Raw genomic sequence first — 55,872 nt, forward strand, 5'->3', positions numbered from 1 at the left:
TGCAACGTTGCGCGGTAGGGCATTTTTTGAAATGCGCATGACCATGATCAGCAAGCCGATCAACCCGCCGCCGATAAACGCCACCAGCGACAGCGCCAGCGTCCATTGCAGGCCTGTGAGCAAGTTGCGCACGATGTCCCAGAACGTGAAATCGCTCATTGGCTGCTCCTTGCTATGTAACGACGACCGATCCAGTTCAGCAATTGGCGGATCAGCAGCGCCATGCACAGGTAGATCAGCGTGGTCAGGGCGTAGGTTTCGAAGGCGCGGAAGTTGCGCGACTGAATGAAGTTGGCGGCAAAGCTCAGCTCTTCGGTGGCGATCTGCGAACAGACCGCCGAGCCGAGCATCACGATGATGATCTGGCTGCTCAGCGCCGGCCACACCTTGCCCAGCGCTGGCAGCAGGACCACATGGCGGAAGGCTTCGAACCGGGTCATCGCCAACGCCGCTGCGGCTTCCAGTTGCCCGCGAGGGATCGCTTGAATGCCGGCGCGGATGATCTCGGTCGAATAAGCGCCGAGGTTGATCACCATCGCCAGCACCGCCGCCTGCCATTCGGAAATCTGCACGCCCAGCGATGGCAAACCGAAGAAGATGAAAAACAACTGCACCAGGAACGGCGTGTTGCGGATCAACTCGACGTAAACCCCGAAGATCGCCGAGAGCGGGCGGATATTCCACGCCCGCACCAGCGCGCCGACAATGCCCAGACCGACGCCGAGCACCGCACCGATGGCCGTCAGTTCCAGAGTGAACAGCGCACCGCGCACGAGCAGGTCGGTGTTTTGCACCACCGGCAGAAAGTCGAACTGATAGGCCATATCAAATCTCCCGAGCGACGATCAGAGATCGGCCGGCAGCGGCTCTTTCAGCCAGGTCTGTGAGTTTTTTTCCAGCGCGCCGTCAGTCTTGGCGGTGGCGAGGATCTGGTTGACCTTGCCCAGCAACGCCGGCTCGTTCTTGTTTACGCCGACGTAGACCGGCGAATCCTTGAGCTTCACTTTCAGCGCGGGTACGCGTTTCGGGCTTTTCTCGCTGATCGCGACCATCACCACGTTGCCGCTGGCGATCAGGTCAACCTGTCCGGCGAGGTAGGCTGCGATGGTCGAGTTGTTGTCTTCGAAGCGCTTGATGGTGACGCCTTCGGGGGCGACTTTGGTCAGTTCGATGTCTTCGATGGCGCCACGGGTGACGCTGATGGTTTTGCCCTTGAGGTCGTCCAGGCCTTTGATGGCAGCATCCGGCGGGCCGAATACCGCGAGGTAGAACGGCGCGTAGGCGCTGGAGAAGTCGATGACTTTCTCGCGCTCGGGGTTCTTGCCGAGGCTGGAGATCACCAGGTCGACCTTGCCGGTGGTCAGGAACGGGATGCGGTTGGTGCTGTTGACCGGCGTCAGTTCAAGCTTGACCTTGAGTTGGTCGGCCAGCAGTTTCGCGGTGTCGATATCGAGGCCGCGGGGTTTCATGTCCGGGCCGACCGAGCCGAATGGCGGGAAGTCCTGAGGCACGGCAACCTTGAGGACGCCGCGTTTGACCACATCCTCCAGACCGTCGGCGTGGGCGGGCACCTGGCTCAGCAGCAGGCTGGCGAACAGGGAGGCGAGGAGGGCGCTGTAACGCAGGGTCATGGCAAATCTCCGGATCGGCGAGGAATGATTTCTGCGGATCGACAGAGCACGGGCCATGCCAACATTGGGTTTTTGCCGTGCCAAGCCACGGTTTTACTGGTGTTGTTCGGTCTTACTGGTCTGAACAGTCGGTCCGTGTTTCGCACTCTGATAGCGCATCGTCGGCCATTACCGAACCCCGGTGGGGCACGACTTGCCGGGCGCCGCGAATAGCTTTAAAACTAGCCGCTCATTCGCCTGGTTCGTCCGAAAACCATGAATTCGATCTCCCGAGCTGTACCTGAAGTGGCGCTGCAAGCCATCCGCAAACTGATCGCCGAACAAGGTTTCGGGCCGGGGGATGCCTTGCCTTCGCAGCGGGATCTGGCGGTGCAATTGGGGGTCAGTCGGGCGTCATTGCGCGAGGCATTGTCGTCGCTGAGTGCATTGGGCGTGATCAGCATTCAGCCGGGCAAAGGCGTTTTCGTGCAGGCGCCGGTGGACTTGCCTCGCCAGGATGCGGCGCTGAGCTGGCCGTTCGCGGCACAGGCATCACCGCTGGATATCTTCCAGTTGCGCTATGCCCTGGAAGGTTTTGCCGCCGGGCTGGCCGCCGTGACGTTGAGCACCGATGAGCTCGATGCTTTGGAGGACAACGTCGCTGCGATGCGCAATGAACTGAAGGTGGGTGACTTCGAGTCGGCGGCGCGCCTGGACTTCGAGTTTCACCGGCGCATCCTGCTGGCCAGCGGTAATCAGGCGATGTTGAGCATCCTGACGGCCAGCGCCGACATTTTCCTGGAGAGCCAGAAGCTACCGTTCATCCGGGCCGAACGGGCCATGGAAACCTGGCACGAGCACCGCAAAATCCTCCGTGCACTGGCCCGGCGTTCGTCCGGCGCGGCGCAGAAGGCCATGCACGAACATGTGCGCAACGCTGCCCTGCGCACCGGAATTGCCTTCGTCGCTCCCGCCACATCCTGACTTGAGCTATACCCAAACTCATGCACCACCATAGTGAGACTCAATCATCTGCACCTTCCTGAACGAGGGAAGGGCGGCTATGATGGGCCACGTTTTTTTGCTTACAACCTGGAGACTTCCATGAGCAGCGATCTTATCAAACACGTTAGCGACGCTAGCTTCGAGGCCGACGTACTCAAGGCCGAAGGCGCTGTACTGGTCGACTACTGGGCTGAGTGGTGCGGCCCTTGCAAAATGATCGCTCCTGTTCTGGACGAGATTGCTGAAACCTACAAAGGCAAGCTGACCGTTGCCAAACTGAACATCGACGAAAACCAGGAAACCCCGGCCAAGCATGGCGTGCGTGGTATCCCGACCCTGATGCTGTTCAAGAACGGCAACGTTGAAGCGACCAAGGTCGGCGCACTGTCGAAGTCGCAACTGGCTGCTTTCCTCGACGCCAACATCTAAGCGTCGTTTGTAAAGTGTCCGAAAAAAGGCCCCGCATATTGCGGGGCTTTTTCGTTATTGAGGGCTAGACGCTCCGAAACTCAGGTGTTACATTCGGCCCCGCACTGGTTTCTCCACTGCCCCCTGCTAGCCGTCGCCGACGCACTCCTTTTCGAATAAGTACGCGATCCTGTCGCCTTCTCCGCGGCGCGGCCTCATTAAGCCAAAAGCTTAATTTCCCCCCCTCCATAAATGATTACGTCATTCCTATATGAATCTGACTGAACTCAAGCAAAAGCCGATTACCGAACTGCTCGAATTGGCCGAACAGATGGGCATAGAAAATATGGCCCGTTCGCGCAAGCAGGACGTGATTTTCTCCCTGCTCAAGAAGCACGCTAAAAGCGGCGAGGAAATCTCCGGTGATGGCGTGCTGGAGATTCTCCAGGACGGCTTCGGCTTCCTGCGCTCCGCTGACGCTTCCTATCTCGCCGGCCCGGACGATATCTACGTCTCGCCGAGCCAGATCCGCCGTTTCAACTTGCGCACCGGTGACACCATCGTTGGCAAGATCCGCCCTCCAAAGGAAGGCGAGCGTTATTTCGCGCTGCTCAAGGTCGACACGATCAACTACGATCGTCCCGAGAACGCGAAAAACAAGATTCTCTTCGAGAACCTGACCCCGCTGTTCCCGACTGTGCGCATGAAGATGGAAGCCGGCAACGGTTCCACCGAAGACTTGACCGGTCGTGTCATCGACCTGTGCGCCCCGATCGGTAAAGGCCAGCGCGGTCTGATCGTTGCACCGCCGAAAGCCGGTAAAACGATCATGCTGCAGAACATCGCGGCGAACATCGCACGTAACAACCCTGAAGTTCATCTGATCGTATTGCTGATCGACGAGCGTCCGGAAGAAGTAACCGAAATGCAGCGCACCGTGCGCGGCGAAGTGGTTGCCTCGACGTTCGACGAGCCGCCAACCCGCCACGTGCAGGTTGCCGAAATGGTGATCGAGAAGGCCAAGCGCCTGGTCGAACACAAAAAAGACGTGGTGATCCTGCTCGACTCCATCACCCGTCTGGCTCGCGCCTACAACACCGTGATCCCGAGCTCCGGCAAAGTGCTCACCGGTGGTGTCGATGCTCACGCCCTGGAGAAACCGAAACGTTTCTTCGGCGCCGCGCGGAACATCGAAGAAGGCGGTTCGCTGACCATCATCGCCACCGCGCTGGTTGAAACCGGCTCGAAGATGGACGAAGTGATCTACGAAGAATTCAAAGGCACGGGCAACATGGAACTGCCGCTGGATCGTCGTATCGCTGAAAAACGCGTCTTCCCGGCCATCAACATCAACCGTTCCGGCACCCGCCGCGAAGAGTTGCTGACGGCCGACGACGAGTTGCAGCGCATGTGGATCCTGCGCAAGTTGCTGCACCCGATGGACGAGATCGCTGCCATCGAGTTCCTGGTCGACAAGCTGAAAACGACCAAGACCAACGATGAGTTCTTCCTGTCGATGAAACGCAAGTAAGTCGATAGACCAGCAAAAGCCGGGGAAACCCGGCTTTTTGCTATCTGATTTTTGATGAACGGCACTTCGTTGTTCTGAACAGAGGGGTTCGGCGCTAAACTGCCAGCCCCCGAACGCCACGGCCAACACGAGGCTCACGCATGCAGTATCGCGACTTGCGCGACTTTATCAGCGGCCTGGAACAGCGCGGCGAACTCAAGCGCATCCAGGTTCCGGTGTCCCCGGTGCTCGAAATGACCGAGGTCTGTGACCGCACCTTGCGTGCCAAAGGTCCGGCCCTGCTTTTCGAGAACCCGACGGGCTATGACATTCCCGTCCTCGGCAATCTGTTCGGCACCCCCGAGCGTGTTGCGCTGGGCATGGGCGCAGAAGCGGTGAGCGAACTGCGCGAGATCGGCAAGCTGCTGGCGTTCCTCAAGGAACCCGAGCCGCCGAAAGGCCTGAAGGACGCTTGGTCGAAGCTGCCGATCTTCCGCAAGATCATCTCCATGGCACCCAAAGTCGTCAAAGACGCGGTGTGCCAGGAAGTGGTCATCGAGGGCGACGACGTCGACCTCGCGATGCTGCCGGTGCAGACTTGCTGGCCGGGCGACGTCGGCCCGCTGATCACCTGGGGCCTGACCGTCACCAAAGGCCCGAACAAGGACCGGCAGAACCTCGGCATCTACCGTCAGCAAGTGATCGGCCGCAACAAGGTCATCATGCGCTGGCTCAGCCACCGTGGCGGCGCGCTGGATTACCGCGAGTGGTGCGAGAAGCATCCGGGTCAGCCGTTCCCGGTGTCCGTAGCGCTCGGCGCTGACCCGGCGACCATCCTCGGCGCTGTGACGCCGGTACCGGACAGCCTTTCCGAATACGCTTTTGCCGGTTTGCTGCGCGGTAATCGCACCGAACTGGTGAAGTGCCGTGGCAACGACCTGCAAGTGCCGGCCACCGCCGAGATCATCCTTGAAGGCGTGATCCATCCGGGCGAAATGGCCGACGAAGGTCCGTACGGCGACCACACCGGTTATTACAACGAAGTCGACAGCTTCCCGGTGTTCACCGTCGAGCGCATTACCCACCGGATCAAACCGATCTACCACAGCACCTACACCGGTCGTCCGCCGGATGAGCCGGCGATTCTCGGTGTCGCGCTGAACGAAGTGTTCGTGCCGATCCTGCAGAAGCAGTTCCCGGAAATCACCGACTTCTACCTGCCGCCTGAAGGCTGCTCGTACCGCATGGCCATCGTGACCATGAAGAAGTCGTATCCCGGCCATGCCAAGCGGGTAATGCTCGGTGTCTGGTCGTTTTTGCGACAGTTCATGTACACCAAGTTCGTTATCGTCACTGACGACGATATCAACGCACGGGACTGGAACGACGTGATCTGGGCCATCACCACGCGCATGGACCCCAAGCGCGACACGGTGATGATCGACAACACGCCGATCGACTACCTCGATTTCGCCTCGCCGGTGTCCGGCCTGGGTTCGAAAATGGGGCTCGATGCCACGCATAAATGGCCCGGCGAAACCACACGCGAGTGGGGCCGGGTAATCGTCAAGGATGAAGCCGTCACCCAACGGATCGATGCCATCTGGAATCAGTTAGGAATAGATTGATGCGTGTAACTTTGCAGCCCTCCGGAGCAGTGCTAGAGATACTGCCCGGCGAGCGGATTCTCGATGGCGCACGCCGCCTGGGCTATGAATGCCCGCAAAGCTGTCGCAACGGCAATTGCCATGTGTGCGCCGCGCTGCTGGTGGAAGGACGAGTCGAGCAGGCCGGTGGTGTGCGCGACCATGGCGAGTTCTACACTTGCATAGCAGAGCCGCTGGAAGACTGCATTGTGCTGTGGGATGGCGTGCTCGCGCTGGGAGAATTGCCGGTGCGCAGCGTCTCGTGTCAGGTCATTGAGTGCAAGGATGTCGGCGGCGATACCTGGCGCGTGAGCTTTCGCGCGCCGGCCGGTAAGCCACCGCGTTATCACGCTGGTCAGTATTTGATGATCGAGCGTGAGAACGGCGAAAAATCCGCATTTTCCCTGGCCTCGGCACCGCATGCGGGGCGTGATCTGCAAATTCACGTACTGGCGCGCGAAAGCAGTGCGCTGAGCCTGATCGAGCAACTGCAACGCAATCCGATGGTGCGGATCGAAATGCCCTTCGGCGATACCCATCTGGCAGAGTTGCCGGACGGTCCGCTGGTGCTGATCGCTGCGGGCACCGGCATGGGCCAGATCCATAGCCTGATCGAACATTGCCGGGCGTCGGGCTTCAAGCATCCGGTACACCTGTACTGGGGCGTGCGCCGCCCTGAAGACTTTTATGAGATCGAGCATTGGGACGAATGGCAGAAACTGCCGAATCTGTTCCTGCATAAAGTCGTCAGCGATCAATGTGGCTGGAAGGGGCGCTGCGGGATGTTGCATGAGGCGGTGTGCGAGGATTTTCCGGATCTGAAAGCGCTGCATGTATACGCCAGCGGCTCACCGGCGATGGTCTACGGGACGCTGGACGCGTTGGTCAACGCCGGGATGGATGCTCATCAGATGCGTGCCGATGTGTTTGCCTACGCACCCAGAGGATGACGCTTCCCCTGTAGGAGCGAGCCTGCTCGCGATGGCGGTCAACGATAACGCGCTGCAGCAGCATGAACGCGTTGTCCCTGCCTCCATCGCGAGCAGGCTCGCTCCTACATATAACTTCATATATAGCCGATCGGTATTTATAGATTTATATAAATACCGGTAGGTTATATCGCATCCAGGCAATTAATTAAGGACTGTGCCGTGGCACTTAAATTGCCTTAAAACATATGTGCCTTATTGTTACAGCGGTGCGTTCTATTAAGTAATTCATCACCCGCGGGGAGCTGAACGCTATTCGCCATGAGCGCCATTGAATCTGCTTTTATGAATCTGGCTTACCCTCCGCGGCTCGATCTGGGGCCGCAGCTGACGCACGAACAATTGCTCAGCTCGATGCAGTCGACCATGGCGCGCCACAAGGGTGGGCCGGTCTGGCTGTTCGCTTACGGCTCGCTGATCTGGCGCCCTGAGTGCGCGGCGGTTGAACGGGTTCGCGGCCGGGTGCATGGCTACCATCGCGGTTTGTACCTGTGGTCCCACGAACATCGCGGCACGCCGGAAGTACCGGGGCTGGTGTTTGGCCTGGATCGTGGCGGCTCTTGCAGCGGCTTCGCTTATCGCTTGCCGGAAGAACAACTCGAAGCGTCGCTGTATGCCTTGTGGCAGCGCGAAATGCCATTCCCTTCTTATCGCCCACACTGGTTGAACTGCCGTCTCGAAGATGGCAATCAGGTTCAGGCATTGGGATTCGTGTTGGAGCGACACCTGCCCAGCTATGCCGGCAACCTGCCGGATCATGTGCTGAGCCACGTGTTCGAAAACGCTTGCGGGCGTTACGGCACCACTCGCGATTATGTCGAGCAGACCGCCAACGCCCTGCGTAGCCACGCCATGCCAGACCGGAATCTGGAGGCGCGGCTCAAGCGCTGCAAATCAAAGGTCGATCAGGCGATGGCTTCGCGAGTCTGACTGGCGACCTGCTTGTGCCACAAGGTTGGCGCAAGGAAGGCCATTGCCAACAGGCACGCGCCGATCAGCAAGACGAAACCGCCGTCCCAGCCGAAATGGTCCACGGTGTAGCCCATGGCTGCACTGGCCGCGACTGAACCACCCAGGTAACCGAACAGACCCGTGAAGCCCGCTGCCGTACCGGCGGCTTTCTTCGGCGCCAGTTCCAGCGCTTGCAAACCGATCAGCATCACCGGGCCGTAGATCAGGAAACCAATCGAGATCAGCGCGATCATGTCGACCGTCGGGTTGCCGGCCGGGTTGAGCCAGTAAACCAGCGTCGCCACGGTCACCAGCGCCATGAACACCATGCCGGTCAGGCCACGGTTGCCACGGAAGATCTTGTCCGACATCCAGCCGCACAGAAGCGTCCCGGGAATACCTGCCCACTCGTAAAGGAAATAGGCCCACGAGGTTTTATCCACGCTGAAACCTTTGGCTTCCTTGAGGTAGGTCGGTGCCCAGTCCAGCACGCCGTAACGCAGCAGGTAGACAAAGACGTTAGCCATGGCGATGTACCAGAGCATTTTGTTGCGCAGCACGTATTTGACGAAGATTTCCTTGGCGCTGAATTCTTCTTCGTGACTGGCGTCGTAGCCTTCCGGGTAGTCGTTCTTGTACTTCTCGATCGGCGGCAGGCCAACCGATTGCGGCGTGTCGCGCATGGTGGCGAAGGCAAACACCGCCACGGCCATGGCCACTGCCGCAGGCACGTAAAACGCCGCGTGCCAGTCATTGAACAGGCCCATGCCGAGCAGGAACAGCGGGCCGATCAAACCACCGCCCACGTTGTGCGCCACGTTCCACAGGGACACCACGCCCCCGCGCTCCTTCTGCGACCACCAGTGGACCATGGTCCGGCCACTCGGCGGCCAACCCATGCCCTGCGCCCATCCATTGATAAACAGCAGGATGAACATGATGGTCACGCTGGACGTCGCCCAGGGCGCAAAACCGAAAATGAACATCACGCCAGCCGAAACCAGCAAGCCGAACGGCAGGAAGAAGCGTGGGTTGGAACGGTCGGAAACAATGCCCATCAGGAACTTGGACAAGCCGTAGGCGATAGCAATCGCCGACAACGCCAGGCCCAGCTCACCGCGGGTATAGCCCTCTTCGATCAGATAGGGCATGGCCAGGGAGAAGTTTTTGCGCAGCAGGTAGTAACCCGCATAGCCGATGAATATGCCGGCGAAGATCTGCCAGCGATGCCGTCGGTAGGCGCTGTCTATTTTTTCTTCAGGCAATGGAGCCTGATGTGCGGCAGGACGAAAGAAAGCAAACATTCAAGAGCTCCAGATTTCTTGTTTTGACTGCGGATGCGAATGTTACAGTTTCGTTACCGAAAATAGCACTGGTTCACATCGACCAAACAGCGGAAATGTTGGAGATTGCATGTTCTTTTACGAACATGTCGCTCAGGTATAAGTGAAGGGCGCTGTGGGAATTGTTACCTCGCAACCTTTTATGACGCAGCGATGCCCGGCGTAGGGCAGGGCTTTGGGAAATGTCCTGCGCTTGAACAGGAAGCCATGGCGTTATGTAAACAATCACCGAGCCTTAACCTTTGTGCTGTTGCCAGATTTGGCTTTTCATTGGTGAAGGGGAGGGGTTATGCGGTGGTTTGTGTGGGCTTTTTTATTTGTGGTTTCCAGCAGCGTCAGCGCTGAGGCGATGCTCCTGATCCCTGGGGACAATCCAAAGCCGAAGTACCCAAAAACACTTTCTCGGGCCGGTATCACGGGGGATGTTCGGATCAGTTTTACCGTTCACGCCAATGGATCAGTTAGCAAGGTGATGGCGGCTCCGGGCAAAGCTCACGCTGAACTGGTAGACGCATCACTCGCAGCGGTGAGTCGGTGGCGATTCAAATCATGGGGTATCACCAGTGACAGGCCGCCAGAGATCGAAGTTGTTGTGCCAATGTCTTTCAGGTTGGACAGCGATATACCCATCCATGCCAACGAAGAATTGAAGCAGTTGACTTGCGGTGAGCTTGCCAAGGCAGCACTGCAGATTGAAGATTACTCGTGGGTGGACATGCCGGTGTTCAACTGGACCCGCAGCTATCTGACCCACTCCCTTTCGCCGACGCAGTTGCCAGAGGAGAAGCGTCTGGCGCTCATCGCCAAGCTCAACAAGAACGTGCCTTCTATTGTGAGGCGTTGTAATACGCATCAAGCGACGCGGTACGTGCATTTTCTTCCGGAGGAAATTCGTGAGTTGCTTTGACGAAAAGTTTGGAGCGCTGTCTTTCTGCTGGTCATGTAATCGAAAAGGCCAGAACAACCTCATCAGTTGTCCTGGCCTTTTTGTATCCTGCGGCGACTCAGCGAACCTGCACCACCACTTTCCCGACCGCCTTGCGCTGGCCAAGATCATTGATCGCCTGCGCCGCGTTGCTCAGCGGGTACACCTGCGACACCAGGGGCTTCAACTTGCCCTCGGCGAACCAGCCAAACAATTGCTGGAAGTTTGCCGCGTTGTCCTGCGGTTGGCGCTGGGCGAAGGAGCCCCAGAACACGCCGACCACCGCTGCACCCTTGAGCAGTGCGAGGTTCACCGGCAATTCCGGAATGCGGCCGCTGGCAAAACCGACCACCAGCAATCGGCCGTTCCAGGCGATGGCGCGGATGGCCTGGTCGAACAGGTCGCCGCCGACCGGGTCGTAGATCACGTCCGCACCCTGGCCATCGGTCAGGCGTTTGATTTCGTCCTTGAGGCTGGTTTCGGTGTAGTTGATCAGTTCATCGGCGCCGGCAGCCTTGGCCACGGCCAGTTTTTCGGCACTGCTGGCGGCAGCAATCACGCGGGCGCCCATGGCTTTGCCGATTTCCACGGCGGCCAGGCCGACACCGCCAGAAGCACCGAGCACCAGCAGGGTTTCACCCGGTTGCAGGTTGCCGCGTTGCTTGAGCGCGTGCATTGAAGTGCCGTAAGTCATGCTGAATGCGGCAGCGGTGTTGAAGTCCATGGAGGCCGGGATCGGCAGCACGTTGTAGCCTGGCACCGCGACCTGTTCGGCGAAGCTGCCCCAGCCGGTCAGCGCCATGACCCGATCGCCGACTTTCAGGTGGCTGACTTTTTCGCCCACTGCGCTGACCACGCCAGCCGCTTCGCCGCCCGGCGAAAACGGGAAGGGCGGCTTGAACTGGTATTTGCCCTCGATGATCAGCGTGTCCGGGAAATTCACCCCGGCGGCGTGCACGTCCAGCAGGATTTCATTCTTCTTCGCGACAGGACTGGCGACGTCTTCCAGCACCAGCGATTCGGCAGGGCCGAAGGCTTTGCACAGCACGGCTTTCATCAGGGCTATTCCTTTGGGAGTGATGGCCGATAAGTGTAGGTGTGTGAGTCGACGGGTCAACGAGCATGCCCCGCCCTGATAGTCAGCCATAAGCTTGTGCTTGCGCGGCGGGTCGTTATGCTAGGCCGCAAACCGGATAAGGAGCGAATTGTGAAAGCGTGGATCATGTTGTTGCTGGCCCTGTCTCTGCCTGTGGCAGCAGTGGCTGAAGAAGCCGCCAAAGAAGGTGAAGCCCCGAAAGTCAGCTACCTCACCCTGAGCCCGCCATTCGTGGGCAACTACGGGTTGGATGGCACGGCGAAGTTGAAGGTCTTCAAGGCTGACGTGGCGTTGCGGGTCACTGGTGATGAGGCGGCCAAACAGGTGAAGGCCAATGAACCGTTGATTCGCAATCAACTGGTGGCGTTGTTCACCCAGCAAACCACCGAGGCGATGAACAGCATCGAGGGGAAGGAAAAGCTGCGTCAGGAAGCGTTGAAGCAGACCCAACAGATCATGAACGATGAAACCGGCAAACCGGTGGTTGAGGATTTGTTGTTCAACAACCTGATTATCCAGTAATGCTGGATTTGTAGGAGCCGGCTTGCTGGCGATAGCGCCCTAAAAAACGCCATCGCCAGCAAGCCTGGCTCCTACAAAGTACACACCCTGAAGCCGCTATCGCCAGCAAGCCGGCTCCTACAAAAAGCGTGTCAGCGCAACGCAATCACCGCCGCCCACTGCTCGGCCGTCACCGGCATCACCGACAACCGCGAACCCTTCTGCACCAGCGGCATCTCCGCCAACGCCGTCTGCTGCTTCAAATAATCCAGCTTCAACACCCTGGAAAACGTCTCCACATGCGCGACATCAATCGCGCTCCAGGCGTTTTTCTCGGCGCTGGCCTTCGGGTCGTAATAATGACTCTCCGGCTCCAGTGCCGTCGGGTCCGGATACGCCGCTTCGACAATCTTCCCGATCCCGGCAATCCCGGGCTCCGGGCAGCTGGAGTGATAGAAGAAGAACTCGTCGCCGACCGCCATCGCACGCAAAAAGTTACGCGCCTGATAGTTGCGAACCCCATCCCAGCGCGCTTTGCCGAGCTTCTCCAGGCCTTTGATCGAGAGCTCGTCGGGCTCGGATTTCATCAGCCAATAGGCCATGGTTTTTGCTCCTTGCGAGTCAGGTGGACAAGTTGTCGGGCGATTTTATGACAAACCGACGGTCGGTTGACGCCAGCGTTTGCGTGTCGGTTCACGTTGTCGCAAAATGCCGGCCTTCTAAGCTTGACGCTGCTGCACGGCCTACACCTACAACGGAAACCGCTGCTGTCATCGTATTGATGTGCCTTTGGGGGGCAATCGATGAAACGCAAACCGGATTTACTATGGATTTTGGTTATTTTGTTCGGCCTTGGCGTCGTGACCACTGGCTATGCCCAAAGCTTGTGGAGCAACAAGACCGATGCGCCGATTGAAATCGCGCAGCAACAACAGCCGTCAGCCTTCAAGCGCTGAACCTGTCTTTTCGACGCCGCTGATTCGAGTGGCGTCTAGTCTGCGAAATACCACGCCTTGTCTGTAACCGTTCCTTGCAACGGCACATCCCAGCTCGCCTGAGCCAGTCTTCCGACCTTCTGACATTCATGGGCCAGCCCCAATAGCGTCGGCTTGCGCCAGCTTTTCCGCCGCGCCAGATACGCCAGGCTCCGGTCGTAGAAACCACCGCCCATGCCGAGTCGGCCACCGACATCGTCGAATCCCACGAGCGGCAACAGCACCAGATCGAGCGCCCAGACTTTGCGTTGTCGGGCGAGGTTGTGTCTGGGTTCGAGAATACGGAAGCGATTGGGTTGGAGCTTTTCGCCGGGGCGAATCCGCTGGAACACCATTTTGGTTCGCGGCCAGGCACTGAGCACCGGCAGGTAAGTCGCCTTGCCCCGACGTTGTGCGGCACGCAGCAACAGGCGCGGATCGATTTCACCGTCGGTGGGTAAATAGAGCGAGATATGTTTGGCGCGGCGAAACAACGGCTGCTGGGCCAATTGCTTGTACAGCCCGCGAGCGGCCTGGCGCTGCTGACTGGCTGTCAGTGCGCGGCGGGCCTTGCGCAGCATGCGTCGAAGTTGCGGGCGGGGCAGCAGCGCAGGTTCGGTCATGGATTCGGGCTTCGGCAGTGCGGGTACACAAAGCGTACCCGTAAAAAAGCCGATGCCGGTATTTAAACCGGCATCGGACTGGAATCAGGCTCCCCGGATGAACCGCTGCTGACTTAGCCCTTGAACCCGAAAGTTCAAGGTGGAAGATGCAGTAGGCTTTAAGGCTTTCCGTCTAGCGGACATGCACACCAGCCCAACGTGCAGCCTCCAGGGTAGTGCGAATCGGCTCAGGGACGTGGTCAACTGGCAAGCACCCCAGGGAGTGTTGCGAGTATAACCCAAGCGGTCGGACGAATCAGCCCTTGGTGACGTCTGGATCGGTGGCGAGCACCAGATCGACGCGATCCAGCAGGTCGCGCACCTGCTCGCGGGTCGAGCCGCTGACCTGTACATCCGGCCGTTCTTCCTTGTGCAGAAGGTCGTGCGTGATGTTCAGCGCAGCCATCACGGCGATGCGATCTGCGCCGATGACTTTGCCGCTGCTGCGGATCTCGCGCATCTTGCCGTCCAGGTAACGGGCGGCGCTCACCAGGTTGCTGCGCTCTTCCTGGGGGCAAATGATCGAATATTCTTTGTCGAGGATCTGCACGGTGACGCTATTGCTTGAACTCATGAGTCTTGCTCCAGGGCCTTGAGGCGCGAAATCATCGATTCGACCTTACGCCGGGCGATTTCGTTCTTTTCAATGAGGTGAGCGCGTTCCTCGCGCCAGGTTTTTTCCTGAGCTAGTAGGAGTCCGTTTTGACTCTTAAGTTGCTCGACCCGATCAATTAGCAGTTCGAGTCTGGCCATCAGCGCTTGCAGGTCGGTGTCTTCCATTGTGTCCACTGAAATGTCTGATGGGTGTTGAACCGTAGGAGCGAGCTTGCTCGCGATGGTCGCCAACGATAACGCTGGGTCCCTGACACCCAGCGGCGTTCTCGGGTTCATCGCGAGCAAGCTCGCTCCTACAGGGGTAGTCGATGTAGGATACAAGGCCTTCATTCTAGACATAGCGCCGTCTGGCGCCTAGCTGCCCATGCCCATTCAGAATTCTCCGTACCAAGCCTTCGCCACCCTGCTGACTTCCAGCGGTCACAACGTCTCGCCTGCCGAACTGCATGGCCTGCTGCTCGGCCGCAGTTGCGCCGGCGCCGGTTTCAATGCAGAAGAGTGGCTGATCGATGCCGCCGAGCTGCTCGAAGGCGAGCCGCAAGACAACGTTCGCAATGCCTTGATCGGCCTGCAAGAGATGGTCAAGGGCGAACTCACCGGCGACGACGTGACCGTCGTTCTGCTGCTGCCGACCGATGACGCGCCGCTGGCTGACCGTGCCGCCGCACTGGGCCAATGGTGCCAGGGTTTCCTCAGCGGTTTCGGCCTGAACTGCCGCGACAGCAGCATGCTCAGCACCGAGGCCACCGAAGTGTTGCAGGATCTGGCGGCGATTTCCCAGGTGCAAGACGCGCTGGAAGAGTCCGACGACGGCGAAAGCGACTACATGGAAGTCATGGAGTACCTGCGTGTCGCGCCGCTGCTGCTGTTCTCCGAAACCCGTAAGCCAGACGCGCCGGCTGCCGCCAAACCGTCGTTGCATTAATCGCGAGCCAGGAAAAGCCATCTGCCCATGATTCATATCCCGAAATCGGAATACAGCCGTCGCCGCAAGGCCTTGATGGCGCAGATGGAACCCAACAGCATCGCTATTCTGCCCGCCGCCGCGGTCGCCATCCGCAACCGCGACGTCGAGCATGTTTACCGCCAGGACAGCGACTTCCAGTACCTCAGCGGTTTCCCCGAGCCTCAAGCCGTTATCGTGCTGATGCCGGGTCGTGAGCATGGCGAATACCTGCTGTTTTGCCGTGAGCGCAACGCCGAGCGAGAACTCTGGGACGGCCTGCGCGCCGGTCAGGAAGGCGCGATCCGCGACTTCGGTGCCGACGACGCTTTCCCCATCACTGACATCGACGACATCCTGCCGGGCCTGATCGAAGGGCGCGACCGGGTGTATTCGGCCATGGGCAGCAACCCGGAATTCGATCGCCACCTGATGGAATGGATCAACGTGATCCGCTCCAAGGCGCACCTCGGCGCGCAGCCGCCGAACGAATACGTTGCGCTGGATCATCTGTTGCACGACATGCGCCTGTATAAATCGGCGGCAGAAGTGAAGGTGATGCGTGAAGCCGCGCGGATTTCCGCTCAGGCGCATATTCGTGCGATGCAGGCCAGCCGGGCCGGGTTGCATGAGTACAGCCTTGAAGCCGAGCTTGATTACGAGTTCCGCAAGGGCGGGGCGAAGATGCCGGCGTATGGTTCGATCGTCGCGGCGGGGCGCAACAGCTGCATCCTGCATTACCAGCAGAATGACGCGGTGCTCAAGGACGGCGATCTGGTACTGATCGACGCCGGTTGCGAGATCGACTGCTACGCCAGCGACATCACGCGCACCTGGCCGGTCAACGGCAAGTATTCAGCGGAACAGAAGGCGATCTACGAGTTGGTGCTGGCTTCACAGGAAGCAGCCTTTGCCGAAATCGCCCCGAACAAACACTGGAATCAGGCGCACGAAGCCACGGTCCGGGTGATTACCACCGGTCTTGTGAAGTTGGGCCTGTTGCAGGGCAACGTCGACGAACTGATCGCCAGCGAAGCCTATAAAGCGTTTTACATGCACCGCGCCGGCCACTGGCTGGGCATGGATGTGCATGACGTCGGCGAGTACAAGGTCGGCGGCGAATGGCGCGTGCTGGAAGTCGGCATGGCGCTGACCGTGGAACCGGGGATCTACATCGCCCCGGACAACCAGAACGTAGCGAAGAAATGGCGCGGCATTGGCGTGCGCATCGAGGACGACGTCGTGGTCACCAAAACCGGCTGTGAAATCCTGACCAATGGCGTACCGAAAACGGTCGCCGAGATTGAAGCCTTGATGGCGCAAGCGCGGACAAAAGCAGCATGAGTCGAGTCAATCTGGCAATTATCGGTGGCGGCCTGGTCGGTGCCAGCCTGGCGTTGGCCTTGCAGGCCGGAGCCAAGGCGCGCGGCTGGAAGATCGTGCTGATCGAACCGTTTGCCCCCGGCCACACCTACCAACCGAGCTACGACGCCCGTTCTTCGGCGTTGTCCTACGGTGCCAAACAGATTTATCAACGGTTGGGCGTGTGGCAGGAAATCTCCCGCCGTGCCGAGCCGATCAAGCAGATTCACGTTTCCGACCGTGGCCGTTTCTCCACCGCGCGCTTGTCGGCGATGGAAGAGGGCGTGCCGGCGCTGGGTTATGTGGTGGAAAACGCCTGGCTCGGCCAATGCCTCTGGCAAGGTCTGGACAAGGACGTGGTCACCTGGCGCTGCCCGGCGGAAGTCACGCGCATGGAACCGCTGACCGACGGCTATCGCCTGACCCTCAGCGACGAAACGATGCTGGAGTGCGACCTCGCAGTGCTCGCTGATGGCGGTCGTTCCGGCCTGCGCGAGCAATTGGGGATCGGCATCAAAAAGCGCCCGTACAACCAGAGCGCGCTGATCGCCAACATCACCCCGAGCGAAGCGCACAACGGCATGGCGTTCGAGCGTTTCACCGACGACGGTCCGATGGCGTTGTTGCCGTTGCCGGAAAATCGTTGCGCATTGGTCTGGACCCGTCTGGGCATGGACGCGCAACGGCTTGCGGCCCTGGATGAACGCAGTTTCCTCAGCGAATTGCAGGGCGTGTTCGGTTACCGCCTCGGCACGTTGAAACAGGTCGGCGCACGGCATCTTTATCCGTTGACGCTGATCGAAGCCGAAGAGCAGGTGCGTCCGCATCTGGCGATCCTCGGCAATGCCGCTCACAGCCTGCACCCCATTGCCGGCCAGGGTTTCAACCTGTCGCTGCGTGATGCGCAAGCGTTGGCGGATGCGCTGCTGGCGAGCGAGACCTCGCTCGGCGATTTCGCGACCTTGCAGGCTTACCGCGAACGCCAGCGGATGGATCAGAACCTGACCGTGGGCTTCTCCGATCAGGTCACGCGGTTGTTCGGCAGCACTCAACCGCTGGTTTCGCTGGGCCGTAACATCGGCCTGCTCGGCCTCGATCTGCTGCCGCCGGCCAAGCGCTGGTTCGCCCGACAGGCCATGGGCCTGGGTACGCGTCCCGATGCGTAAGTGGCTGACGAGCAGGTTCGGCAAAGCGCGGTTGATGCGTTGGATCATGACCTTCTACCCGCCGTACCTGGGCGCCGGGGTTCGCGTGCGGCACATCAGCGATGATTTTCGGGACATCACGGTGTCCATGGGCCTGGGCAGGTACAACCGCAATTACGTCGGTACGCAGTTCGGTGGCAGCCTGTATTCGATGGTCGATCCGTTCTACATGCTGATGCTGATGGAAAACCTCGGGCGCAATTACATCGTCTGGGACAAAACGGCAGACATCGATTTCATCTCGCCGGGCAAAGGCCCGGTGTTCGCCAACTTCAGGGTCGACGAGACCTTGCTCGACGAGGTCCGCCGGCAAACGGCGAACGGCGAAAAATACCTGCCGCAATTGCAGGTCGATATCCACGACGGCGCCGGCACCTTGGTGGCGCGGGTCCAGAAAACCCTTTACGTGCGGCTCAAGCCGCAAGCGAGACAGGCTTAAAGCATGGACATGCGCGCAGATCTGCTGATTGTCGGGGCCGGAATGGTCGGCAGCGCCCTGGCGCTGGCGTTACAGGACAGCGGGCTGGAAGTCCTGCTGCTGGACGGCAGCCCGATGAGCGTCAAACCCTTCGACGGGCAAGCGCCGTTCGAACCGCGCGTGAGCGCGTTGTCGGCGGCCAGCCAGCGGATTCTTGAACGCCTCGGCGTGTGGGACGGCATCGCCAGCCGGCGCAGCAGCCCGTACACCGACATGCATGTCTGGGACGGCAGCGGCACCGGGCAGATCCACTTTTCCGCCGCCAGCGTGCATGCCGACGTGCTCGGGCATATCGTCGAGAATCGGGTGGTTCAGGACGCCTTGCTCGACCGTTTGCACGACTGCGACCTCGGGATGCTGGCCAATGCGCGCCTGGAGCAGATGCGCCGCTCCGGCGATGACTGGCTGCTGACGCTCGCCGATGGCCGCACCTTGCGTGCGCCGCTGGTGATTGCGGCGGATGGCGCCAACTCGGCGGTTCGGCGCCTGGCCGGGGTGGCCACGCGCGAGTGGGATTATCTGCACCATGCGATCGTGACCAGTGTGCGCAGCACCAAGCCTCATCAAATGACGGCCTGGCAACGCTTCACCGACAACGGTCCCTTGGCGTTTCTGCCGCTGGAGCGCGACGGTCAGCAGGATTGGTGTTCGATCGTCTGGTCGACCACGCCGAGCGAAGCCGAACGGCTGATGGCGCTGGACGACACAGCGTTTTGCCTCGAACTGGAACGCGCCTTTGAAGGCCGGCTCGGCACGGTGCTGAGCGCCGACCCGCGTCTGTGCGTGCCGCTGCGTCAGCGTCACGCCAAGCGGTATGTGGCCGAAGGTCTGGCGCTGATCGGCGACGCGGCGCACACCATTCACCCGTTGGCCGGGCAGGGGGTGAACCTCGGTTTCCTGGATGCCGCGGTCCTGGCTGAAGTGCTGCTGCAAGCGGCCGAACGGGGCGAGCGGTTGGCGGATGCGAAAGTGCTGAGCCGTTACGAGCGTCGGCGCATGCCGCATAACCTGGCGTTGATGGCAGCGATGGAAGGCTTCGAGCGCTTGTTCCAGGCGGATCCGCTGCCGGTGCGCTGGTTGCGTAATACCGGTTTGAAGATCGTCGAGCAGATGCCGGAGGCCAAGGCGTTGTTTGTGCGTGAGGCGTTGGGGTTGACCGGGGATTTGCCGGCTCTGGCCAAGGCCTGACATGTTCGCTGGGGCTGATGGCCTCTTCGCGGGCAAGCCTCGCTCCTACAGGTTTCGAGTTGATCGCGACATTGGCGTACAACACAAAACCTGTAGGAGCGAGGCTTGCCCGCGAAGGCGTCGACACATCCGCTACACATCCCTAGCCATGCAACATCTGGTAACTCCTCCGCAAACTGTTCGATTGAGAAGGTAAATGTGAGTCCTTATCATTTGGTCTCACTTTTCGAATCGAGAGATCGCTCCCATGTTGGCACCGAAGCGTCTACTGACAGCACTCGCCCTGACCCTGATCGGCAGCACCGTCGCCCAGGCCGCTGACGAGGTGGTGGTTTACTCCTCGCGTATCGACGAGCTGATCAAGCCGGTGTTCGACGCCTACACCGCGAAAACCGGCGTACAGGTGAAGTTCATCACCGACAAGGAAGCCCCGCTGATGCAGCGCATCAAGGCCGAGGGCGAGAACGCCACCGCCGACCTGCTGCTGACCGTCGATGCCGGCAACCTGTGGCAAGCCGAGCAGATGGGCATCCTGCAACCTTTCACTTCGAAAACCATCGACGCCAACATCCCGCCGCAATACCGTGCGGCTTCTCATGCCTGGACCGGCCTGAGCCTGCGGGCGCGGACCATCGCGTACTCCACCGACCGGGTGAAACCGGGCGAGTTGACCACTTACGAAGGTCTGGCCGACAAAAACTGGGAAGGCCGCCTGTGCCTGCGTACGGCGAAGAAGGTCTACAACCAGTCACTGACCGCCACCATGATCGAAGTGAATGGCGCCGAGAAAACCGAGAAGATCCTCAAAGGCTGGGTCAACAACCTGTCCACCGACGTGTTCTCCGATGATGTCGCGGTATTGGAAGCAATCAACGCCGGCCAGTGCGACGTCGGCATCGTCAACACTTACTACTACGGCCGTCTGCACAAGCAGAAGCCTGACCTGGCGGTGAAGCTGTTCTGGCCGAATCAGGCTGATCGAGGCGTACACGTCAATCTTTCCGGCATTGGCCTGACCAAGCACGCGCCGCACCCGGAAGCGGCCAAGGCGCTGGTGGAGTGGATGACCACGCCTGAGGCGCAGAAGATCTTCGCTGATGTGAACCAGGAATTCCCGGCCAACCCTACGGTGGCGCCGTCCGCGGAAGTCGCCGCCTGGGGCAAGTTCGTCGCCGATACCTTGCCGGTGGAAGTCGCCGGCAAACGTCAGGCTGAAGCGATTCGCATGATGGATCGGGCTGGCTGGAACTGAGTCTGTCGATATACTGCGCCCCGCCTGTGTGCAGACACCGCTGACCCTGTAGGAGCGAGCCTGCTCGCGAAAAACGTCAACGATAACGCGGGGTGCCTGACGGTCCGCGGTGTTGTGACGTTCATCGCGAGCAGGCTCGCTCCTACAATGGCCTCTGTGTATCGTCCATCCGCTTGAGAGCTTGTCCTTGGCCCACCCCGCCCAACGCCGCTGGTATCCCCTGGTCTTCGCCATCGCTGCGCTGGTCTTGCTGCCCCTCAGCGTTCTGTTGCTCTCCTGGCAAACCATCGATCATCAAATCTGGTCCCACCTCTGGGACACGCAGATGCCGCGGCTGCTGGGCAACACGCTGACCCTGGTGCTTGGCGTCGGTGCCGGCGTAACGCTGCTGGGTGTCAGCCTCGCCTGGCTCACCAGCCTCTGCGAATTCCCCGGTCGGCGCTGGCTGGATTGGGCGTTGATGCTGCCGTTCGCGATTCCGGCCTACGTGTTGGCGTTCGTCTTCGTCGGATTGCTGGATTTTGCCGGTCCCGTTCAAACGTTGATGCGCGAATGGTTCGGCACGGGCCTGCGACTGCCGCGAGTCCGCTCGACCGGCGGCGTCATCCTTGTTCTGGTACTGGTCTTCTATCCCTACGTCTACCTGCTGGCGCGCACGGCGTTTCTCGCTCAAGGCAAAGGCCTGATGGAAGCGGCGCGAGTCCTGGGGCAATCGCCGTGGCAGGCGTTCTGGCGCGTCGCGTTGCCGATGGCACGCCCGGCCATCGGTGCGGGCGTGGCGTTGGCGCTGATGGAAACCCTGGCAGATTTCGGTGCGGTGTCGGTGTTCAACTTCGACACGTTCACGACGGCGATCTACAAAACCTGGTACGGCTTCTTCAGTCTTTCGACTGCTGCACAACTGGCCAGCCTGTTGCTGTTGGTGGTGATGGTCGTGCTGTACGGCGAGCGCCGCGCACGCGGGGCCAACCGCGCAAGCAATGAACGACCTCGGGTCAAAGCGTTGTATCACCTGCGCGGCTTCAAAGCGCTGGCAGCGATGAGCTGGTGCGGTCTGGTGTTTGCCTGCGCCTTCGTGATCCCGGTGCTGCAATTGGTGGTGTGGTTCTGGCAGCGCGGGCGTTTCGACCTGGATGAGCGTTACACCGGCCTGATCGTCCACACCTTGTATCTGGGCGGCATGGCGGCGCTGATTACTGTCAGCGTTGCGCTGGTGCTGGCATTTGCCCGGCGCCTGGCGCCGACCCGGGCGATCCGCTCCGGTGTCAGCCTGGCCAATCTCGGCTATGCGTTGCCGGGTTCGGTGTTGGCGGTGTCGATCATGTTGGCGTTCAGTTATCTGGATCGCGAGCTGGTGATTCCGCTGTCGGGATGGTTGGGTGGTGCCGGCAAGCCGTTGCTGTTGGGCAGCCTGTCGGCCTTGCTGCTGGCCTATCTGGTGCGATTCATCGCGGTGGCTTACGGGCCGCTGGAAAACAGCCTGGCGCGAATACGGCCATCTTTGCCCGAAGCGGCACGTAGCCTTGGGGTCGGTGGACCGCGACTGTTTTTCAAAGTGTATCTGCCGTTATTGCTGCCCGGCACATTGAGCGCTGCGTTGCTGGTGTTCGTCGACGTACTCAAGGAAATGCCCGCGACCCTGCTGATGCGCCCGTTTGGCTGGGATACGCTGGCGGTGCGCATCTTCGAAATGACCAGCGAGGGCGAGTGGGCGAGGGCGTCATTGCCGGCGCTGACCCTGGTTTTGGTCGGGCTGTTACCGGTCATCGGATTGATTCGACGTTCAGCGCATCGAAACACCTAGGTGTCAGTCCTACACCTTGAGGCTACAATGCGCGGCATTCGGTGCGGTCCGTCCTACAGACCCGGTTGCTGAAATCGGCTGAAAGCCTTCTATTTCAAGGCGTTCACTCCGTGCAGCACCGGCCCGCACCTTCGCCACGCCCGGAAGGAGAAACCCATGGGACAGCGTACGCCTCTGTATGACCTTCATCTCGCCCTCGGCGCGAAGATGGTCGATTTTGGCGGTTGGGATATGCCTCTGCATTATGGCTCGCAGGTCGAGGAACACCATCAGGTGCGCCGCGATTGCGGGGTTTTCGATGTATCCCACATGACCGTGATCGATGTCAGCGGCGGGCAGGCCAAGGCCTGGCTCCAGCATTTGCTGGCCAACGACGTCGAACGCCTGCACAGCCCCGGCCGTGCCTTGTACAGCACCATGCTCAATGAACGTGGCGGCATCGTCGACGACATGATCGTCTATCGCCTCGAGGACGGTTATCGCCTGGTGGTCAATGCCTCCACCCGCGATCAAGACCTGGCGTGGATGCAGGCGCACCTCGACGGCTTCGATGTGCAGCTCAACGAGCGCTCCGAGCTGGCGATGCTGGCCATTCAAGGCCCGCATGCCCGACACAAAATCTCCGAACTGGTCACCCAGTCTCGCGGCAACCTGATCCAGTTGCTCAAGCCGTTCGAAGGCCAGCCTGACGGTGACTGGTTCATCGCACGTACCGGCTACACCGGCGAAGACGGTCTGGAAATCATTTTGCCGGCCAGTCAGGCGCCAGGTTTCTTCAACGATCTGGTGGGTGCAGGCATCTCGCCGATTGGCCTTGGCGCACGGGATACGCTGCGTGTCGAAGCCGGCATGAACCTGTACGGTCAGGACATTCATCAAGATGTTTCGCCGCTGGCCTCGAACATGGCCTGGAGCATTGCCTGGGAGCCGGCCTCTCGCCAGTTCATCGGCCGCGTCGCTCTGGAAGCTGAACGGGCAGGCGGCGTACAGCACAAACTGGTGGGGCTGGTCCTTGAGGAACGTGGGGTTTTGCGCGCTCATCAAGTGGTCCGCATCGCCAATGTTGGCGAAGGAGAGATCACCAGTGGTAGTTTCTCTCCTACGCTTAGCAAGTCGATTGCACTGGCGCGCGTGCCAATGGCGACTGCCGACCGCGCAGAAGTGGAAATCCGTGGCAAGTGGTACCCGGTCCGAGTGGTCAAACCGACCTTCGTACGCCATGGCAAAACCTTGATTTAACCTTTTCTGGCGGGCAACGACCGCTGACAATTTTCTTGAGGACACAGAATATGAGCGATATCCCTGCCGACCTGCGTTTTGCCGAAAGTCACGAATGGGCCCGTCTGGAAGCCGATGGCACCGTCACTGTGGGCATCAGCGATCACGCTCAGGAAGCCTTGGGCGATGTGGTGTTCGTTGAGCTGACTGAAGTAGGAAACGTCTTTGCAGCTGGTGATCAATCCGGCGTGGTTGAGTCGGTTAAAGCTGCGTCCGACATCTACTCCCCGGTTGCCGGTGAAGTGATTGCGATCAACGAAGAGCTGAGCGCCAATCCGGAACTGCTCAACTCCGACCCGTACGGTGCCTGGATCTTCAAGCTCAAGCCAAGCAACACCGCCGATCTGGACAAGCTGCTTGATGCGGCTGGCTACAAGGCCGCCATCGGCGAGTAAACATCGCCAAAAGCGGATCCGCTACAAGAGCGCCGCGTTTTCCTTGCCTGGAGAACGCGGCGTTTTTGTTTAAAGCCGTGCGGTGAAGTCTTGCTGTGACGGTTTGCTGACCAATCATGCCGCCATTGCTACCGCTTTGTTTACCCTGGCGTGAAGCGCCGTTACCTGGTCGTCTGTCAGATGTGTTGCCGGTTCGCCCGGAACCCAAACACCGCTGTCGTTGTAAGTGATTGTTTTGGTCTCTCCGTCATTGACCGTGACGACGTAAGAGTTAGATACATTTCCGGCGATTAAAGACCCCGCCGCCTGGGCTGTGCCGAACCATAGTTGGAACTGGTTTTTTGGTGTCATGGTGGTTGCACCGATGCTCATGCCGCCTGAACAGTTCACCCAAATATTGTTACCTTTGGAGTCCAGCAATATTTCTCTAGGGTTGCCCGGTAATTGGTTGTTGATCAAAACATCGCCAGAGACACCGCCATTTGTGGCGGGGCTGAATACGCCATATTCATTGAGTGTCGTTTTTTGTCCCATGTTGATGGGGAGGTTTTTACCTCCTGAAGTAAATGTAATATCCCCCTCTTGAAATGGAGTGTTTGTAAAGTTGACCATGAAGGAATTGCTGGATATATCGAATATGTTTTTGTATTGATAGCTAGGCTGGGTTACCGTGGCCTTTGAAGCCTTTGAGAACCATATGGCGGTAAAGCTGTTGTTTACCATTTTTGCAAGGTAAAGGCTGTAGTTATTGGTTTTTTGAGCGATCAGTTGTGCCTCTTCGATATAAACAATAATTTGTTGTTGGCTCATGGCGGTTTTCCATTTTGTCCTGCATTTCTACAGCGTTGGAACAGTTAATAAAAAACCCTGTAGATCCAGGATGTACAGGGTTTTTTGAACAGGTTTGCACGTTGAAGACGGTCAACGGTTAGACGATATGCTTTCGGTCCATTGTGCAAACGATGCTCGATCTGCCCTCCATGCTATGCCGCTACTTTGATCCCCACCCTGGCATGCAGCGCGGCGACGTCCTTGTCGCTGAGGCGGTCAGCGGGTTCACCTGCTACCCAAACACCGGCATTGGTATAGGTAATGGTCACGCTTTGTCCATCGACCACGGATACGGTAGTCGAGTAAGACAGGTTTTGAGCAATCAATGAGCCTGTTTCTTGTAGATTGCCGAACCATAGTTGGTATTCACTTTTTGGTGTTAACGTCGCGGTACCAATGTTCATGCCACTCTCACGGTTTACCCAAATATTTTGGCCCTTGGCATCCAGCAATATTTCGTGTGGGTTGGCTTGTAACTGGTTGACGATCAGAATATCCGATGGCTTGGTGTCATTTTTTGGTGGCGAAAATGTGCCGTTTGTATCCAGTATGGTCGATTGGCCTGTGCTGATTGGCCGGTTTTTCCCACCGGATGTGAAGGTGACATTGCCTGTTGTCACGGGGTCGTTTGTATAGTTGACCATGAATGAGGGAGTCGTTAAATCAAACGTGTTTTTGTATTGATAGCTAGGGTTGTTGACGGTAGCTACAGGGCCTTTTGACTGCCAGATCACGGTGAAACTATTATTTACTTTTTTTGCCAGATAGAAACTGTAGTTGTTATTTTTTTGTGCCTTCAATTGCTCTTCTTCGATATATGCAACTATTTGTTGGCTGCTCATTTTTGAACTCCATTTCGAATAAAGCGTAGCTTGGTTTGTTTGTAACTGGGTAGTGGCTTTTTGGTTCCGTTGCCCAGTCCTCAACAAACATAGCATGCGGATTATTGTGCTATAGATCTATTGGCTATGGTTTGATTCTATCTATCGCGATTGGTTTTTTAAGAATTTGACTGTTTTAATAAGTGTCGGCTTTTCACCTATTTGCAAGCGCCGTTGCGCGGGTACTTATGAAGAGTTTTATTTTTGGCGAGTAAGAATAACTATATATAACTATCGGCGATGCATATATCGCTGGAATGAAAGAGTCTGAAGAGACTTGGCGTGTTTTGAATGCATCAGGGACGGGCCGCGTCCAAAGACGCCATGCCTCGCACAGGGGAGCTATGCTGGTTTGACCGTGTTGCATCGACGTTGAGCGCCAGTCAAGAGAGAGCCCGTCATGTCCCAGTTGCCGTCCTTGAGTCAGTTACGCGACCCCAATGCCTTCCTCCGCCGTCACCTCGGGCCCGATGCCGCCGAGCAGCAGGCGATGCTCGACAGCCTCGGCGTTGGTAGCCGTGTCGAGCTGATCGAGCAGACGGTGCCGCCGGGAATCCGCCTGAACCGGGCGCTTGACCTGCCACCCGCCCTCGACGAACAGGCCGCGTTGGCCAAGCTGCGTGGCTACGCCGAGCAGAACCAGGTCTGGACCAGCCTGATCGGCATGGGCTACCACGGCACGCTGACGCCGACCGTCATTTTGCGCAATGTCCTGGAAAACCCCGGTTGGTACACCGCCTACACGCCGTATCAACCCGAGATTGCCCAAGGTCGGCTCGAAGCGCTGCTGAACTTCCAGCAATTGACCATCGACCTCACTGGGCTGGAACTGGCCAATGCCTCGCTGCTGGACGAGGCCACGGCGGCGGCGGAAGCCATGGCCCTGGCCAAGCGTGTCGCCAAGTCCAGGAGCAATCTGTTCTTCGTCGATGAAAACTGTCATCCGCAGACCATCTCCGTGGTGCAGACCCGGGCCGAAGGTTTCGGTTTCGAGCTGATCATCGACGCTGTGGATAACTTGAAACAGCACCAGGTGTTCGGCGCGCTGCTGCAGTATCCCGATACCCACGGTGAGATTCGCGATCTGCGTCCGTGGATTGATCATCTGCACGCCCAGCAAGCCCTGGCCTGCGTCGCCACCGATCTGCTGAGCCTGCTGTTGCTGACGCCGCCGGGAGAATTGGGCGCCGACGTGGTGTTCGGCTCGTCCCAGCGGTTTGGCGTGCCCATGGGTTACGGCGGCCCCCACGCGGCGTTTTTTGCCAGTCGCGATGAATACAAACGAGCGATTCCGGGGCGAATCATCGGCGTCTCGAAAGACGCGCGTGGCAACATTGCGTTGCGCATGGCCCTGCAAACCCGTGAGCAACACATCCGCCGGGAGAAGGCCAACTCGAACATCTGCACCGCCCAAGTGCTGCTGGCCAATATCGCCAGTTTCTACGCGGTCTACCACGGTCCGGAGGGGCTGAAGCAGATTGCCCAGCGTGTTCACCGGCTGACCTGCATCCTCGCCACGGGTCTGGAGCGCCGTGGCATTAGCCGCCTGAACAAACACTTCTTCGACACGTTGACGCTGGAGGTCGGTGGCACTCAAACCGCGATCATCGAAAGCGCGCAGGCCGCGCAGATCAACCTGCGGATTCTGGGGCGCGGGCAATTGGGCCTCAGCCTCGACGAAACCTCTGACGAAAGCACCGTGGCGAAATTGTTCGATGTTTTCCTGGGGGCCGATCACGGGCTCAACGTCGACGAACTGGATGCTGAAACCCTGCCTTCCGGTATTCCTGACGGGCTGCTGCGCACTTCGCCTTACTTGCGTCATCCGGTGTTCAGCGCCCATCACAGCGAAACCGAAATGCTGCGTTACCTCAAGCAATTGGAGAACAAGGACCTGGCGCTCAATCAATCGATGATTCCGCTCGGCTCTTGCACCATGAAGCTCAACGCCACCAGCGAAATGATCCCCATCACCTGGCCGCAGTTCGCCAACTTGCATCCCTTTGTGCCGAAAGAGCAGGCGGCCGGTTATACGCTGATGATCGAAGAGCTGGAGCGCTGGCTCTGCGCGATCACCGGTTTCGATGCGATCTGCATGCAGCCCAACTCGGGTGCCCAGGGCGAGTACGCCGGGTTGCTGGCGATTCGCAAATACCACGAGAGTCGGCATCAAGGCGGGCGGGATATCTGCCTGATCCCGTCCTCGGCCCACGGTACAAACCCCGCTTCAGCGCAAATGGCCGGAATGCGCGTGGTGATCGTCGAATGTGACGAGGCGGGCAACGTCGATCTGGAAGATCTGAAAGGCAAGGCTGCTGAGGCGGGCGACAAACTCGCCTGCCTGATGGCGACGTATCCTTCGACCCACGGCGTGTACGAAGAAGGCATCAGCGAGATCTGTGAAGTTATCCACAGTCACGGCGGTCAGGTGTACATGGATGGCGCCAACCTCAATGCGCAAGTCGGGTTGGCGCGGCCGGCGGACATTGGTGCCGACGTTTCCCATATGAATTTGCACAAGACTTTCTGCATTCCCCATGGCGGTGGCGGGCCCGGCATGGGACCGATTGGCGTGCGGGCGCACTTGGCGCCGTTCGTGGCCAACCACCCGGTAGTGGCGATTGACGGCCCGCTGCCGGAGAACGGCGCGGTCAGCGCGGCGCCCTGGGGCAGCGCGAGCATTCTGCCGATCAGCTGGATGTACATCGCGATGATGGGGCCGCAACTGGCGGACGCCAGTGAAGTGGCGATCCTTGCCGCGAATTATCTGGCGCAGCATTTGTCGGGGGCGTTCCCGGTGCTCTACACCGGGCGCAACGAGCGTGTGGCCCACGAATGCATCCTTGATCTGCGACCGCTCAAAGTGCTGACCGGCATCAGCGAAGAGGATGTCGCCAAGCGCCTGATGGACTACGGCTTTCATGCGCCGACCATGTCCTTTCCGGTACCGGGCACCTTGATGGTCGAGCCGACCGAAAGTGAATCGAAGGCGGAACTGGACCGTTTTATCGGGGCGATGCTGAGTATCCGCGCGGAAATCACCGAGGTGCAAAACGGCAATTGGCCGGCGGAAGACAATCCGCTGAAACGGGCGCCGCACACGTTGGCCGACATCACGGGGGTTTGGGAGCGGCCGTACACCATCGAACAGGGCGTCACGCCGGACGCGCACACCAAGGCGCATAAATATTGGCCGGTGGTGAATCGCGTCGATAACGTCTACGGCGACCGGAACCTGTTTTGCGCGTGTGTCCCGGTGGACGACTACCGCTGAAACACACACGGCCCTGTAGGAGCGAGGCTTGCCCGCGAAAGCGTCTTAACATCCAACATTTATGTTGACTGACATGACGCTTTCGCGGGCAAGCCTCGCTCCTACAGGATGGTTGTGTTGGGCACAAAAAATGCCGCTCATGTGAGCGGCATTTTTGTTCAGCCGTAAATCTTACTTCGACGCGACGGCATTCTTCGCCAGGATCGCATTCGCCAGTTCCATATCCGTGGCCTGCAGGCCTGGGTTGTCGGCGCGGACTTTCTGCATTGCGGCTTCCAGATAGGGGCCGCGAATAGCGCCGTCACTGGCGACAAAGCTGCCGGCGTCGTCCTGGGCGGCGACGATCAGCTTTTGATCCCTGGAGGTCAGGTAGGACGAGCCGGTGGTGGCACCGGAAGTAAGGACGTTACGCCAAAAGCTGTCATCAGCCATCGCCGAACCGACTGGAAGGGACAACACGGCGAGGGTAGCAACAGCAAGTTTGAAACGCATGATGGGTGACTCCACTGGGTTAACTACGCGGGGTTGGATTGCCAATGACCCTGCCGAGTTCCATCACGGTCGCAGCTACTTTTGTTCACTCTGCGGTGTCACCCGCAGCACCTCCTCGATCGTCGTCAAACCCGCCGCCACCTTCTGTGCGCCCGACAGTCGCAAGCTGCGCATGCCTTCCTTGAACGCCTGACGCCGTATCGCCAGCAAGTCGGTGTCGGGGTTGATCAGCGCTTTGAGGCCATCCGTCAGTTGCATGATTTCGTACACCCCGGCGCGGCCGCGATAGCCGGTGTCGCGGCATTCCAGGCAACCGATGGCGCGTTGCGCATTGCCAGGCAATGGCGCTTGCCAGGGTTTGGTCAGGGTTTGCCAGTCTTCTTCACTCAGGGTCAGCGGGGCCTTGCAGTGCGGACACAACGTACGGACCAGCCGCTGCGCCATGACGCCGAGCACCGTGGCCTTGATCAGGTAATGCGGCACGCCGAGTTCCAGCAGGCGGCTGATGGCGCTGGGCGCGTCATTGGTGTGCAGCGTCGATAGCACCAAGTGGCCGGTGAGCGCGGCCTGAATCGCCATTTCGGCCGTCTCCAGGTCCCGGATCTCGCCGATCATGATGATGTCCGGGTCTTGCCGCATCAGTGCGCGCACGCCGGCAGCGAAGGTCAGGTCGATGTTGTGCTGGACCTGCATCTGGTTGAAGGCCGGTTCGACCATCTCGATCGGGTCTTCGATGGTGCAAAGGTTGACCTCCGGCGTCGCCAGTTTTTTCAGCGTGGTGTAAAGCGTGGTGGTCTTGCCCGAACCGGTCGGGCCGGTCACGAGGATGATGCCGTTGGGCTGGCTCGTCATGTCCTGCCAGCGGCGCAGGTCTTCGGCGGAAAACCCAAGCTGATCGAAATCCTTGAGCAGCACTTCCGGGTCGAAGATCCGCATGACCATTTTTTCGCCGAACGCCGTCGGCAACGTCGACAGCCGCAGTTCGACTTCGCCGCCATCCGGGGTCTTGGTTTTGACCCGGCCGTCCTGGGGTTTGCGTTTTTCCGCGACGTTCATCCGCCCCAGGCTCTTCAGGCGACTGACAATCGCCATGGTCACCTGCGGCGGGAATTGATAGACGTTGTGCAACACACCGTCGATGCGAAAACGCACCGTGCCTTGCTCGCGTCGGGGCTCGATGTGGATATCGCTGGCGCGCTGCTGGAAAGCGTACTGGAACAGCCAGTCGACGATATTGACGATGTGCGCGTCGTTGGCGTCCGGCTCCTGATCGCTGGCACCGAGGTTGAGCAGTTGTTCGAAATTGCCCAGGGTGCTGGTTTGATGATCGTTGTTGGTTGCGCCGCTGACCGATTTGGCCAGGCGAAAGAACTCCACGCTGAAGCGCTGGATATCCACCGGGTTGGCCACCACCCGCTTGATCGGCAGCTTCAACACATGGGTCAGGTCGGCTTCCCAACCCTTGACGAAAGGCTGGGCGCTGGCCACGGTCACGGCGTCGCGATCGATGGACACCGCGAGAATCTTGTGGCGCTGGGCGAAGGCGTAGGACATCAGCGGCGTAACGGCCGCGACGTTGATTTTCAGCGGATCGATGCGCAGATAAGGCTGACCGGCCTGCTGCGACAGCCACAGGGTCAGGCTTTCCAGATCGAGGTGTTTACCGGGACGGCTGAGGTCATCCAGCTGTTGGCTGGCGATGAACTCCAGCGGGTGCATCTGGCCATTGGCGGCGTGACGGCGGCGGGCATTCAGTGCGTGCTCGGCCGAATCCTGGCTGATAAAGCCCTGGGCGACCAACTCGCGCAGCAAATCATTGAGATCCAGCCAGCGGTCCTGAAAGGCAAGTTGAACGGACATGCGGGCTCCTCGTGAACAACAGTTCGCAAAGGATAGTCGTGGACCCACCGACCGTTGGGCCACTACCCGACGAATCCGTATCGGGTTTTTTCAGCCCGTCGCCTGAGCGGCTTCAGCCCACGCAGAATCAGACGTTTGCAGGTCCACCGAGCAGACGCTGATCAGGTTACGCAGTTTTTCCGCGATCACTTGAGCGCGGTGCCAGCTCAGTCCATCCATGACGATGTCGATCGCCAGCAGATCGTCCGTGCGCTGCACGTTGACCTGTTGCGGCGTCAGGAACTGCAACGCGAACAGGTTGAGCGCCCGGCACAGCAGGTCCGGTTCGGCTTCGGTCAGCAGTTGGTAGTGCACACGACACTGGGCGTTGCTGGTGTTCCAGACATCGGCGCGGGTGGGTGGGGTGTTCACGGCTTCAAGATGCGGCATGGTCGGTCTCCAAAATCACTGGAGGAATTTTTACATTCGATGCCGGGCATTTCTTATCTATGATGGGGCTAATTAACGATTTATCGAATCGTGCGATTCAACAAGACATCGATTACAGGTTTTTCTATGCAAAGCGAACTGGATGGCTACGACCGCAAGATTCTCGCGTTGCTGCAAGAGGACGCTTCGCTCTCCAGCGCGCAGATCGCCGAGCAGGTGGGGCTCTCGCAGTCGCCGTGCTGGCGGCGGATTCAGCGGATGAAGGAGGAGGGGATCATTCGCGGCCAGGTGACGCTGCTGGACCGCAAGAAAATCGGGCTCAACACGCAGATCTTTGCCGAGGTAAAACTCAACGCGCACGGGCGTTCGAACTTCACTGAGTTCACCGAGGCGATTCGCGGTTTTCCCGAAGTGCTGGAGTGTTATGTGCTGATGGGGTCGGTGGATTTCTTGTTGCGGATTGTCACGGCGGACATCGAGGCGTATGAGCGGTTTTTCTTTGAGAAGCTGTCGATGGTGCCGGGGATTCAGGAGGTGAACTCGATTGTGGCGTTGTCGGAGATCAAGTCGACGACGAGTTTGCCGGTCTGAAGATTTGCGGTGAATTTGCTGGCCTCTTCGCGGGCAAGCCTCGCTCCTACAGGATCTGCACAGTACCTGTAGGAGCGAGGCTTGCCCGCGAAGGCGGTTTTACATACGCAGCAGCATTTTCCAGGCACGATTCTGATAAACGGCAATCGCCTGCTGCTTACGCGCATCCAGCAATTCATCGGTGATTGGCTCGTTAGCCAGCAACGCCAACTGTTTCAGCTCGCCGTACAGTCGATCCATTTCCGGGACCTCCAGCACGTTGCGCGCATGGTGCAACCAGGACTGGATGCGCTCGATGCGCGGCAGTTGCTCGGCCAGATCTTCCGGCTGCTGCTGGTAACGCTGCAATTGCAGGGACGTCGCTTCTTCACCGAGCAAGCGCGGCAACCAGCTACCCAGTTGCGCAGCGCCCTGGCGATTGCCGCGAACATTACGATCGGTCGCCCAGGTGCGGGCCAGCAGCCAGCGCGAGGTGTTCAGCGAGAACAGGCCCCAGCGCGGGTCTTCGAGTTCTTCGAGGAACTGCTCCGGCGCGGCTTTGCGCACGTCTTCGTCGTCCAGACCGGCTTGAACCAGCGGACGCCAGTCTTCAAGCAAGGCATCCAGCGCGAGACGCAGATCGTGCGTCGACTGACGCGGCGCGGCCTGGCCAAGGCTGCTCAGCAGGGCGCGCAATTCAGCAAGGTTTTCGACCCAGTCCTGCAACAGACGCCAGTGGCCATTGAAGCGATATTGCTCGGCCAGACGCTGGCTGCTGCTCAGCAAGTGCCAGCTCAACGCGGCGAACGCGTCGTCCAGCGGCATTTCGGCGCTGATCTGCGGGGCCGGCAGGCTCAACGAATAGCTGTTGGCGTCGTACAAGCGATAACCGCGTTCGGCCTTGCTGATGTCACACGGCATCAGGGCCAGGGTCGCGGCCAGTTCGGCGGCCAGCTCCAGCAATGCAGCCGGTTCGCCTTCGCGCAGTTCCAGTTCCAGCTCGCAGATTTCTTCTTTCTGCTTGCCGACCACCACGTGGCCCAAGTCCAGCGCGGCTTCGATGACCACTTTGGTCTTGCCACGGCCCCAGGCGATTTCAGCGCGTTCGCGGACGAAATCGGTGGTGAAGATCGGCTTCAGGGTTTTCTTGTCCAGCTCGGCTAGCTCTTCAGGCCAGCATTCGCCGTCGAGTTTTTTCACGTCGAGCTTGGCTTTGGGCAGGTTCCAGTCGTATTCGTTACGCTCGGACAAACCGGCGACGCTCTGGCCACGGGTCTTGAGGGTCTGAATGACTTCTTCGCCGTCCTTGCGCAGGCGCAGGGCAACCTTGGCGCGGGCCAGGTCGCGCTCAGGCGTGTCGAAGTACTGGTTCATCAGTTCACGGCGTTCCCAGCCACTTTTGTTGCGTTTTTTCAGGAGCGGGTGCTCGCGCAGTGCGGCGAGGGTTTCGCGGCTGACGCGGAGTTTGATTTCAGTTTCTTTCTGCATGGCCGGAAAATCCAGGATCGGGAGCGCAGCCGGGGGAATGTGTGGCTGCCAAGGTCGTGCAGTGTACAGCACTGCTCAGGCCTACGCGCCGCGACGGTTTATTCCTGTCACCGGATGGTTCTATGATGGACTTCAATTCGGGAGTTGGAGTCAGCGATGCCGTTGCCGTCGATGAAAGATCAGTTCGCTGCGCTGATTGCCGCACCATCGGTCAGTTGCACTCAGGCCAGCCTCGATCAGACCAACCGTCCGGTGATCGATTTGCTGGCGACGTGGCTCGGTGATCTGGGTTTTGCCTGCGATATCCAGCAGGTCAGCCCCGGCAAATTCAACCTGCTGGCCAGTTTTGGTTCCGGCCCCGGCGGTCTGGTGCTCGCCGGGCATAGCGACACGGTGCCGTTCGATGGCGCGTTGTGGCAGACCGATCCGCTGAAGCTGACTGAAGTCGATGGCCGCTGGGTCGGGCTGGGCAGTTGCGACATGAAAGGCTTTTTTGCCCTCGCCATCGAAGCCGTCCTGCCGTTGCTCGACCAGCCGTTCAAACAACCGTTGCTGATCCTCGCCACCTGCGACGAAGAAAGCTCGATGTCCGGCGCGCGTGCCTTGGCCGCAGCAGGACGCCCGTTGGGCCGAGCGGCGGTGATCGGCGAGCCGACCGGGCTCAAGCCGATCCGCATGCACAAAGGCATCATGATGGAGCGCATCGACATTCTCGGTCAGAGCGGCCACTCCTCCGATCCGCGCCTGGGCCATAGCGCCCTCGAAGCCATGCATGATGCGATTGGCGAATTGCGCGGCCTGCGTCTGCTGTGGCAACGTGAATTTCGCAATCCGCAGTTCGGCGTGCCGACTCCGACCATGAACTTCGGCTGTATCCATGGCGGGGATAACCCCAACCGGATTTGCGGTCAGTGCTCACTGGAATTCGACCTGCGTCCGTTGCCGGGCATGGACCCCAAGGTGTTGCGCGCGGAGATTCTGCAGAAACTCCAGCCGGTTGCCGAGCGCCACCAAGTGAAGATCGATTACGCGCCGCTGTTCCCTGAAGTGCCGCCCTTCGAGCAGGCTGAGGACGCTGAATTGGTCCGCATCGCGGAGCAGCTCACCGGTCATCGCGCCGAAGCAGTGGCGTTCGGGACGGAAGCGCCTTATCTTCAACGCCTTGGCTGCGAAACGCTGGTGCTGGGCCCGGGTGACATCGCGTGTGCACACCAACCGGGGGAATACCTCGAAATGTCACGTTTGCAGCCTACCGTGCATCTATTACGGCAGTTGATTGAACATTACTGCCTGACACCGGCCAAAATGTGACCTGTGTAGGAGCCGGCTTGCTGGCGATGCAGGCGCCGCGGTCTTTCAGGTGAACCGCGTCATCGTTTATCGCCAGCAAGCCGGCTCCTACAGGTCATGTAAATTGCCGATGTTTAAACCCGTATTCATGAGGAGAGCGCGCGTGTCGCCAAGCCTGTTCCGACGATAACCATCAGCCCGCTGTGCGTTTTCTGTTTCGCCCATTTTTTGGCTGCTATTTATTACAGGCCCAGGTTCATGCCCGAATACGTTAATTGGCTTCGTCACGCTTCGCCTTACATCAATGCCCACCGCGATTGCACCTTTGTCGTCATGCTGCCCGGCGACGGCGTGGAGCATCCGAACTTCGGCAACATCGTCCACGACCTGGTGCTGCTGCACAGCCTTGGCGTGCGACTGGTGCTGGTTCACGGTTCCCGTCCACAAATTGAAACCCGTCTCGCGGCACGCGGCCTGACCCCGCATTACCACCACGGCATGCGCATCACCGATGCCGCGACCCTTGAGTGTGTGATCGACGCGGTCGGCCAGTTGCGTATCGCCATCGAAGCGCGCCTGTCCATGGACATGGCTTCGTCGCCGATGCAGGGCTCGCGCCTGCGGGTGGCCAGCGGCAACCTGGTGACCGCCCGGCCGATCGGCGTGCTCGAAGGTGTCGACTATCACCATACCGGCGAAGTGCGCCGGGTTGACCGCAAAGGCATCAATCGCCTGCTGGACGAGCGCTCCATCGTGCTGCTGTCGCCGCTGGGCTACTCGCCGACCGGGGAGATCTTCAACCTCGCTTGCGAAGACGTCGCCACCCGTGCGGCCATCGACCTGGGCGCCGATAAACTGTTGCTGTTCGGCGCTGACCTGGGCTTGATCGATGAAAACGGTCGCCTGGTGCGCGAACTGCGCCCGCAACAAGTGCCGGCGCATTTGCAGCGTCTGGGCAGCAACTATCAGGCGGAACTGCTGGATGCGGCGGCTGAAGCCTGCCGTGGCGGCGTGGCGCGCAGCCATATCGTCAGTTACGCCGAAGACGGCGCGCTGCTGACCGAACTGTTCACCCGTGACGGCGGCGGTACGCTGGTGGCACAGGAGCAATTCGAGGTCGTGCGCGAGGCCGCGATTGAAGACGTTGGCGGTTTGCTGGACTTGATCAGCCCGCTGGAAGAGCAGGGGATTCTGGTGCGACGTTCCCGCGAAGTGCTGGAGCGTGAGATCGAGCAGTTCAGCGTGGTCGAGCGCGAAGGCATGATCATCGCTTGCGCGGCGCTGTATCAGATTGCCGATTCGGATGCCGGGGAGTTGGCGTGTCTGGCGGTGAACCCGGAGTACCGTCATGGCGGTCGCGGGGATGAGCTGCTGGAGCGCATTGAAACCCGTGCCCGGGCTCAGGGGTTGAAGACGCTGTTTGTCCTCACGACCCGCACGGCTCACTGGTTCCGCGAGCGCGGGTTTGTGCCAAGCAGCGTCGAGCGCCTGCCGTCGGCGCGGGCGTCGCTGTACAACTATCAGCGTAATTCGAAGATCTTCGAAAAAACCTTGTGATTGCAGGAGCCCCGTAGGAGCGAGGCTTGCCCGCGAAGGCGTCATTCGGGACAACCGATTAATCGAGTTGTCTGCTTCGCGGGCAAGCCTCGCTCCTACAGGGAGATAGCGGTGTTACTCAGCGACAAACTTGGCGCTGACATACGGCGAATAGTCCGGCAGCACCGTCTCAACCTTGCCTTGTTCCTTCAAGAACTTCGCCGTCTCACCAATCGCCTTCGCCGTGCCGCCCTCCAGCAGCGCGGTGGTTTGTTGCGCCTTGGCGTCCGGGAATGCAGAACCGGCCAGCAATTCCGGTACATCGGCGGCATTGGCACCGGTCAGTTTGGCGATTTTCTGTACCGGCACCGAATCGGCGGTCCAGCTGTCTTTATGTGCCGCATAGTCGGCGAACGAGTCCAGCGTCACCTTGGCGAACTTGGCTACGACGTCCGGATGTTTCTCGGCGTAATCCTTGCGTGCTACCCACACTTCAAAAGTCGGCGCACCCCACTGACCCACCTGTGCGGCGTCAGTCAACGTCTTGCCAGTCTTGCGAATTTCCCCCAGGGCGGGCGACCAGACGAACGCACCGTCGATGTCCCCACGCTTCCAGGCGGCAGCGATTTCCGCTGGTTGCAGGTTCACCACTTTGACTTTCGAGGCGTCGAGGCCCCAGTGCTTCAAGGCGCCGAGCAAGCTGTAGTGAGAGGTTGAAACGAACGGTGTGGCGATGGTCTTGCCGATCAGATCTTCCGGTTTATCGATGCCGCTGCCGTTGCGTACCACCAACGCTTCGGCGGCGTTGATCTGGGCAGAAACGATAAACGCGACGATCGGCAAATTGCGCGAGGCGGCCGCGGCCAGTGGGCTTGAACCGAGGTTGCCAATCTGTACGTCGCCCGAGGCGATGGCGGTTACTACTTCCGGTCCACTGTTGAAACGACGCCAGTCAATTTTTTGGCCGATGGTTTTCTCGTAGAGTCCATCCGCCTGGGAAACTTTGCTGGGGTCTATTCCGGTTTGATAGCCGACGGTGAGGTTCGCGGCATGGGCGGAAAAAGAAAATAATACCGATACACAAACTGTAACAATTGGGTTGGATAGTGCGCGCTTGGTCGTCATGGCGTAGGCCTTATCGATAGGAATTGTTGCGGAATTGCTTCCAAACCTAATCGATCTAAAAAACGCCTAATAAATACCATTTAGGAATTAGCTTATGAGCTGGCCGCTCTAGTCCGCGGGGCAGCAAACGGTGAGCAAAATTCCTAAACGGTATTAGAAAAGAATCCATTCATTCTTTTCAGGTTTATGACGAAATCATGACCCTGCACGGACCAAAAAACGGGGATTAGACCATGGTCGTAGACACACATGGTTACGATTGACTTGTGGGTCACGCTCTGGCGCTAATCGCGCATCTTAGGACTTGGGACATTGATTCCGGGCCAGGAATACAAGAATTAGAGACGAGAGGAGTTTAACAATGAACAAGTCCACCTTGGCGCTGGCCGTGGCCCTAGGGGTTATGGCGCAGCAGGCAGGCGCCGCCGGTTTCATCGAAGACAGCAAGGCTTCCGTCAGTTCGCGTACCTATTATTTCGACGCCGATGTCCGTGAAGGCGCCAAGACCCCAGCTAACCGTCAGCGCGAAGCCGCTGAAGGCCTCAAATTCGATTACCAGTCGGGCTTCACCCAAGGTGTCGTAGGTTTCGGTATCGATGCCCAGGCATTGGTCGGTATCCATCTGGACGGCGGCAAGGGCCATCACCCGGACAATAACTCCTTCAGCCCTAGCGATACCGACGGTTCGGCAGAGAGTTCGTGGAGCCGCGTGGCGGGCAACGTCAAGGCACGCTTCTCGAAGACAGAGGCCCACTACGGTGGTGCCCTGCAGCCAAACATGCCGATCCTGATCGCGAACGACAGTCGCGTACTGCCACAAACCTTTGAAGGTGGCACCATCACCTCGAAGGAAATCGACAACGTGACCTTCAACGTAGGTCAGCTGGAGCACGCGACGGGTCGCGCGTCCAGCAACAGCACTGGCCTGTCTGTGGCTGGCGCTACTCAGGACAGCAATCAGTTCCGTTATGCCGGTGCGGACTGGAAAGTCACCAAAGACCTGATGCTGCAGTACTACCACGCGAACCTGGAAGACTTCTACAAGCAGGACTTCCTCGGCCTGGTGCACGTCTACCCGATCGCACCCAACCAGTCGTTCAAGACCGACCTCCGTTATTTCGACAGCAGCTCCGACGGCAAGAACGGTCAGGCTGGCTACCAATTCAACAACAACGGTGGTTTCGCCAAGAACAAGGGCGAGGTCGATAACAAGACCTGGAGCGCCACGTTCACCTACACCCTGGGCGGCAACGCGTTCCTGCTCGGGCATCAGCGTGTCAACGATGACGGCGGCTTCGTCTTCTTGAACCAGGGCAACGTTGTCGATGGCAACGGTCGCAACGAAGGTGGTGGTGGCGCCAGCTTCTACTCGTTCACCGATGCCACTGTGGGCAGCTTTATCCGTGCCGGTGAAAACACCACGTACGGTCAGTACACCTATGACTTCGCGTCTTTGGGTGTACCAGGCTTGAAAGCTTCGGCTGCTTACTTGTATGGCCGGGATATCAAGACCGTCAGCGGCGCGGGTGAAGACCTGAACGAGCGGGAAACCGACCTGCGCGTAGACTATGTGATTCAAACCGGTCCACTTAAAGGGTTTGGCACGACGGTGCGTCACGGTGCTTATCGTGGCAACACCAACGCTGACCAAGACCAGACCCGTCTGATCTTCAACTACACCTACAGCTTCCTGTAAGAGATTGCGCAAAAGAGCCTCGCCGTTTGGCGGGGCTTTTTTGTGTTTTTTTCACATATGCCAATTAGGTATTACTTAGGAATTTATTATTCTTTTTGGCTTTTAAAATAAAGCCCTAAAGTGCATCCCGCCGGGGCCGATATCGAGTGTCCCGTAGCGATTAAAATGCCGCTTTTTATTCCCGCACGGCATGAAAAAGAATGAAATAAATGTATTTACGTTTACCATGCCGGCCCATTCGCCGCGCTTAGACCCTTGACTTAGACACATCAGTTGAGTGGCGCGCGGATTGCGGTTGGCGGTATCCGCACATTTCAGGATCCAGGGCATTCGACTCAGGACCGAAAAAATTAGAAACGAGAGGAGCGAAACAATGAACAAGTCCACCTTGGCCCTGGCTGTGGCCGTAGGGGTTTTGGCGCAGCAGGCAGGCGCCGCCGGTTTCATCGAAGACAGCAAAGCTACTTTGGGGCTGCGTAACTTCTACATCAACACTGATAACCGTGACCACGATGCCGCCACCGCTTCTGGTGTGCAGAGCAAAAACGAAGAATGGGGCCAAGGCTTCGATCTGCGCTTCACCTCCGGTTACACCCAAGGCACCGTCGGTTTCGGTATCGATGCTATCGGCCTGCTGGGCGTGCGTCTGGATTCGGGCGGCGGTACTAACGGCGCCACTTCGACTTCGTACGGCGGCACTGTTTTCCCAAGCAAATCCAACGGCGAAGCGGTTGATAACTTCTCCAGCCTGGGCCTGACTGCCAAAGCCAAGATCTCCCAGACTGAACTGAAGCTGGGCACCCTGCAGCCAAAACTGCCGGTTATCGTGACCAACGACGGTCGTCTGCTGCCACAAACCTTCCAAGGTGGCCAGATCACTACGAACGAGATCAAAGACCTGACACTGGTCGGTGGTCAGATCGAGCACGCCAAAGGTCGTAACTCCAGCAACAACGAAGAGTTGTCGATCGCTGGTGCCAACGCCCACACGGCTGCCGGTCGCGACAGCAACAAATTCATTTACGGTGGCGGTGACTACAAAATCACCAAAGACCTGACTGCCCAGTACTACTACGGTAACCTGGAAGACTTCTACAAGCAGCACTTCCTGGGTCTGGTTCACAACTGGGCCATCGGTCCGGGCGTGTTGAAGTCGGACTTCCGTTACTTCAACAGCCGTGATGATGGCGCTAATGGCCATGACTCGAGCTACTTCACTACCGGTAATGACACCGGTTTCGCTAACGGTCGAGGCAAAGTCGACAACAATCTGTACAGCGGCCTGTTCCTGTACTCCGTTGCCGGTCACACCTTCGGTGGCGGTTACCAAGCCAGCAACGGCAACAGCGACTTCCCTTGGTTGAACCAGGGCGACGGCTCGTCGGCTTACCTGACTACCGACAGTCAGATTGCCAAGTTCGCCCGCGCCGGTGAGCGCACCTGGCAAGCTCGCTACTCGTATGACTTCGCCAAAGTCGGCGTACCTGGCCTGACCGCCGGTGTGGTTTACCTGCGTGGCGACAATATCGACACCGTGGGTGCCAACGGTCGCGAAAACGGCTCTGACGGTTCCGAGTGGGAACGCGACCTGACCGTCGGCTACGTCGTACAAGAAGGCTCGCTGAAGAACCTGGGCGTGATGTGGAAAAACGCTACCTGGCGCAACGACATCCCTGGTCAGCGCGACCAGGACGAAAACCGCCTGATCGTCAGCTACTCGATCCCGCTGTTGTAATAGCGCTCGCGTAACGGCTGAAAAAAAGCCCCGCCCGGCATCACGCCGGGCGGGGCTTTTGCGTTTTCGGGGCGGGGTCACCCCCGTAATCCCGTCCCGAAACGTTCCCTCTTTTGCAGCGACTCAAGGCCTTCTCGAACCTTGGACGCGATAGTCGTCGCGATGACTTTGCAGGTCCAGTGAACAGATATTTAATATTCTTTTAGAGTCTAATAATGGCTTTATTTATTCTTTTTATAAACTCCCCAACACGAGCTACAGTTGAGTTCTACACCTACTCATCAGGAGCCCACCATGAGCATCAGACTCGGCGACATCGCACCCGACTTCGAACAGGATTCCAGCGCCGGCACCATCCGTTTCCATGAATGGCTGGGCGATAGCTGGGGCGTGCTGTTTTCCCACCCGGCGGATTTCACCCCGGTGTGCACCACCGAGCTGGGCTTCACCGCCAAGCTCAAGGATGAATTCACCCAGCGCGGGGTCAAGGCCATCGCGTTGTCGGTAGACCCGGTGGACTCGCACCACAAGTGGATCGAGGACATCAACGAAACCCAGAACACGATCGTCAACTTCCCGATCCTGGCCGACGCTGATCGCAAGGTATCGGACCTGTACGACCTGATTCACCCAAACGCCAACGATACCCTGACCGTGCGTTCGCTGTTCGTGATCGACCCGAACAAAAAGGTTCGCCTGACCATCACCTACCCGGCGAGCACCGGCCGCAACTTCCATGAAATCCTGCGGGTGATCGACTCGCTGCAACTCACCGACAACTACAAGGTGGCCACACCGGCCAACTGGAAGGACGGTGAAGAAGTGGTGATCGTGCCGTCGCTTCAGGATCCAGAGGAAATCAAGAAGCGCTTTCCAAAGGGTTATCGCGCGGTGAAGCCGTATTTGCGCCTGACGCCACAGCCTAATCGTTGATCGACGTCCCTGTAGGAGCGAGGCTTGCCCGCGAAGGCGTCGTCAAAGCCAACATCAATGTTGGAGTCATGGCCTCTTCGCGGGCAAGTCGGGTCGCCGCATCGCTCGCTCCTACAAGGGCTGTGCAAATCCATATAGCAGGGGAATTTCGGGCCGTTTATACGGCCCATTTTTTTGCCCGGAGAAAGCGGTTTCGTATAGAACTACATTGAATAACCAAATGAATAAATATGATTTAAAGATATATAAATCACCTGTTAAGGTCTCTCCATCGAAGCGAGATCGCCCACTGCGAATCGCCTGCACCGTTCAAGGAATCGTCTGAATGCTGGTCGTCTCACTCGGTGGCAGTCCCAGCCAACGCTCCCGTTCCGGGGTGCTGCTGGAGCGCTCTCAACGCTGGTTGCAAGAGCAAGGTGTGGAAGTGGTGAGTTATCAGGTACGGGACTTCCCGGCCGAAGACTTGCTGCACGCACGGTTCGACAGCCCCAAGGTGATCGACCTGTTGCAACAGATTGAAAACGCCGATGGCCTGCTGATCGCCACCCCGGTGTACAAAGCGTCGTTTTCCGGCGCTCTGAAAACCGTGCTGGACCTGCTGCCCGAACGTGCCCTGGCGCACAAAGTGGTTTTGCCCATGGCCACCGGCGGCAGCATCGCTCACATGCTGGCGGTGGACTACGCACTCAAGCCAGTGCTGTCGGCATTGAAAGCCCAGGAAATGCTCCACGGGATTTTCGCCGTGGACAGCCAGATCGCTTACGGCGAAGGCAGCGCCCAGGCGCAACTGGCGCCGGAGCTGGAACAACGACTGAATGAATCGCTGGAGCTGTTCTTCAGCGCCATGGCCCGACGGCCCAAGCCGATCGATCCGAACCTGCTGAATGATCGTTTGTTGAGTGCTCGCTGGAGCATTTAAGCCTCACCCTGACTTGATGTACTCACCTTACTCAGCCGTCAACGGTTAAGCAGGTGCAGCCAAAACCCAACTGCAAAAAGGAGAGCGCTATGCGCACTGTCATTTTGCGTCGTGGTCTGGTCGCTCTGTTTGCTGCGGCTGTAACCTTCGGCGCCATTACTCAAGCACAAGCTGAAACCCTGCGGATCGGCTATCAAAAGTACGGCACCCTGGTGCTGCTCAAAGCCAAAGGCACCCTGGAAAAACGCCTCGCCGCCCAAGGCGTCGATGTGCAATGGACTGAATTCCCCGGCGGCCCGCAGCTGCTTGAAGGCCTGAACGTCGGCTCCATCGACTTCGGTGTCACCGGCGAAACGCCTCCGGTCTTCGCTCAAGCGGCGGGCGCCGATCTGCTCTACGTCGCCTACGAACCGCCTGCGCCGCACAGCGAAGCGATCCTGGTGCCGAAGGACTCGCCGATCAAATCGGTGAAGGACCTCAAGGGCAAGAAAGTCGTGCTCAACAAAGGCTCCAACGTTCACTACCTGTTGGTCCGCGCGCTCGAAGACGCTGGCCTCAAATACACCGACATCCAGACCGTCTTCCTGCCGCCGGCCGATGCCCGCGCCGCGTTCGAGCGTGGCAGTGTCGATGCCTGGGTCATCTGGGACCCGTACCAGGCCGCCGCCGAGAAGCAGCTGCAAGCGCACACCCTGCGCGATGGCAAGGGCATCGTCGACAACCATCAGTTCTACCTGGCGACCAAGCCTTACGCACAGAAAAATCCTGAGGTGATCAAGACCCTCGTGGAAGAAGTGCGCGCCGTCGGCGAATGGTCCAAGGCCAATCCTGAAGACGTGACCAAGCAGGTCTCGCCACTGCTCGGCTTGCCGGAAGACATCACCCTGACCTCGGTGAAACGCCAGGGCTACGGCGCGTTGTTCCTGACCCCGGAAGTGGTCGCTGCGCAACAGAAAATCGCCGACAGCTTCTACCAGCTCAAGCTGATTCCGAAGCCGCTCAGCATCAAAGACGTGATCTGGACGCCGCCGGCAGCCGTTGCCAAAGCGCAGTAATTCGATTCCCCAAGGAGACCACTCCATGAGCCTCAATATCTTCTGGTTCCTGCCTACCCACGGCGACGGCCATTACCTTGGCACCGCCGAAGGCGCTCGCGCCGTTGACCACGGTTACCTGCAACAAGTCGCGCAAGCGGCGGATCGCCTGGGCTTCGGCGGGGTGCTGATTCCCACTGGCCGCTCGTGCGAAGACTCGTGGCTGGTGGCCGCGTCGCTGATCCCGGTGACCCAGCGTTTGAAATTCCTTGTCGCCCTGCGCCCCGGGATCATTTCCCCGACGGTGGCTGCGCGTCAGGCCGCGACACTGGATCGTCTGTCCGGCGGTCGCGCGCTGTTCAACCTGGTGACCGGCGGTGATCCGGAAGAATTGGCCGGCGATGGTTTGTTCCTGACCCACGAAGAGCGCTATCAGGCTTCGGTGGAATTCACCCGCATCTGGCGTCGCGTGCTGGAAGGCGAAACCGTCGATTACGACGGTCAGCACATCAGCGTGAAAGGCGCCAAGTTGCTCTATCCGCCGATCCAGCAACCGCGTCCGCCGCTGTACTTCGGTGGCTCGTCGGAAGCCGCGCAAGACCTGGCCGCCGAGCAAGTGGAAATGGTCCTGACCTGGGGCGAACCGCCGGCCGCCGTGGCCGAGAAGATCGAACAGGTTCGCGCCAAAGCCGCGAAGCTTGGCCGCACGGTGCGCTTCGGTATTCGCTTGCACGTAATCGTCCGTGAAACCAATGCCGAAGCCTGGCAAGCGGCGGACCGACTGATCTCGCACCTGGACGACGACACCATTGCCCGTGCCCAGGCTTCCCTGGCGCGCTTCGATTCCGTGGGCCAGCAACGCATGGCGGCGCTGCATGGCGGCAGCCGCGACAACCTGGAAGTCAGCCCTAACCTGTGGGCCGGTGTCGGCCTGGTGCGTGGCGGTGCCGGTACTGCACTGGTCGGCGACGGTCCGACCGTGGCCGCCCGCGTGAAGGAATACGCGGACTTGGGCATCGATACCTTCATCTTCTCCGGTTATCCACACCTGGAAGAGTCGTACCGCGTCGCCGAGTTGCTGTTCCCGCACCTGGACATCGAGCGTCCGGAATTGCCGAAAAGCGCCGGTTACGTCAGCCCGTTCGGCGAGATGGTCGCCAACGACATTCTTCCCAAAGCTGCGTCCCAGAGCTGAGGCGCGCCATGAAGAGAATCATCCACAACTTGGCGCCCTGGGCGTTGCCGATTTTGCTGTTGGCGGTGTGGCAGTTGTCGGTGTCGGCGGGCTGGTTGTCGACACGGATTCTGCCGGCGCCGATCGCCGTGATCGAAGCCGGTGTGAGCTTGGTGCGCAGCGGTGAAATCTGGACGCACCTGGCCATCAGCGGCTGGCGTGCGGCGCTGGGCTTCACCATCGGTGGCGGCATCGGCCTGGCGCTGGGCTTCATTACCGGCCTGTCGAAATGGGGCGAGCGCCTGCTCGACAGTTCGGTGCAGATGATCCGCAACGTGCCACATCTGGCGCTGATTCCGCTGGTGATCCTGTGGTTCGGCATCGATGAGTCGGCGAAGATTTTCCTGGTGGCGTTGGGCACCTTGTTCCCGATCTACCTCAACACCTACCACGGCATTCGCAACGTCGACCCGGCGCTGGTGGAGATGGCGCGCAGCTACGGTTTGTCCGGTTTCAGTCTGTTCCGTCAGGTGATTCTGCCGGGTGCATTGCCTTCGATTCTGGTCGGCGTGCGTTTTGCGCTGGGCTTCATGTGGCTGACCTTGATCGTTGCTGAAACCATTTCCGCGAGCTCCGGCATTGGCTACCTGGCAATGAACGCCCGGGAGTTTTTGCAGACCGACGTGGTGGTGCTCGCGATCCTGATGTACGCGGTGCTCGGCAAACTGGCCGACCTCGCGGCTCGTGGACTTGAACGTGTGTGGCTGCGCTGGCATCCGGCTTATCAAGTTGCCAAAGGAGGTGCCGCATGACCGCTCAACAACCTCCACGCCTGCTGCGCGGGATTCCGCTGGTGGTGCGCAAGCTGCAAAAAACCTTCGGTTCGCGGCAGGTGCTGCGCGAGATCGATCTGCACATTCCGGCCGGCCAATTCGTCGCCGTGGTGGGGCGCAGTGGTTGCGGCAAAAGTACCTTGCTGCGGTTGCTCGCCGGCCTCGATAAGCCGACTGGCGGCGAGTTGCTCGCCGGTTCCGCACCGCTGAGTGACGCACGGGAAGATACCCGGTTGATGTTCCAGGAAGCACGTCTGCTGCCGTGGAAAAAGGTCATCGACAACGTCGGCCTCGGGCTCTCGGGCAACTGGCGGCCACAAGCGCTGGAAGCGTTGGAGTCGGTGGGTCTGGCGGACCGCGCCAATGAATGGCCGGCGGCCTTGTCCGGCGGGCAGAAGCAGCGTGTGGCCCTGGCCCGCGCGCTGATTCATCAACCGCGCCTGCTGTTGCTGGACGAACCGCTGGGCGCGCTGGATGCCCTGACCCGGATCGAAATGCAGCAACTGATCGAACGGCTCTGGCAGAAGCACGGTTTCACCGTGTTGCTGGTGACCCACGACGTCAGTGAAGCGGTGGCGATTGCCGATCGGGTGATCCTGATCGAAGAGGGCGAAGTCGGCCTCGACCTGCACGTGGAACTGCCGCGCCCTCGGGTTCGGGGTTCGCATCGGCTGGCGGCGCTGGAAACCGAAGTCCTCAATCGCGTCCTCGCGCTGCCCGGCCAGCCGCCGGAACCGGAACCTGTTTCACCCTTGCCTACGCAATTGCGCTGGGCTCAATAACTCAAGCCTCATTCAACGACAGGAATCAACATCATGACTATCAAAGCCATCAACGTTCGTAACCAGTTCAAAGGCTCGATCAAGGAAATCGTACTGGGTGACGTGCTGTCGGAAATCGACGTGCAAACCGCTTCCGGCATCGTCACGTCGGTGATCACCACCCGCTCGGTGAAAGAGCTGGAACTGGTGGTCGGCAGTGAAGTGATCGCGTTTGTGAAATCCACCGAGGTGTCGATCGCCAAGTTGTGATCGCGTGCACTGCACCCGACCCCGGAGGGCGTGAGCCCTTCGGGGTTTTTTATGCGCGAGATTCAGTGAGGTCGGCGGCGCGGCCTTCGCGAGCAAGCCCGCTCCCACAGGGGGAATGTATTCCAAAATGTGGGAGCGGGCTTGCTCGCGATGAGGCCGGTGCAGCTGAAAAATAATCAGGCAGGAATAGCGCGCTTCGGCAAATACGGCGGCAAATACAGCCCCAGATACGCATCAAACACCCGCATCCCTTCCTCGGCCATGCGCGGCGTGATCTGCCCATGCTGCTGCACCGACCGCGCATACACCCGATCACCCAGCTCCATGGCCAGCGCAAACACATCAACGTCAGTCGGCAATTTAGGCAGTTCGAAATGATGATCGAACAGCTTGTGCATCAGGTCGCCCAGCTCAATGTCGTGCTGACGGTCGGCCTGGGTGACTTCGGTCAGGCCATGCTGCGCGAGGATCAATTGGCGAGCGGCGGCGTCTTCGTCGTAGATGTCGAGCATGCGTTGTTCCACCAGCCGCGACAGGTCGCGCCAGCCGTTGAGCGCATCGTGGTCGATGGGCGCTTGCAGGCAGGCGCGAAAAGCCGCGTGGACGTCGGCGGTCAGCGCTTCGAGCAGGGCCGGGACGCTGGCGAAAAAGTGGTAGACCGAGGAGGGCGGGATTTCCGCGCGTTCGGCAACGCTGTAGATCGACAGACTGGCCACGCCCTCGGCGGCCAGCAGCGTGCGGGCGGCATCGAGTATCGAATCGATCCGGGCCTGGCTGCGGGCGCGGGGTTTGCGTGGGGTGGCGAGTCGGGTCATTGAAGTCTCCTGCGGGGCAGCGGGCATTGTACGAGCAGGGTTTGATGTTGTCTTGTCGGCCGCCTTCGCGGGCAAGCCTCGCTCCTACAGAGGAAACGTAGATCCCTGTAGGAGCGAGGCTTGCCCGCGAACCGCCGCAGGCGGCCATAAAAAAACGCCGCAAGCTTTGTCAGCCTGCGGCGTTCCTTTTACTGCAACCGCTTAAACGGTATGCAGATACCAGTTGTACTCAAGGTCGGAGATGGAGTGTTCAAACTCCTCCAGCTCACTTTCCTTGCAGGCCACGAAGATATCGATGTATTTCGGATCGATGTACTTGGCCATGACTTCGCTGTCGTCCAGCTCGCGCAATGCGTCGCGCAGGTTGTTCGGCAGGCTTTGCTCGTTCTGCTCGTAGGAGTTGCCTTCCACGGGTGCGCCCGGCTCGATCTTGTTGGTCAGGCCGTGGTGCACGCCCGCCAGGACCGAAGCCATCAGCAGGTACGGGTTGGCGTCGGCGCCGGCTACACGGTGTTCGATGCGCACGGCATCGGCGGCGCCGGTGGGTACGCGAATCGCTACGGTGCGGTTGTCCAGGCCCCAGCACGGCGAGTTCGGCACATAGAACTGCGCGCCGAAACGACGGTAGGAGTTGACGTTCGGGCAGAGGAAAGCCATCTGCGCCGGTAGGGTCTCGAGCACACCGCCGATCGCGTGACGCAGTGCGGCGTTCTGCTCGGGATCCTCGCTGGCAAAAATGTTTTTGCCGTCTTTATCAAGAATCGAAATGTGGACGTGCAGACCGTTGCCCGCCTGGCCCGGGTAAGGCTTGGCCATGAAGGTGGTGTCCATCTCATGGTCGTAGGCGATGTTCTTGATCAGGCGCTTGAGCAGGACCGCGTAGTCGCAAGCCTTGATCGGGTCGGCCACGTGGTGCAGGTTCACTTCGAACTGCGCCGGGGCACTTTCCTTGACGATGGCGTCGGCCGGGATGCCTTGCTCTTTTGCACCTTCCAGAATGTCCTGGAGGCAGTCGACGTATTCGTCGAGGTCGTCGATCAGGTAGACCTGTGTCGAGTGCGGGCGTTTACCGGAAACCGGCGAGCGAGGTGGTTGCGGACGGCCGTTCACGTTCTCCTGGTCGATCAGGTAGAACTCCAGCTCGAACGCGGCGCAGATGGTCAGGCCCATTTCGTCGAACTTGCGCACCACGTTGGCCAACACTTCGCGCGGGTCGGCGAAGAATGGCTCGCCTTCGAGTTCGTGCATGGTCATCAACAGTTGCGCGGTAGGGCGCTTCTGCCAGGGCTCATTGCACAGGGTGTCGGGGATTGGATAGCAGATTCGGTCAGCATCGCCGATGTCCAGGCCCAGGCCGGTGCTTTCCACCGTCGAGCCGTTGATATCCAGAGCAAATAGAGAGGCCGGCAGGTTGATGCCTTTCTCGTAAACCTTGTGGAGGCTGGTGCGTTCAATGCGCTTGCCGCGCACCACACCATTCATATCCGCAATCAGAAGGTCAACGTACAGAACCTCAGGATGTTCCTTAAGGAACGCGTTCGCTTCGTTAAGCTGAACGGCACGCGGGGGTACCGACATGATGCAACACCTTTGTTGTTAAAAATATCAATCATTGATCTCTTCGGATTCCAGTCAACCCGAACGGCATGCCGAAGTCAAGCGAGGCCTTTTTTGCCCTAAAAAAGCGCCCATGAGGCTTTTTTGAGGCACTTTGGGGCGTTTTTATGCCTTTGAATGCTTTGCCGTCCGCGGGCTTGAGCGGGCCGTGTTGTATTTTTTACGGGGGTGTTGTGTAAAAAAATGAACAAGGCTAAGCTCGATTCAAACCCATAACAGCAATAATACCGGGGTGCTTCATGTCTCGCCTGCCGTTAATCGGCGTCGCCGTCTGCTCTACGCAGATCGGTCTGCATGCTTATCACATCAGTGGCGATCGTTACGCTCACGCCAGGGCCCGTGTTGCCAAAGGCGTGCCGTCGACTCTTCCTTCCCCGGCAAACTGGCTGGTTCCGTCCGATATTCTGGACGGTCTGCGCGACATTCTCTTTACGGGTTGTCCTTCCAATATAGAACCGTTTTACCTGGCTGGCCCGACCAACGTGTCGGTCATCGCTCATGATTCTGCACGCCTTGCATTGTTCCCGTTCACCCATGCCGTCGTCGAGGCAGGTATTTGTGCGCGGCAATTGCAGTGGCAATCTGTACCAAGCGACGCCCGTGCGTCAAACAACGCCTGACTTATAAGAGTCAGGAAACTCAGCCTAAGAGGCATTTATGAGTAACAACCTCGACCAGCTCACCGATTGGTTGAAAGACCACAAGATCACAGAAGTCGAATGCATGATCGCCGACTTGACCGGGATCACCCGGGGCAAGATTTCGCCGACCAACAAGTTCATTGCTGAAAAAGGCATGCGCCTGCCCGAGAGCGTTCTGTTGCAGACCGTGACCGGCGACTATGTCGAAGACGACATCTATTACGAACTGCTCGACCCGGCCGACATCGACATGATCTGCCGTCCCGACTCGAATGCAGTGTTCCTGGTGCCATGGGCCATCGAGCCGACCGCCCAGGTGATCCACGACACTTATGACAAGCAAGGCAACCCGATCGAGCTGTCGCCGCGCAACGTGCTAAAAAAGGTTCTGAAGCTCTATTCCGACAAGGGCTGGCAGCCAATCGTGGCGCCGGAGATGGAGTTTTACCTGACCAAGCGTAGCGATGACCCCGACTACCCGCTGCAACCGCCAATCGGTCGCTCGGGGCGCCCGGAAATCGGCCGTCAGTCGTTCTCGATTGAAGCGGCCAACGAATTCGATCCGCTGTTCGAAGACGTCTACGACTGGTGCGAACTGCAGGAGCTGGACCTCGACACGCTGATCCACGAGGACGGCACGGCGCAGATGGAAATCAACTTCCGTCACGGCGATGCCCTGTCCCTGGCCGACCAGATCCTGGTGTTCAAACGCACCATGCGCGAAGCCGCGCTCAAGCACGACGTGGCCGCCACTTTCATGGCCAAGCCGATGACCGGCGAGCCGGGCAGCGCGATGCACCTGCACCAGAGCATCATCGACATCGAGACCGGCAAAAACGTCTTCTCCAATGAAGACGGGACCATGAGCCAGTTGTTCCTGCATCACATCGGTGGCTTGCAGAAACTGATCCCCGAGCTGTTGCCGCTGTTTGCCCCGAACGTCAACTCGTTCCGCCGCTTCCTGCCGGATACGTCGGCGCCGGTGAACGTGGAGTGGGGCGAAGAGAACCGCACCGTGGGCCTGCGGGTGCCGGATGCCGGGCCGCAAAACCGTCGGGTGGAAAACCGCCTGCCGGGGGCTGATGCCAACCCGTACCTGGCGATTGCCGCGAGCCTGCTCTGCGGTTACATCGGCATGGTCGAAGGCTTGAACCCAAGTGCGCCGGTGGTGGGGCGCGGCTATGAACGCCGCAACCTGCGCCTGCCACTGACCATCGAGGACGCGCTGGATCGCATGGAAAACAGCGCGACCATCGAGAAATACCTGGGCAAGAAATTCATCACTGGCTACGTCGCGGTCAAGCGGGCCGAGCATGAAAACTTCAAGCGCGTGATCAGCTCCTGGGAGCGGGAATTCCTGCTCTTCGCCGTCTGATGCGCCGGGCGCCGCTGCTTTTGGCGGCGCCTTTCACCGAAATCTTAGGAGAGTTCGCATGACCAGCAACAACCCGCAAACCCGTGAATGGCAAACCCTGAGCAACGATCACCACCTGGCCCCGTTCAGCGACTTCAAGCAGCTGAAAGAGAAAGGCCCGCGGATCATCACCAACGCCAAGGGCGTTTACCTCTGGGACAGCGAAGGCAACAAGATCCTCGACGGCATGGCCGGCCTGTGGTGCGTAGCGATCGGCTACGGTCGCGATGAACTGGCTGATGCCGCCAGCAAGCAAATGCGCGAGTTGCCTTACTACAACCTGTTCTTCCAGACCGCTCACCCGCCGGTGCTCGAGCTGGCCAAGGCCATTGCCGACATCGCGCCAGAAGGCATGAACCATGTGTTCTTCACCGGTTCCGGCTCCGAAGGCAACGACACCATGCTGCGTATGGTCCGCCACTATTGGGCGATCAAGGGCCAGCCGAAGAAGAAAGTCATCATCAGCCGCAAGAACGGTTATCACGGTTCCACCGTGGCCGGCGCGAGCCTGGGTGGCATGACGTACATGCACGAACAAGGCGACTTGCCGATCCCGGGCATCGTCCACATCGCCCAGCCTTACTGGTTCAGTGAAGGCGGCGACATGACGCCGGAAGAGTTCGGTGTGTGGGCAGCCAATCAGCTGGAAGAGAAGATTCTGGAAATCGGCGTGGATAACGTCGGTGCCTTTATTGCCGAGCCGATCCAGGGTGCCGGTGGCGTGATCATTCCGCCAGACACCTACTGGCCGCGCATCAAGGAAATCCTCGCCAAGTACGACATCCTGTTCGTGGCGGACGAAGTGATCTGTGGTTTCGGCCGCACCGGTGAGTGGTTCGGTACCGATTTCTACGGCCTCAAACCCGACATGATGACCATCGCCAAAGGCCTGACGTCCGGCTACATCCCGATGGGTGGCCTGATCGTGCGTGACGAAGTGGTGGCGGTGCTCAACGAGGGCGGCGATTTCAACCACGGTTTCACCTATTCCGGGCACCCGGTGGCGGCGGCGGTGGCGCTGGAAAACATCCGCATCCTGCGCGAAGAAAAAATTATCGAGCGCGTTCATGCAGAAACGGCACCTTACTTGCAGAAACGTTTGCGGGAACTGAGCGATCACCCGTTGGTGGGGGAAGTGCGCGGGGTGGGGCTGTTGGGGGCCATCGAACTGGTTCAGGACAAGGCCACGCGCAAGCGTTACGAAGGCAAGGGCGTCGGCATGATCTGCCGCACGTTCTGCTTCGACAACGGCCTGATCATGCGTGCCGTCGGCGACACCATGATCATTGCTCCACCACTGGTGATCACCAAGGCTGAAATCGATGAGCTGGTGACCAAGGCACGCAAGTGCCTGGACCTGACCCTGAGTGCGTTGCAGGGCTAAGTGCTAGGCTCTGAGCGGGAGACATGAAACTTTCGCTCAGGGCAGTCGCAAACGGCGGCCTTTCCTTGAAAGACCGCCACCGATCTTGCCAGACTAGCCGCGGTTCCAGTTGCCCGGGTTTGGCCGCTGAACAAAGTGGTTCAAAAAAGAAAAAATTTGGAGCATTACGCATGAAGGCATTAGGAAAAAAGCTTGCTGGCAAGACACTCCTCGCCATGTCCCTGATGGGCATTATGGCGGGTGCGGTTCAGGCGGACGACAAGGTGTTGCACGTCTATAACTGGTCCGATTACATCGCTCCGGACACCATCAAGAAGTTCGAAACCGAGTCCGGCATCAAAGTCGTTTACGACGTATTCGACAGTAACGAAACCCTGGAAGCCAAGTTGCTGGCAGGCAAGTCCGGTTACGACATCGTCGTACCGTCGAACAACTTCCTGGCCAAGCAGATCAAGGCCGGCGTTTACCAGAAGCTGGACAAGTCCAAGCTGCCTAACTGGAAGAACCTGAACACTGACCTGCTCAAAGCGGTATCGGTGAGCGACCCGGGCAACGAACATGCCTTCCCTTACATGTGGGGTTCGATCGGTATCGGCTTCAACGCCGAGAAGGTCAAGGCTGCACTGGGCGCCGATGCACCGACCAATTCCTGGGACCTGTTGTTCAAACCTGAAAACATCGCGAAGTTGAAATCGTGTGGCGTCAGTTTCCTCGATTCGCCAACCGAGATGATTCCGGTGGCGTTGCACTACCTGGGCTATCCAACCGACAGCCAGGACAAAAAACAACTGGCCGAAGCCGAAGCGCTGTTCCTGAAGATTCGTCCTTCGGTTGGCTACTTCCACTCGTCCAAGTACATCTCCGACCTGGCCAACGGCAACATCTGCGTAGCCGTGGGTTACTCGGGTGACATCTACCAGGCCAAAGCGCGCGCCGCCGAAGCCGGTGACAAGGTGAAAGTCAGCTACAACATTCCAAAAGAAGGTGCCGGCAGCTTCTACGACATGGTCGCTATCCCTAAAGATGCCGAAAACGTCGAAGGCGCCTACAAGTTCATGACCTTCCTGCAAAAGCCGGAAATCATGGCTGAAATCACCAACGCGGTACGTTTCCCGAACGGTAACGCGGCGGCCACTCCTCTGGTCGAAAAAGAAATCACCGAAGATCCGGGTGTCTACCCGCCTGCCGATGTGCTGGCCAAGCTGTACGCGATTGCCGATTTGCCGGCCGCGACCCAGCGGATCCTGACTCGCAGCTGGACCAAGATCAAATCCGGTAAGTAAGTAGCAAAACCCCTGTAGGAGCGAGCCTGCTCGCGATGAACCTGAGAGCACCGCTGGGTGTCAGGCACCCAGCGTCATCGTTGACGACCATCGCGAGCAGGCTCGCTCCTACAGGTATCCGTATAAAAGTTTTGCTGGAACGGTTTTTCGAGGGTAAGTTGCGCGCCGGTTTTGTTGCTGGGCAGCTACGACTGTCATGTAACGCGGGGCAACTTGGGCCCAACTAATTTTAGAGGACCTCCACTTGCCTATTTTTTCTTTGTTGCGCAATGCATTGCTGGCCGGTGCCGGACTGACGATGGCTGTCAGTGTCCAGGCTGCCGGCACGGTGCATATTTATAACTGGTCGGACTACATCGGCGAGACCACCCTGGCCGACTTCCAGAAAGAGACCGGTATCAAACCGGTGTATGACGTCTTTGACTCCAACGAAACCCTGGAGGGCAAGTTGCTCGCCGGGCGTACCGGTTATGACGTGGTCGTGCCGTCGAACCACTTCCTCGGCAAGCAGATCAAGGCCGGTGCTTTCCAGAAACTCGACAAGTCGAAGTTGCCGAACTACTCGAACCTCGACCCCGTATTGCTCAAGCGTCTGGAACAAAACGATCCGGGCAACTTGTACGCCGTCCCTTACCTGTGGGGCACCAACGGCATCGGTTACAACGTCGACAAGATCAAGGCTGTGCTGGGCGTCGACAAGATCGATTCCTGGAGTGCGGTGTTCGAGCCGGAGAACATCAAGAAGCTGCAGAGTTGCGGCGTGGCGTTCCTCGACTCCGCCGATGAAATGATGCCGACGGTCCTCAACTACATGGGCCTGAACGCCAACAGCACCAACCCCGAAGATTACAAAAAGGCTGAAGCCAAGTTGCTGGCGGTGCGGCCTTACGTGACCTACTTCCACTCCTCCAAATACATCGCGGATCTGGCCAACGGCGATATCTGCATCGCGATCGGTTTTTCCGGCGACATGTTCCAGGCCCGCAACCGTGCGGCTGAAGCGAAGAAAGGCGTGAACATCGCCTACACCATTCCCAAAGAGGGCGGTGCGCTGTGGTTCGACATGCTCGCGATTCCGAAGGATTCGGGCAACGTCAAAGAGGCCCACGCCTTCATCAACTATTTGTTGAAACCCGAGGTGATCGCACAGGTCAGTGATTCTGTTGGCTATGCGAACCCCAACCCTGGCTCGGACAAATTGATGGAGCAGTCCATCCGCACCGACGAGTCGGTTTATCCACCGCAAGCAGTCCTCGACAAGACCTACGTGTCGGTCGAGTTACCACCAAACATTCAACGTTTGATGACCCGCAGCTGGACCAAGGTCAAGTCGGGCAAATAGCTTCAGGGCTCAAACTATCCAGGTTGGCTCACCTTGAGCGAACTGCACTCTTTTTTTTGGGAGTTTCGTAAATGGCAGTTGCCTCCGGCGCCTATAAGAAAGCCC

The 55,872-nt window shown here is 59.1% G+C and carries 54 protein-coding genes, 1 other RNA gene and 1 pseudogene (2 of these 56 running past the window's edge); 37 read left to right on the forward strand and 19 right to left on the reverse strand.

Annotated features, from left to right (window positions below; translation table 11 throughout):
• The 3 genes in view from ACM6IO_RS08555 to ACM6IO_RS08565 are tightly spaced (at most 21 nt apart) and all read right to left on the reverse strand, a layout consistent with a single transcriptional unit that may run on beyond the window.
• Window positions 1-159: the beginning of an amino acid ABC transporter permease gene (locus tag ACM6IO_RS08555; protein ID WP_008024293.1), read on the reverse strand. 492 nt of this gene lie to the left of the window's left edge; the window shows 159 of its 651 coding nt (coding positions 1-159); its start codon is at window positions 157-159; its stop codon lies off the left edge, out of view.
• Window positions 156-824 carry an amino acid ABC transporter permease gene (locus tag ACM6IO_RS08560; RefSeq protein ID WP_414911286.1) on the reverse strand — a complete coding sequence of 223 codons (669 nt, stop codon included), beginning with the start codon at window positions 822-824 and terminating at the stop codon, window positions 156-158. The genes ACM6IO_RS08555 and ACM6IO_RS08560 overlap by 4 nt, the downstream gene beginning before the upstream one ends.
• 21 nt (window positions 825-845) lie before the next feature.
• Window positions 846-1,631 carry a transporter substrate-binding domain-containing protein gene (locus ACM6IO_RS08565; protein ID WP_008024289.1) on the reverse strand — a complete coding sequence of 262 codons (786 nt, stop codon included), beginning with the start codon at window positions 1,629-1,631 and terminating at the stop codon, window positions 846-848.
• A gap of 255 nt (window positions 1,632-1,886) precedes the next feature.
• Here ACM6IO_RS08565 and ACM6IO_RS08570 point away from each other — a divergent pair, with 255 nt between their 5' ends.
• The 6 genes from ACM6IO_RS08570 (at window position 1,887) to ACM6IO_RS08595 (ending at window position 8,098) form a co-directional block, all read left to right on the forward strand.
• Complete coding sequence (locus ACM6IO_RS08570) at window positions 1,887-2,594, forward strand: FadR/GntR family transcriptional regulator (RefSeq protein ID WP_414911287.1); 708 nt, start codon at window positions 1,887-1,889, stop codon at window positions 2,592-2,594.
• Between the two features lie 120 nt (window positions 2,595-2,714).
• The gene (gene trxA / locus ACM6IO_RS08575; RefSeq protein WP_003206727.1) at window positions 2,715-3,044 is read left to right on the forward strand and encodes a thioredoxin TrxA; all 330 of its coding nucleotides are present in this window, start codon (window positions 2,715-2,717) and stop codon (window positions 3,042-3,044) included.
• A 250-nt stretch (window positions 3,045-3,294) separates the two neighbouring features.
• Window positions 3,295-4,554 (forward strand): transcription termination factor Rho, encoded by a 1,260-nt coding sequence (gene rho, locus ACM6IO_RS08580; RefSeq protein ID WP_007942421.1) that lies wholly within the window; start codon window positions 3,295-3,297, stop codon window positions 4,552-4,554.
• Between the two features lie 140 nt (window positions 4,555-4,694).
• Window positions 4,695-6,161, forward strand: a complete 1,467-nt coding sequence (gene ubiD / locus ACM6IO_RS08585) for a 4-hydroxy-3-polyprenylbenzoate decarboxylase (RefSeq protein WP_008040678.1) — start codon at window positions 4,695-4,697, stop codon at window positions 6,159-6,161.
• A complete protein-coding gene (locus ACM6IO_RS08590; protein ID WP_008040685.1) occupies window positions 6,161-7,129 on the forward strand; it encodes a CDP-6-deoxy-delta-3,4-glucoseen reductase in 969 nt (322 codons plus the stop codon). Before ubiD ends, ACM6IO_RS08590 begins: the two co-directional genes overlap by 1 nt.
• 300 nt (window positions 7,130-7,429) lie before the next feature.
• Window positions 7,430-8,098: a gamma-glutamylcyclotransferase gene (locus ACM6IO_RS08595; RefSeq protein ID WP_192227496.1), complete on the forward strand. Its 669-nt coding sequence runs from the start codon at window positions 7,430-7,432 to the stop codon at window positions 8,096-8,098.
• Here the strand turns inward: ACM6IO_RS08595 and glpT are convergent.
• The gene (glpT, locus tag ACM6IO_RS08600) at window positions 8,074-9,423 is read right to left on the reverse strand and encodes a glycerol-3-phosphate transporter (RefSeq protein WP_008024279.1); all 1,350 of its coding nucleotides are present in this window, start codon (window positions 9,421-9,423) and stop codon (window positions 8,074-8,076) included. The two genes, ACM6IO_RS08595 and glpT, sit on opposite strands and share 25 nt — an antisense overlap.
• A gap of 328 nt (window positions 9,424-9,751) precedes the next feature.
• Here glpT and ACM6IO_RS08605 point away from each other — a divergent pair, with 328 nt between their 5' ends.
• Window positions 9,752-10,369, forward strand: a complete 618-nt coding sequence (locus ACM6IO_RS08605; RefSeq protein ID WP_414911288.1) for an energy transducer TonB — start codon at window positions 9,752-9,754, stop codon at window positions 10,367-10,369.
• Between the two features lie 97 nt (window positions 10,370-10,466).
• Here the strand turns inward: ACM6IO_RS08605 and ACM6IO_RS08610 are convergent, their stop codons facing one another.
• On the reverse strand, window positions 10,467-11,444 hold the full coding sequence (locus ACM6IO_RS08610) for an NADPH:quinone oxidoreductase family protein (RefSeq protein WP_192227497.1): 978 nt from the start codon (window positions 11,442-11,444) through the stop codon (window positions 10,467-10,469).
• Between the two features lie 150 nt (window positions 11,445-11,594).
• Here ACM6IO_RS08610 and ACM6IO_RS08615 point away from each other — a divergent pair, with 150 nt between their 5' ends.
• Window positions 11,595-12,005 (forward strand): flagellar basal body-associated protein FliL, encoded by a 411-nt coding sequence (locus ACM6IO_RS08615; protein WP_032832554.1) that lies wholly within the window; start codon window positions 11,595-11,597, stop codon window positions 12,003-12,005.
• 131 nt (window positions 12,006-12,136) lie between these two features.
• Here ACM6IO_RS08615 and ACM6IO_RS08620 read toward each other — a convergent pair whose 3' ends face one another.
• Window positions 12,137-12,586: an EVE domain-containing protein gene (locus ACM6IO_RS08620; protein WP_008024269.1), complete on the reverse strand. Its 450-nt coding sequence runs from the start codon at window positions 12,584-12,586 to the stop codon at window positions 12,137-12,139.
• Between the two features lie 201 nt (window positions 12,587-12,787).
• Here ACM6IO_RS08620 and ACM6IO_RS08625 point away from each other — a divergent pair, with 201 nt between their 5' ends.
• Window positions 12,788-12,940: a hypothetical protein gene (locus tag ACM6IO_RS08625; RefSeq protein WP_008024268.1), complete on the forward strand. Its 153-nt coding sequence runs from the start codon at window positions 12,788-12,790 to the stop codon at window positions 12,938-12,940.
• 35 nt (window positions 12,941-12,975) lie between these two features.
• Here the strand turns inward: ACM6IO_RS08625 and ACM6IO_RS08630 are convergent, their stop codons facing one another.
• The 4 genes from ACM6IO_RS08630 to ACM6IO_RS08645 form a co-directional block, all read right to left on the reverse strand.
• The gene (locus ACM6IO_RS08630; protein ID WP_223434018.1) at window positions 12,976-13,581 is read right to left on the reverse strand and encodes a 5-formyltetrahydrofolate cyclo-ligase; all 606 of its coding nucleotides are present in this window, start codon (window positions 13,579-13,581) and stop codon (window positions 12,976-12,978) included.
• Between the two features lie 86 nt (window positions 13,582-13,667).
• Window positions 13,668-13,846: non-coding RNA, 6S RNA (gene ssrS / locus ACM6IO_RS08635), on the reverse strand.
• A 30-nt stretch (window positions 13,847-13,876) separates the two neighbouring features.
• The gene (locus tag ACM6IO_RS08640; RefSeq protein ID WP_008024266.1) at window positions 13,877-14,194 is read right to left on the reverse strand and encodes a cell division protein ZapA; all 318 of its coding nucleotides are present in this window, start codon (window positions 14,192-14,194) and stop codon (window positions 13,877-13,879) included.
• Window positions 14,191-14,400 carry a TIGR02449 family protein gene (locus ACM6IO_RS08645; protein WP_003177365.1) on the reverse strand — a complete coding sequence of 70 codons (210 nt, stop codon included), beginning with the start codon at window positions 14,398-14,400 and terminating at the stop codon, window positions 14,191-14,193. The genes ACM6IO_RS08640 and ACM6IO_RS08645 overlap by 4 nt, the downstream gene beginning before the upstream one ends.
• A gap of 199 nt (window positions 14,401-14,599) precedes the next feature.
• On the opposite strand from ACM6IO_RS08645, the gene ACM6IO_RS08650 reads away from it, so the two are divergent.
• From ACM6IO_RS08650 to gcvH, 9 genes are all read left to right on the forward strand, one after another.
• Window positions 14,600-15,160, forward strand: coding sequence for a YecA family protein (locus ACM6IO_RS08650; RefSeq protein WP_008024262.1), 561 nt, complete (start codon window positions 14,600-14,602; stop codon window positions 15,158-15,160).
• Window positions 15,161-15,187: 27 nt separating this feature from the next.
• Window positions 15,188-16,522, forward strand: coding sequence for a Xaa-Pro aminopeptidase (gene pepP, locus ACM6IO_RS08655; protein WP_008040694.1), 1,335 nt, complete (start codon window positions 15,188-15,190; stop codon window positions 16,520-16,522).
• The gene (ubiH, locus tag ACM6IO_RS08660; RefSeq protein WP_008024259.1) at window positions 16,519-17,706 is read left to right on the forward strand and encodes a 2-octaprenyl-6-methoxyphenyl hydroxylase; all 1,188 of its coding nucleotides are present in this window, start codon (window positions 16,519-16,521) and stop codon (window positions 17,704-17,706) included. The genes pepP and ubiH overlap by 4 nt, the downstream gene beginning before the upstream one ends.
• A complete protein-coding gene (locus ACM6IO_RS08665) occupies window positions 17,699-18,184 on the forward strand; it encodes a DUF4442 domain-containing protein (RefSeq protein WP_008040698.1) in 486 nt (161 codons plus the stop codon). Before ubiH ends, ACM6IO_RS08665 begins: the two co-directional genes overlap by 8 nt.
• 9 nt (window positions 18,185-18,193) lie before the next feature.
• Entirely contained in the window at window positions 18,194-19,411 is a 1,218-nt protein-coding gene (locus ACM6IO_RS08670; protein WP_414911309.1) for a 2-octaprenyl-3-methyl-6-methoxy-1,4-benzoquinol hydroxylase, read from the forward strand.
• 247 nt (window positions 19,412-19,658) lie between these two features.
• Window positions 19,659-20,663 (forward strand): extracellular solute-binding protein, encoded by a 1,005-nt coding sequence (locus ACM6IO_RS08675; protein WP_008024251.1) that lies wholly within the window; start codon window positions 19,659-19,661, stop codon window positions 20,661-20,663.
• A gap of 187 nt (window positions 20,664-20,850) precedes the next feature.
• On the forward strand, window positions 20,851-22,467 hold the full coding sequence (locus ACM6IO_RS08680; RefSeq protein ID WP_008024249.1) for an ABC transporter permease: 1,617 nt from the start codon (window positions 20,851-20,853) through the stop codon (window positions 22,465-22,467).
• Between the two features lie 156 nt (window positions 22,468-22,623).
• A complete protein-coding gene (gene gcvT, locus ACM6IO_RS08685) occupies window positions 22,624-23,706 on the forward strand; it encodes a glycine cleavage system aminomethyltransferase GcvT (RefSeq protein ID WP_192227502.1) in 1,083 nt (360 codons plus the stop codon).
• Between the two features lie 50 nt (window positions 23,707-23,756).
• Complete coding sequence (gcvH, locus tag ACM6IO_RS08690; protein ID WP_008040704.1) at window positions 23,757-24,140, forward strand: glycine cleavage system protein GcvH; 384 nt, start codon at window positions 23,757-23,759, stop codon at window positions 24,138-24,140.
• A gap of 114 nt (window positions 24,141-24,254) precedes the next feature.
• Here the strand turns inward: gcvH and ACM6IO_RS08695 are convergent, their stop codons facing one another.
• Window positions 24,255-24,950 (reverse strand): hypothetical protein, encoded by a 696-nt coding sequence (locus tag ACM6IO_RS08695; protein ID WP_223413754.1) that lies wholly within the window; start codon window positions 24,948-24,950, stop codon window positions 24,255-24,257.
• A gap of 173 nt (window positions 24,951-25,123) precedes the next feature.
• On the reverse strand, window positions 25,124-25,813 hold the full coding sequence (locus ACM6IO_RS08700; RefSeq protein WP_008024242.1) for a hypothetical protein: 690 nt from the start codon (window positions 25,811-25,813) through the stop codon (window positions 25,124-25,126).
• A 439-nt stretch (window positions 25,814-26,252) separates the two neighbouring features.
• On the opposite strand from ACM6IO_RS08700, the gene gcvP reads away from it, so the two are divergent.
• Window positions 26,253-29,126 carry an aminomethyl-transferring glycine dehydrogenase gene (gcvP, locus tag ACM6IO_RS08705; RefSeq protein WP_414911289.1) on the forward strand — a complete coding sequence of 958 codons (2,874 nt, stop codon included), beginning with the start codon at window positions 26,253-26,255 and terminating at the stop codon, window positions 29,124-29,126.
• Between the two features lie 171 nt (window positions 29,127-29,297).
• Here the strand turns inward: gcvP and ACM6IO_RS08710 are convergent, their stop codons facing one another.
• The 3 genes from ACM6IO_RS08710 to ACM6IO_RS08720 form a co-directional block, all read right to left on the reverse strand.
• Window positions 29,298-29,618, reverse strand: a complete 321-nt coding sequence (locus tag ACM6IO_RS08710) for a DUF2388 domain-containing protein (protein ID WP_008024239.1) — start codon at window positions 29,616-29,618, stop codon at window positions 29,298-29,300.
• Window positions 29,619-29,693: 75 nt separating this feature from the next.
• Window positions 29,694-31,478: a GspE/PulE family protein gene (locus tag ACM6IO_RS08715; protein WP_223450021.1), complete on the reverse strand. Its 1,785-nt coding sequence runs from the start codon at window positions 31,476-31,478 to the stop codon at window positions 29,694-29,696.
• A gap of 90 nt (window positions 31,479-31,568) precedes the next feature.
• Window positions 31,569-31,907, reverse strand: coding sequence for a hypothetical protein (locus ACM6IO_RS08720; protein ID WP_414911290.1), 339 nt, complete (start codon window positions 31,905-31,907; stop codon window positions 31,569-31,571).
• 126 nt (window positions 31,908-32,033) lie between these two features.
• On the opposite strand from ACM6IO_RS08720, the gene ACM6IO_RS08725 reads away from it, so the two are divergent.
• Window positions 32,034-32,498: an Lrp/AsnC family transcriptional regulator gene (locus ACM6IO_RS08725; protein ID WP_008024235.1), complete on the forward strand. Its 465-nt coding sequence runs from the start codon at window positions 32,034-32,036 to the stop codon at window positions 32,496-32,498.
• 99 nt (window positions 32,499-32,597) lie between these two features.
• On the opposite strand, the gene ACM6IO_RS08730 is transcribed toward ACM6IO_RS08725, so the two are convergent.
• The gene (locus ACM6IO_RS08730) at window positions 32,598-33,965 is read right to left on the reverse strand and encodes an inorganic triphosphatase (RefSeq protein ID WP_414911291.1); all 1,368 of its coding nucleotides are present in this window, start codon (window positions 33,963-33,965) and stop codon (window positions 32,598-32,600) included.
• A 156-nt stretch (window positions 33,966-34,121) separates the two neighbouring features.
• Here ACM6IO_RS08730 and argE point away from each other — a divergent pair, with 156 nt between their 5' ends.
• The gene (argE, locus tag ACM6IO_RS08735; RefSeq protein ID WP_008026001.1) at window positions 34,122-35,276 is read left to right on the forward strand and encodes an acetylornithine deacetylase; all 1,155 of its coding nucleotides are present in this window, start codon (window positions 34,122-34,124) and stop codon (window positions 35,274-35,276) included.
• A 237-nt stretch (window positions 35,277-35,513) separates the two neighbouring features.
• Window positions 35,514-36,812, forward strand: coding sequence for an amino-acid N-acetyltransferase (gene argA / locus ACM6IO_RS08740; RefSeq protein ID WP_008026003.1), 1,299 nt, complete (start codon window positions 35,514-35,516; stop codon window positions 36,810-36,812).
• 114 nt (window positions 36,813-36,926) lie between these two features.
• Here argA and tauA read toward each other — a convergent pair whose 3' ends face one another.
• Window positions 36,927-37,916, reverse strand: a complete 990-nt coding sequence (gene tauA / locus ACM6IO_RS08745) for a taurine ABC transporter substrate-binding protein (protein ID WP_414911292.1) — start codon at window positions 37,914-37,916, stop codon at window positions 36,927-36,929.
• Between the two features lie 361 nt (window positions 37,917-38,277).
• Here tauA and ACM6IO_RS08750 point away from each other — a divergent pair, with 361 nt between their 5' ends.
• From ACM6IO_RS08750 to ACM6IO_RS08790, 9 genes are all read left to right on the forward strand, one after another.
• On the forward strand, window positions 38,278-39,612 hold the full coding sequence (locus ACM6IO_RS08750; protein WP_008040737.1) for an OprD family outer membrane porin: 1,335 nt from the start codon (window positions 38,278-38,280) through the stop codon (window positions 39,610-39,612).
• A gap of 373 nt (window positions 39,613-39,985) precedes the next feature.
• On the forward strand, window positions 39,986-41,347 hold the full coding sequence (locus ACM6IO_RS08755) for an OprD family porin (protein WP_192227510.1): 1,362 nt from the start codon (window positions 39,986-39,988) through the stop codon (window positions 41,345-41,347).
• A gap of 294 nt (window positions 41,348-41,641) precedes the next feature.
• Window positions 41,642-42,280: a peroxiredoxin gene (locus ACM6IO_RS08760; protein WP_008026010.1), complete on the forward strand. Its 639-nt coding sequence runs from the start codon at window positions 41,642-41,644 to the stop codon at window positions 42,278-42,280.
• Window positions 42,281-42,605: 325 nt separating this feature from the next.
• Window positions 42,606-43,199: an NADPH-dependent FMN reductase gene (gene ssuE, locus ACM6IO_RS08765; RefSeq protein WP_008026012.1), complete on the forward strand. Its 594-nt coding sequence runs from the start codon at window positions 42,606-42,608 to the stop codon at window positions 43,197-43,199.
• A gap of 89 nt (window positions 43,200-43,288) precedes the next feature.
• Window positions 43,289-44,254: a sulfonate ABC transporter substrate-binding protein gene (locus tag ACM6IO_RS08770; RefSeq protein WP_008026015.1), complete on the forward strand. Its 966-nt coding sequence runs from the start codon at window positions 43,289-43,291 to the stop codon at window positions 44,252-44,254.
• A 25-nt stretch (window positions 44,255-44,279) separates the two neighbouring features.
• Window positions 44,280-45,428, forward strand: coding sequence for an FMNH2-dependent alkanesulfonate monooxygenase (ssuD, locus tag ACM6IO_RS08775; protein ID WP_008026018.1), 1,149 nt, complete (start codon window positions 44,280-44,282; stop codon window positions 45,426-45,428).
• An 8-nt stretch (window positions 45,429-45,436) separates the two neighbouring features.
• Window positions 45,437-46,219, forward strand: coding sequence for an aliphatic sulfonate ABC transporter permease SsuC (gene ssuC, locus ACM6IO_RS08780; protein ID WP_192227512.1), 783 nt, complete (start codon window positions 45,437-45,439; stop codon window positions 46,217-46,219).
• Window positions 46,216-47,022, forward strand: coding sequence for an aliphatic sulfonates ABC transporter ATP-binding protein (gene ssuB, locus ACM6IO_RS08785; RefSeq protein WP_008040746.1), 807 nt, complete (start codon window positions 46,216-46,218; stop codon window positions 47,020-47,022). Before ssuC ends, ssuB begins: the two co-directional genes overlap by 4 nt.
• 33 nt (window positions 47,023-47,055) lie before the next feature.
• The gene (locus ACM6IO_RS08790) at window positions 47,056-47,271 is read left to right on the forward strand and encodes a TOBE domain-containing protein (protein WP_003229256.1); all 216 of its coding nucleotides are present in this window, start codon (window positions 47,056-47,058) and stop codon (window positions 47,269-47,271) included.
• A gap of 176 nt (window positions 47,272-47,447) precedes the next feature.
• Here ACM6IO_RS08790 and ACM6IO_RS08795 read toward each other — a convergent pair whose 3' ends face one another.
• Window positions 47,448-48,086: a TetR/AcrR family transcriptional regulator gene (locus ACM6IO_RS08795; RefSeq protein WP_008040751.1), complete on the reverse strand. Its 639-nt coding sequence runs from the start codon at window positions 48,084-48,086 to the stop codon at window positions 47,448-47,450.
• Between the two features lie 201 nt (window positions 48,087-48,287).
• Entirely contained in the window at window positions 48,288-49,664 is a 1,377-nt protein-coding gene (locus ACM6IO_RS08800) for a glutamine synthetase family protein (protein ID WP_008026026.1), read from the reverse strand.
• A gap of 278 nt (window positions 49,665-49,942) precedes the next feature.
• Here ACM6IO_RS08800 and ACM6IO_RS08805 point away from each other — a divergent pair.
• From ACM6IO_RS08805 to ACM6IO_RS08830, 6 genes and pseudogenes are all read left to right on the forward strand, one after another.
• Window positions 49,943-50,260, forward strand: a pseudogene (locus ACM6IO_RS08805) (gamma-glutamyl-gamma-aminobutyrate hydrolase family protein); the annotation flags it as partial.
• A 100-nt stretch (window positions 50,261-50,360) separates the two neighbouring features.
• The gene (locus ACM6IO_RS08810) at window positions 50,361-51,719 is read left to right on the forward strand and encodes a glutamine synthetase family protein (RefSeq protein ID WP_008026030.1); all 1,359 of its coding nucleotides are present in this window, start codon (window positions 50,361-50,363) and stop codon (window positions 51,717-51,719) included.
• Between the two features lie 58 nt (window positions 51,720-51,777).
• A complete protein-coding gene (locus ACM6IO_RS08815) occupies window positions 51,778-53,142 on the forward strand; it encodes an aspartate aminotransferase family protein (RefSeq protein ID WP_008026032.1) in 1,365 nt (454 codons plus the stop codon).
• 170 nt (window positions 53,143-53,312) lie between these two features.
• Window positions 53,313-54,425, forward strand: coding sequence for a polyamine ABC transporter substrate-binding protein (locus ACM6IO_RS08820; RefSeq protein WP_008026034.1), 1,113 nt, complete (start codon window positions 53,313-53,315; stop codon window positions 54,423-54,425).
• 244 nt (window positions 54,426-54,669) lie between these two features.
• Entirely contained in the window at window positions 54,670-55,767 is a 1,098-nt protein-coding gene (locus ACM6IO_RS08825; protein ID WP_008026036.1) for a polyamine ABC transporter substrate-binding protein, read from the forward strand.
• A gap of 71 nt (window positions 55,768-55,838) precedes the next feature.
• On the forward strand, window positions 55,839-55,872 hold the 5' end (the start) of the coding sequence (locus ACM6IO_RS08830) for an ABC transporter ATP-binding protein (RefSeq protein WP_008026038.1). It continues 1,109 nt past the right edge of the window; the window shows 34 of its 1,143 coding nt (coding positions 1-34); it begins with the start codon at window positions 55,839-55,841; its stop codon lies off the right edge, out of view.

The sequence above is a fragment of the Pseudomonas sp. IT-P44 genome, assembly GCF_949768225.1.
Lineage (GTDB): Bacteria > Pseudomonadota > Gammaproteobacteria > Pseudomonadales > Pseudomonadaceae > Aquipseudomonas > Aquipseudomonas migulae.

Bases quoted from the DNA above. Each gene is read 5' to 3' on its own strand.
- ACM6IO_RS08560 (WP_414911286.1), bottom strand. From the start codon at position 824: ATGGCCTATCAGTTCGACTTTCTGCCGGTGGTGCAAAACACCGACCTG.
- ACM6IO_RS08565 (WP_008024289.1), bottom strand. From the start codon at position 1,631: ATGACCCTGCGTTACAGCGCCCTCCTCGCCTCCCTGTTCGCCAGCCTG.
- ACM6IO_RS08570 (WP_414911287.1), top strand. From the start codon at position 1,887: ATGAATTCGATCTCCCGAGCTGTACCTGAAGTGGCGCTGCAAGCCATC.
- trxA (WP_003206727.1), top strand. From the start codon at position 2,715: ATGAGCAGCGATCTTATCAAACACGTTAGCGACGCTAGCTTCGAGGCC.
- rho (WP_007942421.1), top strand. From the start codon at position 3,295: ATGAATCTGACTGAACTCAAGCAAAAGCCGATTACCGAACTGCTCGAA.
- ubiD (WP_008040678.1), top strand. From the start codon at position 4,695: ATGCAGTATCGCGACTTGCGCGACTTTATCAGCGGCCTGGAACAGCGC.
- ACM6IO_RS08590 (WP_008040685.1), top strand. From the start codon at position 6,161: ATGCGTGTAACTTTGCAGCCCTCCGGAGCAGTGCTAGAGATACTGCCC.
- ACM6IO_RS08595 (WP_192227496.1), top strand. From the start codon at position 7,430: ATGAGCGCCATTGAATCTGCTTTTATGAATCTGGCTTACCCTCCGCGG.
- glpT (WP_008024279.1), bottom strand. From the start codon at position 9,423: ATGTTTGCTTTCTTTCGTCCTGCCGCACATCAGGCTCCATTGCCTGAA.
- ACM6IO_RS08605 (WP_414911288.1), top strand. From the start codon at position 9,752: ATGCGGTGGTTTGTGTGGGCTTTTTTATTTGTGGTTTCCAGCAGCGTC.
- ACM6IO_RS08610 (WP_192227497.1), bottom strand. From the start codon at position 11,444: ATGAAAGCCGTGCTGTGCAAAGCCTTCGGCCCTGCCGAATCGCTGGTG.
- ACM6IO_RS08620 (WP_008024269.1), bottom strand. From the start codon at position 12,586: ATGGCCTATTGGCTGATGAAATCCGAGCCCGACGAGCTCTCGATCAAA.
- ACM6IO_RS08625 (WP_008024268.1), top strand. From the start codon at position 12,788: ATGAAACGCAAACCGGATTTACTATGGATTTTGGTTATTTTGTTCGGC.
- ACM6IO_RS08630 (WP_223434018.1), bottom strand. From the start codon at position 13,581: ATGACCGAACCTGCGCTGCTGCCCCGCCCGCAACTTCGACGCATGCTG.
- ACM6IO_RS08640 (WP_008024266.1), bottom strand. From the start codon at position 14,194: ATGAGTTCAAGCAATAGCGTCACCGTGCAGATCCTCGACAAAGAATAT.
- ACM6IO_RS08645 (WP_003177365.1), bottom strand. From the start codon at position 14,400: ATGGAAGACACCGACCTGCAAGCGCTGATGGCCAGACTCGAACTGCTA.
- ACM6IO_RS08650 (WP_008024262.1), top strand. From the start codon at position 14,600: ATGCCCATTCAGAATTCTCCGTACCAAGCCTTCGCCACCCTGCTGACT.
- pepP (WP_008040694.1), top strand. From the start codon at position 15,188: ATGATTCATATCCCGAAATCGGAATACAGCCGTCGCCGCAAGGCCTTG.
- ubiH (WP_008024259.1), top strand. From the start codon at position 16,519: ATGAGTCGAGTCAATCTGGCAATTATCGGTGGCGGCCTGGTCGGTGCC.
- ACM6IO_RS08665 (WP_008040698.1), top strand. From the start codon at position 17,699: ATGCGTAAGTGGCTGACGAGCAGGTTCGGCAAAGCGCGGTTGATGCGT.
- ACM6IO_RS08670 (WP_414911309.1), top strand. From the start codon at position 18,194: ATGCGCGCAGATCTGCTGATTGTCGGGGCCGGAATGGTCGGCAGCGCC.
- ACM6IO_RS08675 (WP_008024251.1), top strand. From the start codon at position 19,659: ATGTTGGCACCGAAGCGTCTACTGACAGCACTCGCCCTGACCCTGATC.
- gcvT (WP_192227502.1), top strand. From the start codon at position 22,624: ATGGGACAGCGTACGCCTCTGTATGACCTTCATCTCGCCCTCGGCGCG.
- gcvH (WP_008040704.1), top strand. From the start codon at position 23,757: ATGAGCGATATCCCTGCCGACCTGCGTTTTGCCGAAAGTCACGAATGG.
- ACM6IO_RS08695 (WP_223413754.1), bottom strand. From the start codon at position 24,950: ATGAGCCAACAACAAATTATTGTTTATATCGAAGAGGCACAACTGATC.
- ACM6IO_RS08700 (WP_008024242.1), bottom strand. From the start codon at position 25,813: ATGAGCAGCCAACAAATAGTTGCATATATCGAAGAAGAGCAATTGAAG.
- gcvP (WP_414911289.1), top strand. From the start codon at position 26,253: ATGTCCCAGTTGCCGTCCTTGAGTCAGTTACGCGACCCCAATGCCTTC.
- ACM6IO_RS08710 (WP_008024239.1), bottom strand. From the start codon at position 29,618: ATGCGTTTCAAACTTGCTGTTGCTACCCTCGCCGTGTTGTCCCTTCCA.
- ACM6IO_RS08715 (WP_223450021.1), bottom strand. From the start codon at position 31,478: ATGTCCGTTCAACTTGCCTTTCAGGACCGCTGGCTGGATCTCAATGAT.
- ACM6IO_RS08720 (WP_414911290.1), bottom strand. From the start codon at position 31,907: ATGCCGCATCTTGAAGCCGTGAACACCCCACCCACCCGCGCCGATGTC.
- ACM6IO_RS08725 (WP_008024235.1), top strand. From the start codon at position 32,034: ATGCAAAGCGAACTGGATGGCTACGACCGCAAGATTCTCGCGTTGCTG.
- ACM6IO_RS08730 (WP_414911291.1), bottom strand. From the start codon at position 33,965: ATGCAGAAAGAAACTGAAATCAAACTCCGCGTCAGCCGCGAAACCCTC.
- argE (WP_008026001.1), top strand. From the start codon at position 34,122: ATGCCGTTGCCGTCGATGAAAGATCAGTTCGCTGCGCTGATTGCCGCA.
- argA (WP_008026003.1), top strand. From the start codon at position 35,514: ATGCCCGAATACGTTAATTGGCTTCGTCACGCTTCGCCTTACATCAAT.
- tauA (WP_414911292.1), bottom strand. From the start codon at position 37,916: ATGACGACCAAGCGCGCACTATCCAACCCAATTGTTACAGTTTGTGTA.
- ACM6IO_RS08750 (WP_008040737.1), top strand. From the start codon at position 38,278: ATGAACAAGTCCACCTTGGCGCTGGCCGTGGCCCTAGGGGTTATGGCG.
- ACM6IO_RS08755 (WP_192227510.1), top strand. From the start codon at position 39,986: ATGAACAAGTCCACCTTGGCCCTGGCTGTGGCCGTAGGGGTTTTGGCG.
- ACM6IO_RS08760 (WP_008026010.1), top strand. From the start codon at position 41,642: ATGAGCATCAGACTCGGCGACATCGCACCCGACTTCGAACAGGATTCC.
- ssuE (WP_008026012.1), top strand. From the start codon at position 42,606: ATGCTGGTCGTCTCACTCGGTGGCAGTCCCAGCCAACGCTCCCGTTCC.
- ACM6IO_RS08770 (WP_008026015.1), top strand. From the start codon at position 43,289: ATGCGCACTGTCATTTTGCGTCGTGGTCTGGTCGCTCTGTTTGCTGCG.
- ssuD (WP_008026018.1), top strand. From the start codon at position 44,280: ATGAGCCTCAATATCTTCTGGTTCCTGCCTACCCACGGCGACGGCCAT.
- ssuC (WP_192227512.1), top strand. From the start codon at position 45,437: ATGAAGAGAATCATCCACAACTTGGCGCCCTGGGCGTTGCCGATTTTG.
- ssuB (WP_008040746.1), top strand. From the start codon at position 46,216: ATGACCGCTCAACAACCTCCACGCCTGCTGCGCGGGATTCCGCTGGTG.
- ACM6IO_RS08790 (WP_003229256.1), top strand. From the start codon at position 47,056: ATGACTATCAAAGCCATCAACGTTCGTAACCAGTTCAAAGGCTCGATC.
- ACM6IO_RS08795 (WP_008040751.1), bottom strand. From the start codon at position 48,086: ATGACCCGACTCGCCACCCCACGCAAACCCCGCGCCCGCAGCCAGGCC.
- ACM6IO_RS08800 (WP_008026026.1), bottom strand. From the start codon at position 49,664: ATGTCGGTACCCCCGCGTGCCGTTCAGCTTAACGAAGCGAACGCGTTC.
- ACM6IO_RS08810 (WP_008026030.1), top strand. From the start codon at position 50,361: ATGAGTAACAACCTCGACCAGCTCACCGATTGGTTGAAAGACCACAAG.
- ACM6IO_RS08815 (WP_008026032.1), top strand. From the start codon at position 51,778: ATGACCAGCAACAACCCGCAAACCCGTGAATGGCAAACCCTGAGCAAC.
- ACM6IO_RS08820 (WP_008026034.1), top strand. From the start codon at position 53,313: ATGAAGGCATTAGGAAAAAAGCTTGCTGGCAAGACACTCCTCGCCATG.